At 67.0% G+C, this 54,325-nt stretch carries 56 protein-coding genes and 2 pseudogenes (2 of these 58 only partly in view); 28 read left to right on the forward strand and 30 right to left on the reverse strand.

Annotated features, from left to right (window positions below; translation table 11 throughout):
- Positions 1-475 carry the 3' portion of an FAD-dependent oxidoreductase gene (locus tag P1K32_RS03225; RefSeq protein WP_276251283.1) on the forward strand. It extends 161 nt beyond the left edge of the window, so 475 of the gene's 636 nt are visible here — the last part of the coding sequence; the start codon falls outside the window, past its left edge; its stop codon occupies positions 473-475.
- Here the strand turns inward: P1K32_RS03225 and P1K32_RS03230 are convergent.
- Positions 472-2,286: a formate/nitrite transporter family protein gene (locus P1K32_RS03230; RefSeq protein ID WP_276251284.1), complete on the reverse strand. Its 1,815-nt coding sequence runs from the start codon at positions 2,284-2,286 to the stop codon at positions 472-474. The two genes, P1K32_RS03225 and P1K32_RS03230, sit on opposite strands and share 4 nt — an antisense overlap.
- Positions 2,287-2,355: 69 nt before the next feature.
- Positions 2,356-3,675, reverse strand: a complete 1,320-nt coding sequence (locus P1K32_RS03235; protein WP_276251285.1) for a hemolysin family protein — start codon at positions 3,673-3,675, stop codon at positions 2,356-2,358.
- A gap of 150 nt (positions 3,676-3,825) precedes the next feature.
- On the opposite strand from P1K32_RS03235, the gene P1K32_RS03240 reads away from it, so the two are divergent.
- The 3 genes from P1K32_RS03240 to P1K32_RS03250 all read left to right on the forward strand — a co-directional run bounded on the left by P1K32_RS03240 (position 3,826) and on the right by P1K32_RS03250 (position 7,349).
- Positions 3,826-4,899 (forward strand): NAD(P)/FAD-dependent oxidoreductase, encoded by a 1,074-nt coding sequence (locus P1K32_RS03240; RefSeq protein WP_276251286.1) that lies wholly within the window; start codon positions 3,826-3,828, stop codon positions 4,897-4,899.
- Positions 4,900-5,087: 188 nt separating this feature from the next.
- Positions 5,088-7,013: a methyl-accepting chemotaxis protein gene (locus P1K32_RS03245; RefSeq protein WP_276251287.1), complete on the forward strand. Its 1,926-nt coding sequence runs from the start codon at positions 5,088-5,090 to the stop codon at positions 7,011-7,013.
- A 45-nt stretch (positions 7,014-7,058) separates the two neighbouring features.
- The gene (locus P1K32_RS03250) at positions 7,059-7,349 is read left to right on the forward strand and encodes a transcriptional regulator (RefSeq protein ID WP_262176086.1); all 291 of its coding nucleotides are present in this window, start codon (positions 7,059-7,061) and stop codon (positions 7,347-7,349) included.
- A 14-nt stretch (positions 7,350-7,363) separates the two neighbouring features.
- On the opposite strand, the pseudogene P1K32_RS17750 reads toward P1K32_RS03250, so the two are convergent.
- The 3 genes and pseudogenes from P1K32_RS17750 to P1K32_RS03260 all read right to left on the reverse strand — a co-directional run.
- Positions 7,364-7,468 (reverse strand): annotated as a pseudogene (locus P1K32_RS17750) (short-chain dehydrogenase); the annotation flags it as partial.
- A gap of 11 nt (positions 7,469-7,479) precedes the next feature.
- A complete protein-coding gene (locus P1K32_RS03255) occupies positions 7,480-7,617 on the reverse strand; it encodes a hypothetical protein (protein ID WP_276251288.1) in 138 nt (45 codons plus the stop codon).
- A gap of 104 nt (positions 7,618-7,721) precedes the next feature.
- Positions 7,722-8,138, reverse strand: coding sequence for a Rieske (2Fe-2S) protein (locus tag P1K32_RS03260; protein ID WP_276251289.1), 417 nt, complete (start codon positions 8,136-8,138; stop codon positions 7,722-7,724).
- A gap of 94 nt (positions 8,139-8,232) precedes the next feature.
- Between P1K32_RS03260 and P1K32_RS03265 the strand changes: the two genes are divergently transcribed.
- Positions 8,233-9,315: a saccharopine dehydrogenase family protein gene (locus tag P1K32_RS03265; RefSeq protein WP_276251290.1), complete on the forward strand. Its 1,083-nt coding sequence runs from the start codon at positions 8,233-8,235 to the stop codon at positions 9,313-9,315.
- 329 nt (positions 9,316-9,644) lie between these two features.
- Here P1K32_RS03265 and P1K32_RS03270 read toward each other — a convergent pair whose 3' ends face one another.
- The 5 genes from P1K32_RS03270 to P1K32_RS03290 all read right to left on the reverse strand — a co-directional run bounded on the left by P1K32_RS03270 (position 9,645) and on the right by P1K32_RS03290 (position 14,275).
- Complete coding sequence (locus tag P1K32_RS03270) at positions 9,645-10,517, reverse strand: aminotransferase class IV (protein WP_276251291.1); 873 nt, start codon at positions 10,515-10,517, stop codon at positions 9,645-9,647.
- Positions 10,502-11,125, reverse strand: coding sequence for an anthranilate synthase component II (locus tag P1K32_RS03275; protein ID WP_276251292.1), 624 nt, complete (start codon positions 11,123-11,125; stop codon positions 10,502-10,504). Before P1K32_RS03275 ends, P1K32_RS03270 begins: the two co-directional genes overlap by 16 nt.
- A complete protein-coding gene (gene pabB, locus P1K32_RS03280) occupies positions 11,122-12,594 on the reverse strand; it encodes an aminodeoxychorismate synthase, component I (protein ID WP_276251293.1) in 1,473 nt (490 codons plus the stop codon). The genes P1K32_RS03275 and pabB overlap by 4 nt, the downstream gene beginning before the upstream one ends.
- Before the next feature lie 102 nt (positions 12,595-12,696).
- Positions 12,697-13,371 carry a helix-hairpin-helix domain-containing protein gene (locus P1K32_RS03285; RefSeq protein ID WP_276251294.1) on the reverse strand — a complete coding sequence of 225 codons (675 nt, stop codon included), beginning with the start codon at positions 13,369-13,371 and terminating at the stop codon, positions 12,697-12,699.
- 106 nt (positions 13,372-13,477) lie between these two features.
- Positions 13,478-14,275 carry a shikimate dehydrogenase gene (locus P1K32_RS03290; protein ID WP_276251295.1) on the reverse strand — a complete coding sequence of 266 codons (798 nt, stop codon included), beginning with the start codon at positions 14,273-14,275 and terminating at the stop codon, positions 13,478-13,480.
- 399 nt (positions 14,276-14,674) lie between these two features.
- Here P1K32_RS03290 and P1K32_RS03295 point away from each other — a divergent pair, with 399 nt between their 5' ends.
- From P1K32_RS03295 to ftsZ, 3 genes are all read left to right on the forward strand, one after another.
- Positions 14,675-16,060, forward strand: a complete 1,386-nt coding sequence (locus P1K32_RS03295) for a sodium:calcium antiporter (RefSeq protein WP_276251296.1) — start codon at positions 14,675-14,677, stop codon at positions 16,058-16,060.
- Entirely contained in the window at positions 16,060-17,412 is a 1,353-nt protein-coding gene (locus P1K32_RS03300) for a D-aminoacyl-tRNA deacylase (RefSeq protein WP_276251297.1), read from the forward strand. The genes P1K32_RS03295 and P1K32_RS03300 overlap by 1 nt, the downstream gene beginning before the upstream one ends.
- A gap of 82 nt (positions 17,413-17,494) precedes the next feature.
- On the forward strand, positions 17,495-18,661 hold the full coding sequence (gene ftsZ, locus P1K32_RS03305) for a cell division protein FtsZ (protein WP_276251298.1): 1,167 nt from the start codon (positions 17,495-17,497) through the stop codon (positions 18,659-18,661).
- Between the two features lie 128 nt (positions 18,662-18,789).
- On the opposite strand, the gene P1K32_RS03310 is transcribed toward ftsZ, so the two are convergent.
- Positions 18,790-19,662, reverse strand: a complete 873-nt coding sequence (locus P1K32_RS03310) for a helix-hairpin-helix domain-containing protein (RefSeq protein ID WP_276251299.1) — start codon at positions 19,660-19,662, stop codon at positions 18,790-18,792.
- A gap of 309 nt (positions 19,663-19,971) precedes the next feature.
- Here P1K32_RS03310 and P1K32_RS03315 point away from each other — a divergent pair, with 309 nt between their 5' ends.
- The 5 genes from P1K32_RS03315 to P1K32_RS03335 all read left to right on the forward strand — a co-directional run bounded on the left by P1K32_RS03315 (position 19,972) and on the right by P1K32_RS03335 (position 23,191).
- Positions 19,972-20,151 (forward strand): protein translocase SEC61 complex subunit gamma, encoded by a 180-nt coding sequence (locus tag P1K32_RS03315; RefSeq protein WP_220586850.1) that lies wholly within the window; start codon positions 19,972-19,974, stop codon positions 20,149-20,151.
- 4 nt (positions 20,152-20,155) lie between these two features.
- Entirely contained in the window at positions 20,156-20,593 is a 438-nt protein-coding gene (locus P1K32_RS03320) for a transcription elongation factor Spt5 (protein WP_276251300.1), read from the forward strand.
- A 161-nt stretch (positions 20,594-20,754) separates the two neighbouring features.
- Positions 20,755-21,690, forward strand: coding sequence for an ABC transporter ATP-binding protein (locus P1K32_RS03325; protein WP_276251301.1), 936 nt, complete (start codon positions 20,755-20,757; stop codon positions 21,688-21,690).
- Positions 21,687-22,535: an ABC transporter permease subunit gene (locus tag P1K32_RS03330; protein ID WP_276251302.1), complete on the forward strand. Its 849-nt coding sequence runs from the start codon at positions 21,687-21,689 to the stop codon at positions 22,533-22,535. The genes P1K32_RS03325 and P1K32_RS03330 overlap by 4 nt, the downstream gene beginning before the upstream one ends.
- Complete coding sequence (locus P1K32_RS03335) at positions 22,532-23,191, forward strand: prolipoprotein diacylglyceryl transferase (protein ID WP_276251303.1); 660 nt, start codon at positions 22,532-22,534, stop codon at positions 23,189-23,191. Before P1K32_RS03330 ends, P1K32_RS03335 begins: the two co-directional genes overlap by 4 nt.
- Here the strand turns inward: P1K32_RS03335 and P1K32_RS03340 are convergent.
- Positions 23,188-23,478 (reverse strand): DUF7565 family protein, encoded by a 291-nt coding sequence (locus tag P1K32_RS03340; RefSeq protein WP_220586846.1) that lies wholly within the window; start codon positions 23,476-23,478, stop codon positions 23,188-23,190. The genes P1K32_RS03335 and P1K32_RS03340 overlap by 4 nt on opposite strands.
- Positions 23,479-23,579: 101 nt before the next feature.
- On the opposite strand from P1K32_RS03340, the gene P1K32_RS03345 reads away from it, so the two are divergent.
- Positions 23,580-24,341, forward strand: a complete 762-nt coding sequence (locus P1K32_RS03345) for a PHP domain-containing protein (protein WP_276251304.1) — start codon at positions 23,580-23,582, stop codon at positions 24,339-24,341.
- Here P1K32_RS03345 and P1K32_RS03350 read toward each other — a convergent pair.
- Both P1K32_RS03350 and P1K32_RS03355 read right to left on the reverse strand, forming a co-directional pair.
- Complete coding sequence (locus tag P1K32_RS03350) at positions 24,338-24,844, reverse strand: metal-dependent hydrolase (RefSeq protein ID WP_276251305.1); 507 nt, start codon at positions 24,842-24,844, stop codon at positions 24,338-24,340. The genes P1K32_RS03345 and P1K32_RS03350 overlap by 4 nt on opposite strands.
- A gap of 37 nt (positions 24,845-24,881) precedes the next feature.
- Positions 24,882-25,388: a CinA family protein gene (locus P1K32_RS03355; RefSeq protein ID WP_276251306.1), complete on the reverse strand. Its 507-nt coding sequence runs from the start codon at positions 25,386-25,388 to the stop codon at positions 24,882-24,884.
- A gap of 178 nt (positions 25,389-25,566) precedes the next feature.
- On the opposite strand from P1K32_RS03355, the gene P1K32_RS03360 reads away from it, so the two are divergent.
- From P1K32_RS03360 to P1K32_RS03370, 3 genes are all read left to right on the forward strand, one after another.
- The gene (locus P1K32_RS03360; protein ID WP_276251307.1) at positions 25,567-26,409 is read left to right on the forward strand and encodes a mechanosensitive ion channel family protein; all 843 of its coding nucleotides are present in this window, start codon (positions 25,567-25,569) and stop codon (positions 26,407-26,409) included.
- 135 nt (positions 26,410-26,544) lie between these two features.
- On the forward strand, positions 26,545-26,688 hold the full coding sequence (locus P1K32_RS03365) for a hypothetical protein (protein WP_220586841.1): 144 nt from the start codon (positions 26,545-26,547) through the stop codon (positions 26,686-26,688).
- A gap of 41 nt (positions 26,689-26,729) precedes the next feature.
- Entirely contained in the window at positions 26,730-27,848 is a 1,119-nt protein-coding gene (locus P1K32_RS03370) for a pyridoxal phosphate-dependent aminotransferase (protein ID WP_276251308.1), read from the forward strand.
- A 37-nt stretch (positions 27,849-27,885) separates the two neighbouring features.
- Here P1K32_RS03370 and P1K32_RS03375 read toward each other — a convergent pair whose 3' ends face one another.
- Positions 27,886-28,359 (reverse strand): hypothetical protein, encoded by a 474-nt coding sequence (locus P1K32_RS03375; RefSeq protein ID WP_276251309.1) that lies wholly within the window; start codon positions 28,357-28,359, stop codon positions 27,886-27,888.
- 91 nt (positions 28,360-28,450) lie between these two features.
- Between P1K32_RS03375 and P1K32_RS03380 the strand changes: the two genes are divergently transcribed.
- The gene (locus P1K32_RS03380) at positions 28,451-28,900 is read left to right on the forward strand and encodes a DUF2062 domain-containing protein (protein ID WP_276251310.1); all 450 of its coding nucleotides are present in this window, start codon (positions 28,451-28,453) and stop codon (positions 28,898-28,900) included.
- A 30-nt stretch (positions 28,901-28,930) separates the two neighbouring features.
- On the opposite strand, the gene citE is transcribed toward P1K32_RS03380, so the two are convergent.
- Genes citE through glmS form a run of 5 tightly spaced genes read right to left on the reverse strand, consistent with a single transcriptional unit; the run spans position 28,931 to position 34,261 of the window.
- Positions 28,931-29,971 carry an L-malyl-CoA/beta-methylmalyl-CoA lyase gene (citE, locus tag P1K32_RS03385; RefSeq protein ID WP_276251311.1) on the reverse strand — a complete coding sequence of 347 codons (1,041 nt, stop codon included), beginning with the start codon at positions 29,969-29,971 and terminating at the stop codon, positions 28,931-28,933.
- The gene (mch, locus tag P1K32_RS03390) at positions 29,968-31,059 is read right to left on the reverse strand and encodes a 2-methylfumaryl-CoA hydratase (protein WP_276251312.1); all 1,092 of its coding nucleotides are present in this window, start codon (positions 31,057-31,059) and stop codon (positions 29,968-29,970) included. Before mch ends, citE begins: the two co-directional genes overlap by 4 nt.
- Positions 31,052-32,374 (reverse strand): methylaspartate ammonia-lyase, encoded by a 1,323-nt coding sequence (locus P1K32_RS03395; protein ID WP_276251313.1) that lies wholly within the window; start codon positions 32,372-32,374, stop codon positions 31,052-31,054. The genes mch and P1K32_RS03395 overlap by 8 nt, the downstream gene beginning before the upstream one ends.
- On the reverse strand, positions 32,364-33,818 hold the full coding sequence (locus P1K32_RS03400; protein ID WP_276251314.1) for a methylaspartate mutase subunit E: 1,455 nt from the start codon (positions 33,816-33,818) through the stop codon (positions 32,364-32,366). The genes P1K32_RS03395 and P1K32_RS03400 overlap by 11 nt, the downstream gene beginning before the upstream one ends.
- A gap of 2 nt (positions 33,819-33,820) precedes the next feature.
- Positions 33,821-34,261, reverse strand: coding sequence for a methylaspartate mutase subunit S (gene glmS / locus P1K32_RS03405; RefSeq protein ID WP_276251315.1), 441 nt, complete (start codon positions 34,259-34,261; stop codon positions 33,821-33,823).
- Between the two features lie 122 nt (positions 34,262-34,383).
- On the opposite strand from glmS, the gene mct reads away from it, so the two are divergent.
- Positions 34,384-35,574: a succinyl-CoA:mesaconate CoA-transferase gene (gene mct / locus P1K32_RS03410; protein WP_276251316.1), complete on the forward strand. Its 1,191-nt coding sequence runs from the start codon at positions 34,384-34,386 to the stop codon at positions 35,572-35,574.
- Between the two features lie 18 nt (positions 35,575-35,592).
- On the opposite strand, the gene P1K32_RS03415 is transcribed toward mct, so the two are convergent.
- The 3 genes from P1K32_RS03415 to P1K32_RS03425 form a co-directional block, all read right to left on the reverse strand.
- Positions 35,593-35,985, reverse strand: coding sequence for a type II toxin-antitoxin system VapC family toxin (locus P1K32_RS03415; protein ID WP_276251317.1), 393 nt, complete (start codon positions 35,983-35,985; stop codon positions 35,593-35,595).
- Positions 35,982-36,212 carry an antitoxin VapB family protein gene (locus P1K32_RS03420; protein ID WP_276251318.1) on the reverse strand — a complete coding sequence of 77 codons (231 nt, stop codon included), beginning with the start codon at positions 36,210-36,212 and terminating at the stop codon, positions 35,982-35,984. Before P1K32_RS03420 ends, P1K32_RS03415 begins: the two co-directional genes overlap by 4 nt.
- Positions 36,213-36,314: 102 nt before the next feature.
- Positions 36,315-36,620 (reverse strand): DUF5789 family protein, encoded by a 306-nt coding sequence (locus tag P1K32_RS03425; protein WP_276251319.1) that lies wholly within the window; start codon positions 36,618-36,620, stop codon positions 36,315-36,317.
- A gap of 120 nt (positions 36,621-36,740) precedes the next feature.
- On the opposite strand from P1K32_RS03425, the gene P1K32_RS03430 reads away from it, so the two are divergent.
- The gene (locus tag P1K32_RS03430; RefSeq protein ID WP_276251320.1) at positions 36,741-38,069 is read left to right on the forward strand and encodes a hemolysin family protein; all 1,329 of its coding nucleotides are present in this window, start codon (positions 36,741-36,743) and stop codon (positions 38,067-38,069) included.
- A gap of 1 nt (position 38,070) precedes the next feature.
- Here P1K32_RS03430 and P1K32_RS03435 read toward each other — a convergent pair whose 3' ends face one another.
- Complete coding sequence (locus P1K32_RS03435; protein WP_276251321.1) at positions 38,071-40,059, reverse strand: NHL repeat-containing protein; 1,989 nt, start codon at positions 40,057-40,059, stop codon at positions 38,071-38,073.
- A 99-nt stretch (positions 40,060-40,158) separates the two neighbouring features.
- Here P1K32_RS03435 and P1K32_RS03440 point away from each other — a divergent pair, with 99 nt between their 5' ends.
- The 3 genes from P1K32_RS03440 to P1K32_RS03445 all read left to right on the forward strand — a co-directional run bounded on the left by P1K32_RS03440 (position 40,159) and on the right by P1K32_RS03445 (position 44,042).
- Entirely contained in the window at positions 40,159-42,600 is a 2,442-nt protein-coding gene (locus tag P1K32_RS03440; RefSeq protein WP_276251322.1) for an ATP-dependent DNA helicase, read from the forward strand.
- Positions 42,601-42,690: 90 nt separating this feature from the next.
- Positions 42,691-42,852: a DUF7563 family protein gene (locus P1K32_RS17755; RefSeq protein WP_262176004.1), complete on the forward strand. Its 162-nt coding sequence runs from the start codon at positions 42,691-42,693 to the stop codon at positions 42,850-42,852.
- Between the two features lie 104 nt (positions 42,853-42,956).
- The gene (locus P1K32_RS03445; protein WP_276251323.1) at positions 42,957-44,042 is read left to right on the forward strand and encodes an ArsA family ATPase; all 1,086 of its coding nucleotides are present in this window, start codon (positions 42,957-42,959) and stop codon (positions 44,040-44,042) included.
- Between the two features lie 68 nt (positions 44,043-44,110).
- Here P1K32_RS03445 and P1K32_RS03450 read toward each other — a convergent pair whose 3' ends face one another.
- The 3 genes from P1K32_RS03450 to P1K32_RS03460 all read right to left on the reverse strand — a co-directional run bounded on the left by P1K32_RS03450 (position 44,111) and on the right by P1K32_RS03460 (position 46,744).
- A complete protein-coding gene (locus P1K32_RS03450; RefSeq protein WP_276251324.1) occupies positions 44,111-44,935 on the reverse strand; it encodes an SDR family oxidoreductase in 825 nt (274 codons plus the stop codon).
- 61 nt (positions 44,936-44,996) lie between these two features.
- A complete protein-coding gene (locus tag P1K32_RS03455; protein ID WP_276251325.1) occupies positions 44,997-45,806 on the reverse strand; it encodes an endonuclease V in 810 nt (269 codons plus the stop codon).
- Positions 45,806-46,744 carry a rhomboid family intramembrane serine protease gene (locus tag P1K32_RS03460; RefSeq protein ID WP_276251326.1) on the reverse strand — a complete coding sequence of 313 codons (939 nt, stop codon included), beginning with the start codon at positions 46,742-46,744 and terminating at the stop codon, positions 45,806-45,808. The genes P1K32_RS03455 and P1K32_RS03460 overlap by 1 nt, the downstream gene beginning before the upstream one ends.
- Positions 46,745-46,878: 134 nt before the next feature.
- Between P1K32_RS03460 and P1K32_RS03465 the strand changes: the two genes are divergently transcribed.
- The 5 genes and pseudogenes from P1K32_RS03465 (at position 46,879) to P1K32_RS03485 (ending at position 51,584) form a co-directional block, all read left to right on the forward strand.
- The gene (locus P1K32_RS03465; protein ID WP_276251327.1) at positions 46,879-47,334 is read left to right on the forward strand and encodes a DUF5788 family protein; all 456 of its coding nucleotides are present in this window, start codon (positions 46,879-46,881) and stop codon (positions 47,332-47,334) included.
- On the forward strand, positions 47,331-49,073 hold the full coding sequence (polX, locus tag P1K32_RS03470; RefSeq protein WP_276251328.1) for a DNA polymerase/3'-5' exonuclease PolX: 1,743 nt from the start codon (positions 47,331-47,333) through the stop codon (positions 49,071-49,073). The genes P1K32_RS03465 and polX overlap by 4 nt, the downstream gene beginning before the upstream one ends.
- A complete protein-coding gene (locus P1K32_RS03475) occupies positions 49,066-49,527 on the forward strand; it encodes a Mut7-C RNAse domain-containing protein (RefSeq protein WP_276251329.1) in 462 nt (153 codons plus the stop codon). The genes polX and P1K32_RS03475 overlap by 8 nt, the downstream gene beginning before the upstream one ends.
- Positions 49,528-49,736: 209 nt before the next feature.
- Positions 49,737-51,042 (forward strand): annotated as a pseudogene (locus tag P1K32_RS03480) (RNA-guided endonuclease InsQ/TnpB family protein).
- 326 nt (positions 51,043-51,368) lie between these two features.
- On the forward strand, positions 51,369-51,584 hold the full coding sequence (locus tag P1K32_RS03485; protein WP_276251330.1) for a hypothetical protein: 216 nt from the start codon (positions 51,369-51,371) through the stop codon (positions 51,582-51,584).
- A gap of 101 nt (positions 51,585-51,685) precedes the next feature.
- Here the strand turns inward: P1K32_RS03485 and P1K32_RS03490 are convergent, their stop codons facing one another.
- The 3 genes in view from P1K32_RS03490 to P1K32_RS03500 are tightly spaced (each overlapping or abutting the next) and all read right to left on the reverse strand, a layout consistent with a single transcriptional unit that may run on beyond the window.
- Positions 51,686-52,816, reverse strand: coding sequence for an ABC transporter permease (locus P1K32_RS03490; RefSeq protein ID WP_276251331.1), 1,131 nt, complete (start codon positions 52,814-52,816; stop codon positions 51,686-51,688).
- Positions 52,809-53,504, reverse strand: coding sequence for an ABC transporter ATP-binding protein (locus P1K32_RS03495; RefSeq protein WP_276251332.1), 696 nt, complete (start codon positions 53,502-53,504; stop codon positions 52,809-52,811). Before P1K32_RS03495 ends, P1K32_RS03490 begins: the two co-directional genes overlap by 8 nt.
- Positions 53,501-54,325: the 3' portion of a CARDB domain-containing protein gene (locus P1K32_RS03500; protein ID WP_276251333.1), read on the reverse strand. The gene runs 756 nt beyond the window's last position; 825 of the gene's 1,581 nt are visible here — the last part of the coding sequence; its start codon lies beyond the right edge, outside the window; the stop codon is at positions 53,501-53,503. The genes P1K32_RS03495 and P1K32_RS03500 overlap by 4 nt, the downstream gene beginning before the upstream one ends.

Consider the following 54,325-nt stretch of genomic DNA (forward strand, 5'->3'; position numbering starts at 1 on the left):
CTCCTCGCCCGACGTCGACGGCGAGTTCGAGATGACGGTGGGCATCGACCCCGACGGCGAGGTCGCGCCCCATCTGGCCGACCTCGAGGCCGGTGATACGGTCCGTATCGAGGGGCCCTTCGGCTCGGACTACTACGAGGGCGAATCGAAGGCGGTGCTGCTGGCCGGTGGCCCCGGCATCGGCCCGGCCATCGGCATCGCCGAGCGCGCCGTCGCCGACGGTAACGACGCCGCTGTCGTCTACCAGGACGACGCGCCAATCCACGAGGACCGCCTCGACGCGCTCCGGGAGCAGGGCGTGCTCGTCCACGTGCTGGACGGCGACGCCGACCTGACCGACGCGGTGGCCGAGGCCGCGAGCGCGGGCGGCCAGGTGTTCATCTACGGCTTCGCCGACTTCCTCGACGACGCGACCGCGGCGCTGGAGGCTGCCGGTGTAGACACCGAAGACGCCAAAGTCGAGAACTTCGGCTAGGACGACTTCTTCCGCCGACCGGCACCGACCAGCCGCTCGCGCAGGGTGCGGTCGGTCTCCCGTTCGGCGAGTAACACCGTGGCCTCGACGTCGTCGACGACGTTCAGGTGCAGCGAGTCGGTGACCAGCCGCGAGAGGATGCCCTGTTCGGTCGCGCCGAGCATTATCATAGTGTGGTCGGCGGCCTCTCGTTCGATGGCCGCCTCGACGTCGCCCGAATCGTCGACGATTTGGGTCGCGTCCCCGAGGTCGTGGCCGTCTGCCCACTCGGCGAGGAAGGCCTCGCCCTCGTCGCGTTCGCCGCTATCGACGACGTGTAACAGCGATATCTCGGAGTCGACGACCTCGCGGAGCCCACGCGCGAGTTCGGCGCTCAGGTCGGAGGCGGGGCCACCGGCCGTCGGGACGAGGATGCGCGAGGCGTCGCCGCCGCGGTTCTTGACGACGAGGAAGTCGGTGGGGAGCTGGTTCGTGAGCTCGGCCAGCGGCTGCTCGGCGCGGGCGCTGGCCCACAGCCCGTCTTCCTCCCAGTTCATCAGCACGAGATCGGGACGGGTCCGCGTCGCTCGGTCGAACACCACCTCGAAGGACCGATGTGTGACGATGGTCGACGTCTCGAATGTTACGTCGTACTGCTCTGCCAGGCGTGTAATATCGCCGAACTGGTCCGAGGACCCCTCGACGATTCGGTCCCGCTGTTCCCGGTCGGCGACAGCGCTGCTCTGTTCGGGCGCCTGGACGACGTGAGCGACGTGGACGGTCCCCTTCTCACGGGCGCTCGCGAGCGCACACGCCAGTTCGACCAGCTCAGACTCGGTGCGTGGGTTCGCGATCGGGACCAGGATGCGGTACGACTCCGGGTCTCGAACGAAATCCTCGACGGTGTCGACGAGCGGAACGTACGAGCGGCCGGCGAGGTTGCCCAGCAACCACTCGCGGACGCTGAGTCGCCGGACGTGTTCGAAGCGGGCCGTCGCGAGCCGTTTCTCGGTCGTCTGGTAGTAGTTGACGATGGTGACCAGCACGACACCGCCGACGGTATTGCCCAGCATGACGGGAATCACGAAGTCGGTCATCGCCAGCAGGAGCCCCAGGTCACCGACGAGCATCAGATACACCGCCTCGGTGAAGGAGACGACCACGTGGAAGAGGTTCGCGAGCGGGATACAGAGGAAGGCCAGATAGACGACCACCAGCCGCGTGATGGTGTCGCGGGCCGCGAAGTTCATCCAGACGACACCGGCGACGATGAGCCCCGCGAACGCGCCCTTGAAGAACAGTTCCGTGTTGGACGTCTCGTAGACTCCCTTGGTGGCCAGGTCTGCCGCGACGGTCGCGGCCTCGGGGCTGAACACACCGCCGTAGGCGAGTACGATAGCCCCGATAGCCCCACCGGCAAAGTTACCCGCGGCGACGATGCCCCAGTGGCGCAACAGGGCCGGAATCGACGCCAACCGCTCCAGGGTGAGCGCGACCGGCGGGAGCGTGTTCTCGGTGTAGAGCTGGTAGCCGCCGATGATGATGTAGATGAACCCGATGGGGTAGAGCAGCGCCGCGAGGATGCTACTGTCGGTCTTCGGATACATCGAGGCGTAGACGAGCAGCGTGATGGTAATCGCGAACCCGCCGGCCAGCGCGCTGAAGAACAGCTCGCGGGCGCCCGACGTTATCTCGTGGTCGGCGTCGGCGACGATACGCTGGAAGACCTCGTCGGAGGAGAACTTATCGGGCACGACCTCGCCCGTGACGGGGACCTCTCCGTCCCCAGCCTCGTCGCCTGCAGGACCCGGCGGACCGTGTGAATCAACCATTATCGGCTCATTATCCAGCGGGGGCAAGAAGCTTGGTTTTTCCACCGATACCGCCGGAAACGCCGACGGTCACTCCGGGGTCGTCTCGAGCGGCTCGACCACCACGGTCGAGATGCGGGCGCCGTCGACAGTTCCGACCTCGACGCGGTAGCCGTCGGCCTCGACGCCGTCGCCCGGCGCCGGTATCTCGCCCAGCCGCGCGAGCACCAGCCCGCCGATGGTCTCGACGCCGTCGCTCTCGAAGGTCGCGCCCAGCTCCTCGTTGACGAGCGACAGCGGGACGCTCCCGTCGATGTCGTACCGCCCGCCACCCAGCTCTCGGACCGAGTGCTCGCGCTCGTCGACGTCGAACCCGTCTCGCAGGTCGCCGACGACGGCCTCGACGACGTCCTCGATGGTGACGATACCCTCGAAGGCGCCCCACTCGTCGATGACCGCCGCCATCTGCTGGTGCTCCTCGCGGAACTGCAAGAGGATGTCGTCGGCGGTTGCAGTCTCGGGGATCATGAGTAGGCTGCGGGACAGCTCCGCTGCCGTGCTCTCCCCATCCGTCTCTATGGCGCGCAACACGTCCTTGACGTCGATGAAGCCGACGACCTCGTCCTGGTCGTCAGTACCGACGACCGGGTAGCGAGTGTGGCCGGCGTCGAGTGTCGTCTCGCGAATCTCGGCCAGCGAGGCGTCGGCCGGGATGGTCACCACGTCGGGTCGCGGGACCATCACCGTCCGGACGGTGGTGTCGTCGAGGTCGAAGACGCGCTCTATCATCTCGACCTCCGCAGTGTCGACGTTACCCTGCTCGCTGGAGCGGGCCAGCACGCGGCGTATCTCCCGCTCTTCTAAGGTCTCCTCGGTTTCGGAGGCCGGCGGGATACCGATGAGTCGGGTAAAGGCGTTGGCGGTCCCGTTGAACACGACCAGGCCGGGGTAGAACATGTAGTAGAACAGCTTCATCGGCGGCGCGACCAGCAGGGAGAGCCGTTCGGCCTCGGCGATGGCGATGGTCTTGGGCGCGAGTTCGCCAAAGACCACGTGGAGGAACGTGATGAAGCTGAAGCCGATCGCAAAGGCGACCAGATGGAGCAGATTCGCCGGCAGGAGCGGACCCAGCACCGGCTCGATGAGCGAGGCGACGGCGGGCTCACCGGCCCACCCGAGCCCCAGCGAGGCCAGCGTGATACCGAGCTGGGTGACCGCCAGGTAGTCGTCGAGGTTGGCCATCACGTCCTGTAGCGTCTCCGCGCCGGCTTTCCCCTCCTCGGCCAGCTGTTCGACGGACGTCGAGCGCACCCTGACGAACGCGAACTCCGTCGCGACGAAGAAGCCGTTCAACACGACCAGTACGAGCGCGATGAGGAGCCGTCCGAGTGCGAACGCGATATCTACCATCGGTGCCTCCGGGACCCCCACAGCCGATGCCGGCGTCGAGTCATACCCGGACGTGTCGACGAGGGAACTTAAACGGTGGCAGATGGGACTGTGTGTCGTCGCCGGGTGGATGTCGGCCGTTTTTATCGGTCGAGCGCCTACAGACGCTCAATGTACACCGACGAGCAGTTCGACTACGACGTAGCGGTCGTCGGCGGTGGCCCCGCCGGATTGACGAGCGCCCTGTACACCACCCGTCTGGGAATGGACACCGTCGTCGTCAACCGCGGCGGCGGCCGGGCGGCGATGATGACAGACACGCACAACGTCATCGGCGTCACGGAAGACGTGAGCGGCAACGAGTTCCTGCAGACGGCCCGCGAACAGGTCGAGGACTACGGCGGGACCTACAAACGGGGGTTCGTGGAGTCGGTCGAACCGCTCGAAGACGACGACGGCTTCGACGTGACGACCGACGACGGCGACCTCACCGTCAAGCGCGTGGTACTGGCGACGGGCTTTGCCGACGAGCGGCCGGACCCGCCGCTGCCCCGCACCGGGAAGGGGCTGCACTGGTGTCTGCACTGTGACGCGTTCATGTTCGTCGGCGAGCCCGTCTTCGTGATGGGGACCGGTGACTCCGCCGCCTACGTCGCGATGATCATGCTGAACTACACCGACGACGTGGACATCCTGACTCGCGGCCAGGAACCCGAGTGGAGCGAGGAGACCCAGACGATGCTCGACAACCACCCGGTCGAGGTCGTCGACACCGAGCTGTCGGGCAAGCGCACCGACGAGAACGGCTGGCTGAAAGCCTACGAGTTCGAGGACGGGTCGGTCCGGGAGTACAGGGGTGGGTTCCCGATGCTCGGCTCGGACTACCACGCCGAACTCGCCGACGAACTCGGCCTCGAGTGCAACGACGACGGGACCGTCGCCGTCGACGACCACGGCGAGACGAGCGTCACAGGCGTGTACGCGGTCGGCGACCTGACGCCGGGCCACAACCAGATTCCAGTCGCGATGGGCGAGGGCGCCGACGCCGGCATCGCCATCCACAAAGACCTCCGGAAGTACCCGCGCTCGGCCGACGACATCGAGACCGAGGGCGCGGTCGAGGACGTGGAGGTGCCCGCCGTCTCGCCGGCGCTGTTCGCCACCGCGCTCGGCCACGAGGGCCATGCAGCTGGTCCGCGGTCAATCGACGATGACGAGGCGGAAGCCGCCGCGGACGACGACTGAGGACCCGAGGCGGCAATCCGTCCGCTGCCTCAGTCGGGCTTTGGAGGCAGTACAGCGACCATCATATGTCTCACAAGAACCGGTGCGTCGGTGGTATCCCAGCGTCCTGATAGCACGACAGCAGGAAGGTTATCAGCCGAGAGAACTTGCAGGAAAAGATTATATTTCTTAGATGTAGTGGCATCTACATGGCAGCACCGACCCGTGACGCGTGGCGGTCAGGCGCCGAAAACGCGCTGACGAACTCCGTTCGCGAGTTCCTGCGGTACGTTCCGAGCGGAGACACCATCCCGGACGAAACCTGGCGGAGCCGACACCGGAAGATACTGTTGTGGCTGTTCGCGCATCTCCCCTTGCTGCTCGCGCTCGGGCTCTACGAGGGGGCCGAGACGCTGGTCACCGGGGCGACAATCCCCGCGACGCCGCTCGAGCGAATCGCGCTCAACCTCGGCCTCATCACCGTCCTTGGGCTGCTGGCGCTGTCGCCGCGGTTCAGCCGGCGAGCCAGGACCGCCCTCGCCTCTGCGGGCGTGACCGTCTCCTCGACGACGCTCGTGTTCTTCTCCGGCGGATACATCGAGGCGCACTTTCACTTCTTCCTCGCGCTCGTCATTCTGGCGGTGTACGAGGACTGGCTCCCCTTTGGGGTCGGATTCGTCGGTGTCGCCATCTCCCACGTCGTGTTCGGTCTCATCGATGCGAGTCGCGTGTACAACCACGCGGCCGCGATGGAGAACCCGATGGTGTGGGGCGTCATCCACGCCCTGTTCGTCGTCGGTATCGCGGTGGGCCTGATGGCACAGTGGTACTCGACTGAACGGTCCCGCGAACAGGTCAGCCAGCAACTGGCGGAAGTCGACACCAAACGCGCTGAAATCGACGACCTCGAGGCCCAGCAGGGCGCTCTCGAGGAGGCGAAGGCGGCGGCCGAGACGGCACAGACCGAGGCCGAAGCGAAACAGCGGCAGGTCAGGGAGCTAAACGAGAGACTCGAGGCGACGGCCGACGCCTACAGCGAGTCTATTGCACGGGCCGCTGACGGTGATCTGACCGTCCGACTCGATACGTCGGTCGACAGCGAGGCGATGGGCCAGGTCGCCGAGTCGTTCAACCAGATGGCCAACGAGACGGAAGCGGCGATGGCGGAGATACAGGCCTTCGCCAGCGAGGTGACCGAGGCAAGCGAGGAAGCCGACATCGGTATCAGCGAGGTCGCCGACGCGAGCGAGGGCGTCAGCGAGTCGACCCAGCGAATCGCGGAGGGGGCCGACGAACAGCAGGAGAAACTCGATACCGTCACCGGAGAGATGACGGACCTCTCGGCGACCGTCGAGGAGGTAGCCGCCTCCGCCGAGAGCGTGGCCCAGACCTCCGGTGAGACCGCACAGGTGGCCGAGTCTAGCGAGCAGACGGCCCAGCGGACGGCCGACGACGTCCGAGAGGTCAAAACGGCACTGGACGAGACCGTCGAGAACATCCAGAGCGTGGACGACCGGATGGGGGAAATCGGCGACATCGTCGGGCTCATCGGCGACATCGCGGAGCAGACGAACATGCTGGCGCTGAACGCGAACATCGAGGCCGCCCGCGCGGGCGAGGCGGGGTCTGGCTTTGCCGTCGTGGCCGACGAGGTCAAGACACTCGCCGAGGAGACGCAGGTCTCCGCCGGCGAGATAGAGCGACTCATCACCGAGACACAGACCGAGACCGGCACGACCGTCGCAGCGGCGGAGGCCGCAGACGAGAAGATGGCCGAGGGCGTCCAGGCGGTCGAGTCGGTCGCCGAGGCGTTCGCGACCGTCTGGCAGAACGCGGCGGAGGCCGACGCCGGTATCCAGGAGATAAGCGACGCGACCGACGAGCAGGCCGCGACGGCCGAAGAGGTCGTCTCGATGACGGCCGACGCCGCCGATATCGGGCGCGAGACCACCGAGGAGACGGCCTCGGTGTCGGCGGCCGCCGAGGAGCAGGCCGCGTCGGTGGGCCAGATCAGCGGGAACACGATCGCACTCATCGAGCAGGCCGAACGGCTCCAGGAACTGCTCTCGCAGTTCGACGTCTCCCAGGCCACTGGAGCCAGCCACGACGCCGGGACGGCGGTGTACACCGACTGACCGCCGGTCGACAAAACCTATTATCGCGGCCCGCTAACTACAGGTATGCGCGAGGCAAGTCGCACGACGCGCCAGCGCATCGCCGACCGCTTGCGCGATGAGCCCATGGCCGCGGGCAGTATAGCCAACGACTTCGAGATTCCGACCAGCACCGCGCTCACACACGTCGAACACATCGCGAAGTCACTCGACGCGACCGACGAGCAGCTGCTCGTCGCGCCGCCCGAATGCAACCAGTGTGGCTTCACCGACTTCGACGACCTGACGAACCGACCGAGCCGGTGTCCCGAGTGCAAAGCCGAAAGCGTCGCGGAACCGGCCTATCGAATCGGCTAGAGCCCATCGCCCGCTCAGAACGCCTCGACGTGGGGCCCCAGGTCCAGTTCCAGCGTCCACGCCGAGCGGTCCTACTCGACGAGCATCCAGTAGGCGTCGGCGATGGCGTCGGGGTCGAGTAGCCCGCGACTCAGTTGAGTTGCACCAGGTCTGCGCGGATGAACTCCTCGTTACAGCAGTCACAGAAGTAGCCGCCGTGTTCCAGAACGATGGGGTTGTTGTCGCAGTCGGGGCAGACCGCTGACCGTGTTCGTTTTTCACGAGTCATGGTACCAAGTAGCACATATTCTGTCATAACTGTGTCTGTTACTTACTCGTACCCCGGTTACCAGCAGTCAACTTACCGCGAGCGCAGATGCGGACCGACCGCTGTTACTGGCCCGAAAAGCCGATACGGCTTCCCGAGGAGAGATCGTGGTCGCCCGAGGAGCCCTGGTTCTCGAACTCGTAGCGGTCGTCGGTCAGGTAGACCGCGCCGTCCTCGACGGTGGTCTCGACCTCTTCTAGCACTGCGCCTTCACAGGGGCCGAACGTACACGACCCCGAATCGCGGTCGAAGGTCGCGCCGTGTTTCTCACACACCAGTTCGTCTTCGCGTACTGTCGCACCGCTGCCCTTGTCGAGGCGCACGTCCGTCCAGTGGGGACAGTAGTTCTCGAAGGCGACGACGCCGTCGGCGAGCGCCACGAGAATCGCTTCCGAGGTGTCGAACCCGTCACGGACGGTAAAGAGGAAGCTCCCGTCTTCCGGGACGTCATCGACGGCCGCGATACGGCTGTCCTCGTCCATCTGTGGCGGCGATACGGTTCTGGGCGGTTTCAACTCCCGGGTGGTGTCAGCTTTTGCGGCCAACCGTTTTCCACACGGCACGCGAACACCCTGTATGGGCGGCCTCCTGGTCTACGGCTCCTACGGCTATACGGGTACTCTCATCGCACAAGCGGCTGTCGAGCGAGGGCTGGAACCGGTGCTTGCGGGACGCGAGCGGCGGACACTGGAGTCACAGGCCGCCCGACTGGACTGCGAGTTCGAGGTGGTCTCGCTGGACGACCCCAGGGTACTCGATATGGTTCTCGACGACGCGGCGGCCGTGCTCAACTGCGCCGGCCCGTTCGCGCGGACCTGGGAGCCGATGGTCGAGTCCTGTCTACGCACCGGGACCCACTATCTCGACATCACCGGCGAGCTCACCGTCTTCGAGGCCATCCACGAGCAGGACGACCGGGCCGCCGACGCGGGCGTCATGCTGCTACCCGGCGTCGGTTTCGACGTGGTGCCGACGGACTGTCTGGCCGCCCACCTCGCCGAGCGCCTGCCCGACGCTGACCGGCTCGAACTGGCCTTCCGCGCCGAGAACGGCGTCTCCCGCGGGACGGCCAAGACGATGGTCGAGCACCTCGACGGCGGCGGCGCGGTCCGCCGCGACGGACGCATCGAGGACGTGCCGGTCGCTCACGAGCGTCGTACCGTGGACTTTGGCTGGGGGCTAGAGAGCCAGCACGTCGCCGCGATTCCGTGGGGCGACGTGTCGACGGCCTCCCACACCACCGGTATCCCGAACGTCACGACCTACATGGCGATGCCGGAGCGTGCCGTCAGGATGCAACGGATGGCCGGCCTCGTCGCGCCGCTGCTCTCGCTGCCGCCGGTCCGGACCGGCCTCCAGTGGCTCATCGAGCAGACCACCGAGGGGCCGGATGCCGACGAACGAGCGAGCGGGGCGAGTTACGTCTGGGGCGAGGTCCAAAACGAGAAGGGAGACCGGGCGGTCTCGCGACTGCGGGGCCCCCAGACCTACGCCCTGACCGTCGAGACGGCGCTGGCGACGGCCCGGCGGACGCTCGAAGGTGACGCGCCCGCAGGCTATCAGACGCCAGCCGGCGCCTACGGCCCGGACCTGATTCTGGACGTCGAGGGCGTCGAGCGCGAGGATGTGGTCGGACCCGTCCTCGACGAACCGGAGTGATATTCTTCATATTCTTGTGATTTTAGACACTATAGATTGAATATCAACTAATTTTCTGAGTTTTATAAGCTCATTCACATGCTTATTTATAGAATGGTCGTAAGATGTGATACATGGGTGCCGAAACTTCCGAGGCCAAGTGCAGGAACTGTGGATATACGGACGACTGTGACGACGTAACTGGGAACTCGGGCTACAAGTGCGATTACTGTGGTGGGAGCAACTGGAACACGACGGACTGTGACTGATACAGAGAGGTACCGACCGCTCGACAGCGGGCCCCGTGGAGAGCCCGACACTGGCTTCCGAACGGCCGCACATAGACTGGCTCAGTAGCAATTCGCTTCCACCCGCTCGTCGTACAGTCGCTGGAGCAGCTTCGTCATCGGACCGGCCCCGACCTCGATGCCGTCGACCGTCTCGATGGGGCGAATCTCCCACGTCGAATTCGTGAGAAACGCCTCGTCGGCGTTGCGCAGCGCTTCAAGCGAGTAGGCGCCGGTCTCGACCGGGAACTCCTCCTCGCGAGCCAGTTCGATGACGATATCGCGGGTCACACCGGGTAACAGGTCCAGCTCCGCGCTGGGCGTCCGGAGGCCGTTCTCGGTCACGAAAAAGAGGTTGCTCGTCGCGCCCTCGGCGAGGTTCCCGTCCACGTCGCGAAGCAAACACTCGTCGGCAGGGTCGCCGTCACCGGCCGACCGGCGGAGTTCCAGTCGCCCGAGGATGCCGTTCAGGTAGTTGTGGCTCTTGACGTCGGCGGGGACGGCCTCGTCTGGCACCCGGCGCGTTCGGACGGTCTGGACCGTCGCCGGGCCGTCCCAGACGCGCTCGCCGTCGCGGCCGCCACGTGGGAGCGGCTTCGTGATGACCACGACCGTCGGGTCGACCTCGGGCTCGGGCGTGAGTTTGCCGGGCTGAACCCCGCGGGAGACGGAAACCTTGCAGTACGCGTCGGTCAGGTCGTTCGCCGCGAGCGTCTCGTCGACCCGCTCGCGCAGGTCCTCGGGCACGGCGTCGGCAAAACCCAGCGTCTCGGCGGTGTGGCCGAGCCGCTCGCGGTGGGCGTCCCACTCGAAGGGGTCGCCGCCGTACACCCGGAGCGTCTCGAAGGCCGCGTCACCGTACATGAACCCGCGGTCGAGCACCGACACCGTGGCCTCGTCCTCGGGGACGAGTTCGCCGTTTACGTGGTATTGCATGACAGACAGAAGTTCTCGACCATGGTCTTCCCGTGGTCGGTGAGGATGCTTTCGGGGTGGAACTGGACGCCGACGTGGGGGGCCTCGCGGTGGCGGACGGCCATCACGATGTCCGCCTCGCTCTCCTCGACGGTGTGGGCCGTCTCCTCCAGCACGTCCGGCAGGGCGTCACGGTCGACCGCAAGCGAGTGATACCGGCCCACCTCGACCGGGTCCGGAACGCCCTCGAAGACGCCCTCGCCGTCGTGGGTCACCAGCGAGGACTTGCCGTGGACGACGGCGTCGGCGTGGCCCACCTCGGAGCCGTTTGCCGCACACAGCGCCTGATGCCCCAGACAGACACCCAGCGTGGGGTAGTCCAGTTCGGCGAAGGTCGGCATCGAGATGCCCGCCTCCTGGGGCGTTCCCGGACCGGGCGAGACGACGATGCCGTCGGGGTCGAGGTCGTGGACGTCGTCGACGGTGACGGCGTCGTTGCGCCGGACGACGACGTCGTCCTCGTCGCCGCCCAGACGCAGGACCACCTCGCCGACGTACTGGACGAGGTTGTAGGCAAAGGAGTCGTAGTTGTCGACGACGAGGATGGTGGGCGCGAGCGAGTCGTTCATCGCGCCCCCTCCACGGAGAGGTCCGCGCGCTGGCCCAACGCCTCGTCGACTGCGGTCACAAGGGCCCGACCCTTGTCCAGCGTCTCCTCGTACTCGCGGTCCGGTTCGGAGTCGTGGACGATACCGGCACCGACCCGGAGGTGGTACTCGTCGGCATAGCGCACGAGCGTTCTGATGACGATGTTCAGCGTCGCGCGACCGTCGAAGCCGAAGATACCGATGGAACCGGTGTAGGGGCCCCGACGGGTCTCCTCGACCTCGTCGATTATCTCCATCGTGCGGGGCTTGGGCGCGCCCGTTATCGTCCCGCCCGGGAACACCGCCGCGATGGCGTCGGCCAGGGTCGCTCGCGCCCGCAGTTTCCCACGGACCTCGCTGACGAGGTGCATCACCTCGGAGTAGCGGTCGACGCGGCGGTAGTCGGTCACCTCGACGCTGCCGAACTGGCTGACCTTCCCCAGGTCGTTGCGCTCCAGGTCGACGAGCATCGCGTGTTCGGCCCGCTCTTTTGCGTCGGTCCGCAGGTCCTCGGCGAGTCGTGCGTCGTCCTCGGGTGTCGACCCCCGCGGCCGGGTCCCGGCGATGGGTTCGGTCACCAGGTCGTCGCCCGCTCGATGCAAGAGCAGTTCGGGGCTCGCGCTGACGAGGTCGACACCGGGGAACTCAACCAGTGCCGAGTACGGCGCCGGGTTCACCCGCCGCAGGGCGTCGAAGGCCTCGACCGGGTGAACCGCCGCCGGGGCCGAGAGCCGCTGTGAGATGTTCGCCTGGAAGGTGTCGCCGTCGCGGATGTACTCCTGTACCGTCCGCACGCGCTCTGCGAAGGCCGCCCGCGTACAGTCGCTCTCGAAGGCGGCGCTGTCGGCCGCGACCGGCGGCTCGCCCACCGCGGGGTCGCCCTCGGTGACTTCGCGGGCCAGTTCCAGCGCGTGCTGGCGGGCGAACTCGTAGGCCACCCCCACGGAATCGTGGTCGTCGAGGCGCGGACAGGCCGTGATCGTGAGTTCGACCGGCCCCTCGCCGCGGGGTTCTTCCCACGCCGCGACGCGGTCGTAGGTCGCGAGCTGGAGGCGGGGGAGCGCGCGGTCGGCGACGGCGCTATCGGGCAGTGACTCCAGCTCGCGGACGACATCGTAGGAGAGCCAGCCGATGGCACCGCAGGGGTAGGGGACCTCGCAGTCGCCCCGGACGAGCTGGTCGCCAGTTAGGGCGTCGGCGAGGGCGGGCAGGGCCGGGCCGTCGTCGGGACCCACCCCGGTGAACGCGGCGGGCGTCGTCGCGAAGTAGCCCCAGCCCGACTGCCCGCCGGTGGTCCCCAGATAGACGCCGCCGGTCGGGTCGCGGGCCCGGCGGTAGGCGACGAAGGGGTCGTCGACGGTGACGGAGACGGCGACGGGAACCCGGGCCGTCGGCGACGCGTCCGCCGCGAGGGTCTCGAACGTCTCGCGGCTGGTCTCGACCCGTGGCATTACCGAGAGGAAGCAGCCCGGCGGATAATTCGCTTGCGGTTCGGGCAGTATCCGGTCGGCGTCTCGACCGGCCGAGGACGGCCCGCTGGCGCTGTCGCAGAATCAGTACTCGTTTGCCTGCTCGACCCAGCCGGAAACACGGCTCTCGCCGAGGTCTATCTGGTCGGCCAGCTCGGCGGAGTCGGCCCCGGCCAGTTCGCCGACGGTCTCGATGCCCGCGCCGGCCAGCCGGTCGCCGTAGGCGGGCCCGATGCCGTTCAGCTCCGTGACGGGGTCAGTGCTGCCCTCGGCGGCCGCGTCGCCCGCTGCGGCCTCGGCGTCCGGCTCCGCCGCCGCGGTCTCGTCGTCGGATTCCGGCTCGGTCGGCGGTGCCGCCTCGGCGTCGGTCGCCGCCTCCTCCGGTTCGGGTGCCGTCTCCGCCGTCTCAAGCTCTGTGTCGGTGTCGGCCGTCTCGGGCTCGACGTCGGTGTCGGCCGCCTCCGTCGTCTCCGGCTCCGCGTCGGCATCGGCCGTCTCGTCGGCCTCAGTGTCTTGCTCCGCCAGCGGCTCGAACTCGTCAGCCGACGGGTCGTCGCCCTCACCCTCGGCGGACCCCGACGTCGCCGAGTCGTCGGGTTCGACCCCACTACTCGCCGTCTCTGTTCCTTTGACAGCGTCTTCGTCCTCTGTAGAAGGCTCGCGCTCGACGGTGACGTCCACGTCGCCGGTCCGACCCGACTCCGACGACTCAGTCCCGTTGAGCCCGAGTGCAGATTTTAGCTTCTGAAGCAAACCCATACGCTTCTGTTCTGCGCCCCTGCACTAATCTTTTGCTGGTACAGTACTCCTCATACGGGCTGCTGTAGCCTCGGACCGGCGTCGCCGAGCGCCACAGCAGTCCGTTTCAGAGTCCCACCCGGAGCGCCTCGTTCATCGCACCCACCGGCGCCGACTCGCCGGTCCAGCGCTCGAACGCCTCGACGCCCTGGTACAGCAGCATCCACGCTCCGTCGACAGTGGTGGCTCCAGCCGCGCTCGCGTCCCGCAGCAGCCGCGTCTCGACAGGGGAATACACCGCATCGAGCACCGCGAGGTCGCCGTGTAGCGAGGCAGCCGGAACCGGCGTCTCGTCCTCGTCCATCCCGACGCTGGTGCAGTTGACCAGCACGTCGGCGTCGGAAAGCAGGTCCGCGAGCGCGTCGAGGCCGTGGCCGCTCGCGTTCGGTACCTCGGCGGCCAGGTCGTCGGCCTTCGAGGCAGTTCGGTTGGCTATCTCGACGGTCATCCCCTCGTCGGCCAGCCCGAAGGCGACGGCGCGGCCGGCCCCGCCCGCACCGACGACGACCGCCCGACCATCGAGCGACACGTCGTGGTGGTCGAGCGCGCGGACCGCGCCGACAGCGTCCGTGTTGTATCCCCGCGGCTCGTCGCCCGAGAAGTCGATCGTGTTGACCGCACCGATTCGCTCAGCCAGCGGGTCGGGTTCGACGGCCGCCAGTACGTCCTGTTTGAACGGAATCGTGACGTTCAGCCCCGCCACGCCGAGTCGATTCGCCGCCGCGACGGCCGCCGCTCCCTCCTCGGCCGGCGGCTCGAAGGTGACGTACCTCGCGTCGATGTCCAGCGCCTCGTAGCCCGCCTCGTGCATCGGCGGCGACAGCGAGTGTCCCACTGGATTTCCGATGAGCCCGTAGACTTGCATACTCGCGTGACCGGTGCCGTCCCTCTTGAACGCCACGCTCCTAGTTGCAGAAAGTGGTGTGAACTGCGCGACTGACAGCGAGATTCAGAACAGCCAGAAAGCCCCGGTGTGCTAAACTCGGGGGACTTGCTGTGCGCTGTCCTCGCTCACTTCGTTCGCTCGGCCAGTGCTTACTGCGTCCGCCTTCGTTTAGCACACCGCCCCTTTCAGTCCCACCCGTAGCTGTTTGACTAACCGGCATGGGTGGGGCTTTCTGGCTGTTCACGGGACTCCTGTCAGCCGTTGCTAGCGGGGCTTTCTGGCTGTACTGAGCCGTCTCATCGGAAGCGACAGTTCATCAGAAAATCACTAGTGGGCGATTCGCAACCTTTTCCACCGGACCCCTGCTGTGCTCTCCTAGTGAGCCGCCTGAGTCATCCGCTCGTCCAGGTCGGGGGCGCGGCCCTGTTGACCGTCGGCTGGGTCGCCGTACTCCTCCTCGGCCTCGACCCCGGCGTCCTGGCGACCGTCGGCGTCTCGGGGGTCGCGGTCCTTGGCGCGTCGTTCCTGCTGGCGTGGGGCGCCGAGACCGCCGAGAAGGACGTCCCGCGAGCGTTCGCCATCGCCGTGCTGGCGGTGCTCGCCGTGGCACCGGAGTACGCCGTCGACGCGCTGTACGCCTGGAACGCCGGGGCTGGCGGCGCGACGGCCGAGACCTGTAGTCAGCTGACCACCGCACAGATAGAGGCGAGCCAGACGACCCTCGCTCGGGGCTGTCACGACGCGAACCTGGCTATCGCGAACATGACCGGCGCGAACCGTATCCTCATCGGCATCGGCTGGGCCGGCATCGCCGTCTTCACCGTCTTCCGGGCCGCCTCCACGCGGGACACCGCCGTCCAGGACCGAGACGGATTCCTCAACGACGCGGTGGCGCTGGACAAAGACATCGCGACCGAGATAACGTTCCTCTTTGTGGCAACCGGCTGGGCCTTCCTCGTGCCGCTCGGCGGCGGTATCGGGCTGGTCGACACGCTGTTCCTGGTGGGGCTGTACGTCACCTACATCGGACTGGTACTGAAATCCGACATTGAGGCCTCGGACCACACCGTCGGCGTCCCAAAGTACTTCCAGACGTGGTCGCTGCCGTGGCGGCCCCTCGTCGTCCTGACGCTGTTTGCCTACTCCGGCCTGCTCATTTTCACCGCCGTCGAGCCCTTCGCTCACGGCCTGGAGGAGATCGGGCTCCAGAACGGCATCCCCGAGTTCTTCATGATTCAGTGGGTCGCACCGCTGGCAAGCGAATCGCCCGAACTCATCGTCGTCGCAGTGCTCGTGAACAAGGCCCGCTCGACGGCCGGCTTCAACGCGCTCATCTCCTCGAAGCTGAACCAGTGGACGCTGCTCATCGGGACCATCGCCGTCGTCTACTCCATCGCGCTGGGCGAGCTCGGAACGTTACCGTTCGACCAGAAGCAGGCCGCCGAAATCTGGATCACCGCTGCCCAGTCGTACTTCGCGCTAGCCATCCTGGTCAACTTCGAGATATCGATTCGGGAGGCCGTCGCCCTCTTTGGCCTCTTTATCTCGCAGGTGCTCGTCGAGTTTATCATCATCCGCGACCTCCAACTCCTGCCCTTCGACAGCTACGAACTGCTCGTCGGTTACACCGTTCTGTATCTCGTCATCGGGACCGCGCTCTTTGCCGTCCGGCGGCGGGCGCTGGCCGAGCTGTTCGGACTGGCCGGTGACGCCTTCCGGACGGCGCTGGGCCGGGAACCGGTCCACGAGGAGCTGGCAGACTGATGCTCGCTATCGTCGTCTCACGGGCAGACGAGGCCAGTGTCCACATCGGCGAGCAGCTGCTGGATATCGCGGACTGGACTGAGACCGTCGACGACAGTCGTCCCGACGTCGACGGCGGCGGGACCGTCTACCGGACCGACGGGGCACAGCTCCGGGAGTTCGAGGGGCGCCATCTCGAACTCGAAGACGTGGCCGAAGCGTTCGAGGAGCCGTCGCTGTTGGTCTTTGCCTCCAAACACGCCGGCGAGACCGGGGAGCTGCTGACCGCCCACCACACGGGGAACTTCGGCGAGGCCGAGTACGGCGGCGAGAGCGGTCGGTTCGCGCGAGCGGCGCCCAACGTCCATCGCGCGGTCGTCCACGCGCTGGTCGAACACGCCCCCGAGTCCTACGACGTGGGGATGGAGTGTACTCACCACGGCCCGACCGACGTCGGCGTCCCGTCGCTGTTCGTCGAGGTCGGCAGCGCACAGGACCAGTGGCGCGACCCCGCGGCGGCGCGGGCGGTCGCCGAAGCGATGCTCGACTGCCGGGGCGTCCCAGCGGACGCCCCCGCCGAGGACGGCCACCGCCGACAGGTCGTCGGGTTCGGGGGCGGCCACTACGTCCCGCGGTTCGAGCGGGTCGTCCGCGAGACGGACTGGGCCGTCGGCCACATCGGTGCCGACTGGTGTCTGGACGCGCTTGACGAATTCACCGGCGACGAACGCCAGCAGGAGGCCATCGTCGAGCGCGCCTTCGCGGCGAGTGGCACCGAGTACGCCCTCGTTACCGGCGACTACCCCGAACTCGTCGGCACCGTCGAGTCGCTGGGCTACCACGCCGTCGACGAGCGCTTCCTCCGCGAGACGACCGGCGTCCCGCTCGAATTCGTCGACGCGGTGGAGACGGCGGTGACGCCGGTCAGTGAGGGGCTCCGATTCGGCGAGGCGGCCCGAGAGGTCGACGAGTGGCGCGTCGTTTCCCTCCCGGAGGAACTGCTCGCCGAGGCGACCGGCATCGACGGCGAGACCGTCCGCTCGTGGTTCGAGGCGAACACGCTCGCGTTCGGGACCGAACAGCAGGGCAGCGTCGTCACTGGCCCGGCCGTCGTCGCCGAGGGGACCGAGCGCTCGGCCGTCGTGGACGCGCTGGCCGACGTCCTTCGCCAGCGCTACGACAGCGTCGAGCGCGACGGCGACGAACTGCGCGCCCGCGAACAGCGGTTCGACCCGGCCCTCGCAGATACCCTCGGAATCCCGGAAGGGCCGAAGTACGGGCAGCTTTCCGCCGGCCAGTCCGTCGAGGTCGATGGGCGAGTAATCGACCCCGAGACGGTCCACAGCGAGCGTATACGTTGCTTTACGTTGTAGGAAACTGCGGCGAGAGCCGTCGGCCACCCGTCTGACACAGGGGGAAAACTAATGAGTGTTCGTCTGCAACGGGGATTTAAATATGGACTCGATTATCGACGACGCAATCGACGAGGCCGAAGGGGAGCCCAAGGAGGGCGCCGACCCCGAAGCCAACAGCCAGCACGAACCGACCCCGGACCGAGAAGACGTATCGACGTCGGGGACGATGACAGACGACGAGCTCGCGAGCGTCGTCAAGGACCTCGAGACCAAGATCACGGTGGTCGGCTGTGGCGGCGCCGGCGGCAACACTGTCACTCGAATGATGGAAGAGGGAATCCACGGCGCGAAGCTGGTCGCAGCCAACACTGACGCCCAGCACCTCGCCGACGAGGTCGAAGCCGACACGAAGATTCTGATGGGGCGCAAGCGCACCGGTGGTCGCGGTGCCGGCTCGGTCCCGAAAATCGGCGAGGAAGCCGCCCAGGAAGACATCGAGGACATCCAGCAGTCCATCGCGGGGTCGGACATGGTGTTCGTCACTGCCGGGCTGGGCGGTGGCACGGGGACTGGGTCGGCCCCGGTCGTCGCCCAGGCCGCCCAGGAGGAGGGCGCGCTGACGATTTCTATCGTGACGATTCCCTTTACCGCGGAGGGCGAGCGCCGCCGCGCCAACGCCGACGCGGGGCTCGAACGCCTGCGCTCGGTCTCTGACACCGTCATCGTCGTCCCGAACGACCGCCTGCTGGACTACGCGCCAAGCATGCCCCTGCAGGACGCGTTCAAGATCTGTGACCGCGTGCTGATGCGCTCGGTCAAGGGGATGACGGAGCTGATTACGAAGCCCGGGCTGGTCAACGTGGACTTCGCCGACGTTCGCACTATCATGGAGAACGGCGGCGTCGCGATGATCGGCCTCGGGGAAAGCGACAGCGAGAACAAAGCCCAGGACTCCATCCGCTCGGCGCTGCGCTCGCCGCTGCTGGACGTGGAGTTCGACGGCGCCAACTCGGCGCTGGTCAACGTCGTCGGCGGTCCCGACATGAGCATCGAAGAGGCTGAGGGCGTCGTCGAGGAGATATACGACCGCATCGACCCAGACGCTCGCATCATCTGGGGCGCGTCGGTCAACAACGAGTTCGAGGGGAAGATGGAGACGATGATCGTCGTCACCGGCGTCGAGAGCCCACAGATATACGGCCAGAGCGAAGCCAAGCAGGAACGGGCCGCCCAGCAGGCCAGCGAAGACATCGACTACGTCGACTGAACGAGGGGCAGTCTGTTCCGAATCAGTTCTGTGTGACTCCAACAGGAATTCCGTCTCGAAACAAGTTCCGAGTGCGTCGCTCTTCTCGCCGTTCAGGTCAGCGAGAATTCAGCGGGCCAGTGCGGAGATTACGCCTTCACTTGCGCGCTCGTGACCCACTCGTGGGCGTGGTCCTCGGAGACCTCCGCCGCATCGGCGACCGTCGCCGTGTCGGCCTCGGCCAGGGCGCCGACGGACTGGATGCCGTTGCCACGGAGCTGGTCGGCCGCCGTCCGACCGAGCCCTTCGATGTCTTCGAGTCTCGCGTCGCCGGACTGGGCTCCGTCCTCGGTCGTCCGGACGTCCTTGGATAGCTGCTCCGCCGTGGTCTCGGCGACGGCTTCCGCCTCTTCTGTGATATCCATTGGGGCGGCTTCGGACGCGCGGACCGGCTCGGCGGTGTCCGCCTGGGCCTCACGCTGTGTCGCGAGCGCGTTTTCGAGCGTCTCGGCGACGAGGTCCTGCTGGCGCTCGCTCAGCTCGTCGAAGGTCTGGCCGAACTCCGACTCGAACCTGTTCCAGGCGCGCTGCTGGGTCCGTTCGAAGTCGTCGAACTGACTGTTGAGCGCGTCACGGAACTCGTCGTCGTCCAGCGACGACTCGACGGCGTCGAGCTGGCCGTTGAACAGCTCCTGGGTCAGTTCGGCGCCCTGCTCGAAGCTCGCGTTCATGAGCTCCTGGGTCATCTCAGCGTTCTGCTGGAACTGCCGGTCGAGCGTCGCCCGGAACTCGTCGTCGTCAAGCGAGGACTCGACTGCGTCGAGTTGGGCGTTGAACAGCCCCTGAAGGAGGTCAACGGTCTGGCGCTGAGTGGACCGCTGGGCGCTGATGCCGTTGTACATGAACGCCTCGAAGGCGTTCTGCTGGAGCTCGAGGCCCCGCTGGAAGAGGTCCTGGCTCTGCTTGATTGATTCGCGTTGCATCTCGACGACTGCATCGAACGGAGTAGTGATGTCACTCATGGGTATCTCTGGTGTTGGGCGCCGCGGTCCCGGTGAAGATGACGGGGCCAGCGCCTGATTTCGCGTCTGAACGGAGGGGGCTCAAACGGATAAGCGGCGAGCTTGCAAAACACATTCAGGTATTTATTCCGGCACAGATGCCGCGAGGTTGCATATCTGTATGGTATTTTCTAGCATTTCGGAAATTAGAGCCGTCGCTGGACCGCCAGACGCAGGCTCTCCTCCCGGCGCGGGACCCGACTGCTGTCTCCCACGAGGGGGGCGCCGGCGACCACAATATAGAAAAGCCACCGGGCGGTAAGCCCCGATATGAACGTTCCGTACGACCTCACCTCCTACGTTCGCGTGCTCAAACTGGCGAGTACGCCCGACTGGGAGGAGTTCTCCCAGATTGCAAAGATTGCCGGTGCCGGCATCCTCCTCGTTGGACTCATCGGCTTCATCATCTTCGCCCTGATGACGTTCGTCCCGGGCAGCAAGCCGGTGTAATCCGATGGGAATCTACGCAGTCAAGACCACGGCGAGCCAGGAGCGGACCGTCGCGGACATGATTATCAACCGCGAGGAACCGGACATCCACGCGGCGCTGGCGCCCGACTCGCTGACGAGCTACGTGATGGTCGAGGCCGACGACCACTCCGTCTTCGAGCGCATCCTCGATGAGATTCCCCACGCCAACGGCGTCGTGCAGGGGGAGTCCTCGATGGCGGAAGTCGAGCACTTCCTCTCGCCGAAACCCGACGTGGAGGGCATCGCGGAAGGCGACATCGTCGAACTCATCGCCGGCCCGTTCAAGGGCGAGAAGGCCCAGGTCCAGCGCATCGACGAGGGCAAGGACCAGGTCACCGTCGAGCTTTACGAGGCGACGGTTCCGATTCCGGTCACCGTGCGTGGTGACCAGATTCGCGTGCTGGACAGCGAAGAGCGGTAACTGTCCGGCGACGGAGTCGCGTCTCGATCTCCGGACGTGTAACACGTCCTGTCTTCCGAGACAGACTTGATTGTGCAACGCTGTCCCCGAGCTATCGGTCAAAATCCAGTCGAAGCGTCGAGAGGTTTTACACCACAGTGTGGTGACGGTTCAGTTACAAGATGGTAGCTATCCGAACGGACGGGTTGACGAAGCGCTTCGGCGACGTGGTCGCCGTCGACGACCTCGACCTCACCATCGAGGAGGGGGAGGTGTTTGGCTTCCTCGGGCCCAACGGTGCCGGGAAGTCGACGACCATCAACCTGCTGCTGGATTTCATCCGCCCGACAGCGGGCAGCGTCGAGGTGCTCGGGCGGGACGCACAGACGAACCCGGAGGAGATACGCGAGCGGGTCGGCGTCCTCCCGGAAGGGTACGGCTTCGACGACCCGCTGACGGGCCGGGAGTACCTGTCCTGGGCGATTCGGACGAAACGGGCCGACGACGACGACGACGAACTGCTGGACCTGGTGGGACTCGGTGATGACGGCGACCGGCTTGCCGGCGACTACTCCAAGGGAATGCAACAGCGTCTGGCCTTCGCCATCGCGCTAGTGGACGACCCGGACCTGCTGATTCTGGACGAGCCCTCGACTGGACTGGACCCCAACGGCATCCAGCAGCTACGAGAGGTCGTCCGTGAGCGGGCCGACCAGGGGACGACCGTCTTCTTCTCCAGTCACATCCTCTCGGAGGTCGAGGCGGTCAGCGACCGGGTCGGCGTGATGAACGAGGGCGAACTGGTCGCCGTCGACAGCATCGAGGGGCTGCGCGAGAGTGCGGGCGGGCACGCCACGCTCCGACTCGACTGCGCGTCGACGCCGGCGGGGCTGGGCGTGGACGCGCTCGACGGCGTCGCGGCGTCGAGGGTCGACGAGCGAACGCTGGTGGTCGACTGCACCGACCCGGCCGCGAAGGTCGACGTGGTCACCCACGTCGCCGAGCGCGCGACCGTCGAGGACATCCGCTCCGAGACCGTCTCGCTCGAGGCGCTGTTCAACGACCTGACCGGCGGCGGCCGCGACGACGCCCGGCCGGTCGAGGAGGTCCGCCAGTGAGCCTGCGCGATATCACCCGCAAGGACTTCACCGCGGCGCGGCGGTCCCGGGCGCTGTGGGCCGTGGCGACGCTGCTTGCGTTGCTGACCGCGCTCATCGCGTTCGGGTTCTCGGGATATCGACTCGGCCCCGAGGAGACGGTGATACAGCTGTTCAGGACCATGGGCGGCATGTTCGGACTTCTCCTGCCCATCGTCGCGCTGGTGGCGAGCTATATGGCGATCGCCGGCGAGCGCGAGAGCGGTGGCGTGAAGTTCCTGCTCGGGCTCCCCAACAGCCGCCGGGACGTGTTCCTCGGGAAGCTGGCGAGCCGACTGGGCGTGGTCACCGCGGGGCTCGTGTTCATGTTCGCCACGGCGACCGTGATGGCGGTCGCCCGCAACGGCGCCCTCCCGGTCGGCGTCGTCGGCGGGATGTTCGCCGTCTCGCTGCTGTACACGTCGGTGTTCGTCGCCATCGCCGTGGCGCTGTCGGCGACCGTCGCGGAGCGGAGCCGGGCCATCGCCGCCGCGGTCGGGTCGTACTTCGTCCTCGTCTTGCTGTACGTGATTCCCGGGGTCAACGTCGCGTTGCTGGTCCGGTTCGTCCACCAGACCCTGCTCGGGTTCGAGCCGAACTTCGACCTCTACAACGCCGTGCTGTTCACCAGTCCGCTCATCGCCTATCGGAAGGCTATGAATATGGTCGTCCCGAGCGATCTCGAACAGGAGGTACTCCAGCGACCCGCGGAGAGCTACACCCCGCCGGGGTATCTCGGCGACGAGATGTCGCTGCTGGTGTTTGCCGCCTGGCTGGCGGTACCACTCGCCATCGGTTACTGGCGGTTCGAGGGGGCAGACCTGTGAACGGCGAGGAGCTGGCCGACACCGCCGGCACGGTGTTGCTGGTCCTGGGTGTCACCGCCTTGTTGGGGCCGGCGCTCTTCCCGGTCCAGCAGGTGCTCTATCACGAGACGCGTGCCGGCACGATGGCCGACGGTCCGGAACTGCGGGCCGAGGGGTACACCGTCATCGAGTACGAGAACCTCTCGGAGCGGGGCAAGGAGATATACGTGGACGCGCTTCGCTCCCCGGACGGGGCGTACACGGTACCCGTCGGCCAGGGCGCATCCGAGTTCCCGTACGACGGGGGGGACGACCTCGGTGACGCGAGCGGTCGGGCGGAGTTCGAGGAGCGCCAGCGGCTGACTAGCGTCGTCATCGAGCGGCCCGACGACGCGGACCTCCCGCCGGCCGACGAGCCGGTCGAGCGTATCGACCGGGAGCGACCGCCCCCTGAGGACCCGGTGGGCGGCCGCGAGACGGCGAACCAGAACGAGACGGCGACAGAGAGCGAGCGACAGCTCGAACAGCGCCGACAGGTTGTCGCGAAGTACGACCTGGTGACCGTCGGGCAGCGGACGCCCCCGGTGACGGACTCGGGGAACCTCCTCCGGCTGGGGTCGGTGCTGCTCGGGACGGTCGCTATCGGCGTCGGCGGCTACCTCCGCTCGCGGCCCTAGCCTTCCAGCCGCTCGATGACTTCGTTCATGTCCGCTTCGGACTCAATGGACTCCTTGATGTTCTCGCGGCGCCGTACCTCCGCGGCGGAGGCGTCGTAGGCCCGGACGTACTCGGCACGGGAGTGCTCGTCGAACGCGTGTTTGATAGCGAAGTAGCCGTCCGGGACGACCGTCCCACAGACCTTGCAAGTGATGCGGTCGTGGTCGGTCGACTGGTGGACGATGAGCTCCTCGACGCGGTCGAACTGGCTGTCGTCGCCCTCGATGGCACACTCCCAGCGTGGCATTGGAGAGAGGCAGGCACCCCGATAATAAAAGCGTTCGCCACGGCGGACCGACACTTCCGCGAATAGAAACCCCTAATGGGGCGACAAGGGTAGCCTCTGCCGTGACGAGCGAGGGGTTCACAGTCGACCTGCACGTGAAGGTACTCGACGAGCAGGTCGTACAGCGAGCGAAGGCGCGGGGTCTCGACGCGCTGGTGTACGCGCCCCACTTCACCCGACTGCCGGACATCCGGGCCAGAGCACGGGCGTTCTCCGACGAGGAGCTGACGGTCTATCCCGGTCGGGAACTGTTCACCGGAACCTGGCAGCGTCGGCGCCACGTGCTTGCCATCGGCCTGGACGAGCAGGTGCCGGACTTTCTCACCCTCGACGGGACGATGGCGGAACTGCGGCGACAGGACGCGGCAGTGCTGGTCCCCCATCCGGGCTTTCTCTCGGTGAGTCTCGGCCTGGAGGAGCTACGGACCTACCGGGAGACCATCGACGCCATCGAGGTGTACAACCCCAAGTACCTGCCACACCACACCAGCCGAGCGAAGCGGTTCGCGGGGGCGACGGGGCTGTCGACGTTCGCCTCGTCGTACGCCCACTTGCCGGGGACCATCGGGGAGGCGTGGGTGGCCTTCGACGAGCCGGTCGCCGACGAGTCGGCGCTGACGGCGGCCCTACGGGATGGCACGCCGCGACAGGTGAACCACCGTGACGGGCCCCTTCACACGCTGCGTCGCGGACTGGAGTTCGCCCATCTGGGCTACGAGAACAGCTGGGAGAAGTTCGACCGCGTCATGCTGCAGGGCACCGCGCCGACACATCCGGACCACGTGGCCTACAGCGGCAAGTTCGACGACGTGAAAGTGTACTAGGCGACCGACCCGACGGCGTTTGCCAGCAGGTCCGTTGCCGCCGGGGGAAGATACTGGGGAAGGACGTGGACTAACGCGCCGACGGCTGCGAGTTCGAGTATCGTGATAGCCACGGTGACGACCTCGGCGTGCTCGGAGGAGGTCGTCACGCCGGTCGGCAACCCGTACTCCGTGTCCAGCACTGGGTAAAACAGCGCGATACCCCGCCGGGAGCCGACCATGTCGAGCACGTAGTGGGTCAGGACACCGAGCCAGACCCACTGGAGGTTGCCGCCGTGGTACACCGGATGGGCCAGGAAGATGAGCAACACCGGTAGGTTGTGGAGCGTCTTGCGGTGTTTGCCAAAGGCAGTGTCCACGTCAGGGAACAGGGCGCCAAGCACCACCGGGAGAAACACCTCGGCGATCGTCGCGAACGTCGAGACGTCCCCAGACGGGTCGAGGACGTAGCCCAGCCCGATACTCAACAGGACCGCGTTCAGAACGTGCCCACGCTTGTTCATCCAGGCGTCTCGACGACTGGCCGACCGAAAGGTCTTGCTACTGGGACCGAATCGTCTCCAGCAGGTCGGCGAGTGCTCGCCGGGCGATTTTGGCCTTTACTTCAGTTCGTGAGCCGTCGAACTCGTACTGGGCGACGGTACAGCCCGACTCGCCCGTCTCCCAGGGAGCCGCGCGGGCGACGGCGATGAACACCGTCCCGACAGGGGTCTCCGGACTCCCGCCGGTCGGCCCGGCTACACCAGTCGTCGCCACGCCCCAGTCCGTGCCAGCGGTGTCTCTGACGCCGCGGGCCATCTCGGCCGCGACCGGCTCGGAGACCGCACCGTGGTCGTCGAGTGCCTCCCGAGAGACAGCCAGGAGGTCCTGTTTGGCCCCGTAGGAGTAGGTCACCAGCGAGCGGTCGAAGTAGGTCGAGGAGCCCGAGACGTCGGTCACGAGCGAACCGACCAGCCCGCCGGTACAGGACTCCGCGAGCGCGAGGGTCTCGTCGCGCTCGTGCAACGCCGCGCCGACGCGTTGTTCGATGGGGTCGTCGTCGGTCATACAGTCTCCTTGGCCCCATTCACGAATAAGCGTTCAGCCCTGTCGAGTGAGGGTCCCCGAGTCATGACTCCATACTGGTAAGTAGCTGGGTGGTAATATACCGGATGTGACATCGACACTACTACAGTTGGAAACACCAGCACTGGACAATCCAGGCCAGTTCATCGTATCGGTGGTAATGGACATCATCGGTGGTATCGGGAGCTTCGTCCTCTCGTTGCTCACCTTCGTCATCGCGTTCGCCGTCCTGTACATCGTCGGGAAGAAATTCCTGACCGAGGCGACGCGAAAGGCACTCAACCAGCGGGATTTCTCCCCCGCCGTGGTCAGCCTCGGGGCGAGCATCGCCGGGGCAATCGCGCTGTTTGGCGCGGTCGCAATCGGTGCGTACGTCGCGGGCTTCCCGACGATTCTGGCGGCCTTCGCGACCATCACCGGTGCGCTCGCGCTCGGTGTGGCCTTCGCCGCAGGCGATATCATCGAGAACTTCGTCGCCGGTATCTTCATCCTCAAGGACAAACCCTTCGAGGTCGGCGACTACATCGAGTGGAACGGTAACGGCGGTATCGTTCGCGAGATCAATCTCCGCGTCTCGAAGCTCGACACGTGGGACAACGAGCAGCTCACGGTGCCCAACGGCGAGCTCGCCAACGCCGTCGTGAAGAACACGCAGGCTCACGAGACCCGCCGTGTCACGGTCGACATCGGTGTCGACTACGGCACCGACGTGGACAAGGCGCGAGAGATACTCCTCGAAGAGGCGGCCGCCATCGACGGTGTGCTTGAGGACCCGGAACCGGCCGCGCCGCTTACCACTCTCGATGACTCCGCCATCGTCTTCAACGCCCGTATGTGGATTAACCCACGGGAGACTGGTGCCGGCGGTGTCAAGCACAAGTTCACTGAGACGGTTATGGACCGCTTCGACGATGCTGGCATCGGGTTCCCGTACCCGCACACCGAAGTCGTCGGCTCGCTGGACGTCCAACAGACCGAAGCCAGCGCCGTCGCGGACGACTAACGAGGGGGAGCTCCCTCGGCCCACGTAAGCGGGGCGGAACGACCCCGCGAACCGCCTGATTTACGCCATTTTTTGCGCGACGCCACACCGACACACTGTCCCGAGAGCTTTCCGTCTCGGCGACAAACATACCATATGGCCTACCAGACGACAGTCGGCTGGTCACTCGTCTCCTCGGGTATCGTCACACTCCTGCTCGGCTTTCTGCCGGGGACGGACCTGTTCTGGGGGATACTCCTCCTCGTGGTCGGGCTGGTGACACTGTACATCCGACAGTAGCACACCGAAGAGCAAAGACCGTCGGCCCGCCCAGACCCGGTATGGATTACGAGACCCCGCAGTTCTACCGGGTCATGCAGTACGCCGCCCGCGCCGACCGAGACGTGGTCGATATGGTCTCGGGCAGCCCTGACTGGGACCCGCCGGCAGGGGTCCGGGCAGGCCTGCACGAGTACGCCGACGGCGACCCAGCGGACTTTCAGTACGCCCCGAGCCGGGGCCTTCGGGGGCTGCGTGAGCGAATCGCCGCCCGCCACGGCGTCGATACGGACCGAATCGTCGTCACGAACGGCGCGGGAGAGGCCAACCACCTCGCGATGACCGGCGGCCTCGAGAAGTTCGACGGCGAGGAGATACTGCTGGCCGACCCGGTCTATCCCTACTACGCCGGCCGGGCGAACGTCCTCGACGCCGAGACGACGTTCGTCCCAGTCGCCGACGATGGCCGGCTCGACCCCGACGCGGTGCGGGCGGCAGCGAGTTCGGAGACGGCGGTCGTCGTGGTCAACTCGCCCAACAACCCCACCGGCGCGGTGTACGACGGCGACGCGATGGCGGCCTTTGCCGCCGTCGCCGAGGACAACGACGCGCTGCTGGTCTCCGACGAGGTGTACGACCAGTTCGATTACTCCGGGCGGTTCGCCTCCGCGCTCGATATCGACTCGCCGAACGTCGTCGCCACGAACGCCTTCTCGAAGTCGATGGCCGTCACCGGCTTTCGGGTGGGCTACGCCGTCTTCCCGCCGACGGATGGCCCGACCGGGGAGCTCGTCGACCGGGCGACGACCCGGCATATGCTGACGAACGTCAGCGGCTCGCGGCCGGCACAGTACGCCGTCGAGCGGGCGATGGCCACCACCGGACAGACGTACTACCAGGCCGCCCGGGAGCGGCTCCGGGCCCGTATCGAGACGTTCTGTACCGCCCTCGACGCGACGGGCGCAGCCTACACCCGTCCCGACGGCGGGTTCTACGTGCTGGCCCGGTTCCCGGAGTTCCCGGGAACGTTCGAGAACGCCGAGCGGCTCGTCGACGACGCCGGTGTCGCGGGGATGCCCGGCGCGGCCTTCGGCGAGGCCCGTGCCGACTGGCTGCGGTTCTCACTGACGACCCCACGGGTCGAGACGGCGGCCGAGCGGCTGGTCGAGTACTTCGGGTAGCCGACACCGGCGAGCTACTCGCCGGCTATCGGTGTCGCTACCGCTCCGTGCTGTCGAACTCGTCGCTGTCGTGGTCCCCGGTTTCGTGCGTACCGCTGTCTGAACCGTGTTCCGACGGCGTTCGACTCGTGTCGCTTTGCCCACCACCGTCGTCGACCGGAATCGTGCGGGCCTCCTCTTCCTGGCCGGGTTCCGGTTGCATCGTCTCACGGCGGCCACCGTTGCCGACGTCGACGGGAATCCGCTCGCGGAGGTCGCTCGCGAGCGATTCGACCCGCCGGCGGACGGTCCCGGCCTGGTCCTCGAACTGCTCGACGGTGCGGTCGACCCGGTGAACCCGCCCTGTCGGTATCTGTTTCATCAGGTCGTTGCCGTTCTCGTCGGTGCCGGTGCGGACCATCCAGTGGTCGCGGGCGTACACGATCTCCTCGTTGTCGACGGTCTCCTCGATGACGCCCTCGTCGGGGTCCTCGTAGACGATTGTCGCCTGTCCGAGTTCTAGTTCGTCCATACAGTTATTTAGTTGACACTGCTGGCACTTACGTATGCCGTCGACTGGGCCGCCGAAGTGTTCATAGCCCGACCCACCCTGTAGATAACTGATGATTAGACGGCGGAGCCGTCGAACCGCGGCGCGAGTCCGTGAGCGACTCGAGTCCGCGTTCCTCGAGGACCACTCGCCGCGACAGGTGGCGGCCAGTTTCAGCGTCGGTCTGTTCATCACCGCGCTCCCGACACTGGGTACCGGACTGCTCCTGTTCGTCTTGCTCGCGACCGTGTTCAAACAGCTGAGCAAAATCGCCCTGTTCGCGTCGGTGCTGGTGCTCAACCCCCCGGTGAAGTGGGGCGTCTACGCGACCAGCTACTGGCTCGGGCAGCGACTGCTCGGCCCCGTTCCGGGGTTCACGTTCGACGGCGTCACCCTCTCGGCCGGGCCGGACGTACTGGTCCGCCTCTGGGTCGGGAACCTCGTCCTGGCGGCGGTGTTCGCCACAGTCGGCTACGCCCTCGCACTGCGACTGGTCGTCGACTTCCGTGCGCGAATGGCCTGACGGGGAAAGCCAGCGCCGACTGCCGCCGGCTCAGTTGAACACCAGCTCGACCTCCAGCGCCCGCGCCAGCAGGTCGGCGTCGTAGAACTCGCTCGTCTGTGCAGGGTGGGCCTCGTCGATGGCCCGCACCTGCAGGACGGTGTTGGCGAAGTTCTTGTAGGTGGCCTCGTCGACCATCTGCCCCTCAACGACGACGGCGCCGGTGCCTTCGCGTTTGGCGTCGTTGAACGCCTCTATCTTCGTGAGGTCCCGGTCCAGCTCGTCGGTACTGGGCATGTGGATGCGGTTGGCCTGGGCGGTCTGTTTGGGGTGGAGCGACCACGAGCCGTCGATACCGATGGTGGCTTCGTGTTCGACCTGGTCTGCGTACCCCTCGGCGTTGTAGTAGGTGACGCCGGCCCGCTCACAGAAGAGCTGGTCGAAGGGGCCACCGAGAGAGACGACGCCCGCGGCGCTGGTCTCGTTCGACAGCGCTTCGAGCAGGCCGTCCCAGCGCGGGCGCTCGCCGCCGAGCGCGCGCCCGCCCAGTTCCGCCGTGTAATCGACCGGCCCGAAGACCAGTCCGGCGAGCCGGGAGTCGGCCGCGAACGCACAGATTTCCCGCAGGTCCGAGCGGGCGGGCGCGGTTTCGAGGATGATGGCCATATCCAGCGCGCCGTCGTCGAGGCCGGCCGCGCGCTCGGCCTCGGAGAGCACCCCGGCGGCCTCGCGCACGTCCTCGACCCGTCCGACCTTCGGGAAGACGATACCGTCGAGGTGGGCGCCCACCTCGCCCGCGAGTCGGGAGACCTGTTCGGTGCCGCGCTCGCGGAACTCGGCGTCGTCGTAGGCCCACTCCACGCGGGGGAGTATCTCGCCCGCGAAATCGGGAGCGTGGTCGGGAAGCCGGTCCACGATGTTGTCGACCGCCTCGGCTTTCATCGACGGGGCGGTCCCGTCCTCGATATCGGGGACGAGCCAGTCGGGGGTCGAAAAGCCCTCGCTCGTGAGACCGGAGTCTAAGAACTTCGCGCTGTTCTCGCGGGGGACCGCGGCGGGTGCTGTCTGGAAGGTTCGGCAGAGTCGTGTCATTGGGGTCGCTGGATGAGAGCGGTTCGCCGGCCGCTGTAGACCGGGGTGCTGTGCTGGGTGAAGGCGACGTGTTCGAAGGTCACGGCGCCGGCGCGGTCCGGGCCCGCCTCGCCGTCGCAGCCGAGCACGCGGGTGAACCCGTAGACGGTGTCACCGAGCGTGACGAAGTCGTGGAACCGCTCGCTCTCGAAGCGGCGTTCGCGGTAGGTCGCCTCGTCCGACCGGGCGTGGGCCAGTGCGATAGAGCGGGTCACGTCCCCGTAGGCGACGATGTCGCCCGACGGCGAGTCAGTCATCACGTCGCGGTTGTGGTGCTGGCGAGCGGTGTTCAGCGTCGAAAGCGGGAGGCCGGCGACGAGTCGCTCGTCCATCGTCCGGCCGCGTTCGTGGCGGTAGGCGACGGCGGCGCCGTTCTCGCGGGCCCGCTCCAGGGCCACGCGGAAGTCCTCGAAGGTTCCCCCCTCCGGTGTGACGAGCGTCGACGGGAGGTCGGGGCTGGCAGCGTCGGCGGGGGAGCTGTCGTCCGCGACTGCGCCACTGCCATCAGATGCCACCGGCTCACGCCGCGGAATCATGTTCGTCCGCTCGTAGGAGACCAGGGCCTCACCGGTCTCGTGGTCCCGGCCCACCGACTCCCACGTCACGATGCCGTAGTTGGGCCGCGAGGAGGACGTTCGGGTGTCGACGACCGTGGAGGTCACGTCCAGTTCGGTTCCCGGGTACGCGGTCCGGTGGAACTCGACGTCGGTGCGCCCGAGGAAGTAGCCGCCCTTCTCCGAGAGGTCCTCGACGGTGCTGCCCATCACGCAGGCGAGCAGGTAGTCGGGGTGGGCCGGCGGCTCCGCGAACCCGCGTTCGCGGGCGTCGTCTGGCCGCCAGTAGCCCGGGTCGTGGTTCAGCGTCTGTCCCATCCACTCCTCGTTGCCGTGCTGGCTGAGCCGCAGCCCGGGGTCGTGGTGTATCTCGTCGCCCTCGTCGAAGAACTCGAAGTAGTGGCCCTTCTCGCGGGTCTCGACGCGGTCGAGTAAGCTCTGGAAGAGGGACTCGTCCGAGCAGTCGATGGCGTCGGGCGCCGACCAGTCAGTCATCGCCGGCACCTCCCGTGGACCGGGCCTCGCCGTCCCCGCCCGGCCGGTCGGTGGAGGGCCGTCCCGGAACGGCGCCGCTCGAGCGAGCGAGCGTCCGCCGCATCTCGTTAGTCACCACCATGAACCCCTCGTCGAAGCCCATTCCGGGCTTGGCGAGCACCTGCGCGGCGTCGGTCGCCAGGGCCACGTGGGCACAGGCCCGCGCGGAGGTGACCGTCTCGTTGCAGGTGCCCCCGAGATAGGCGCGTGTATCGGTTCCGTCGCAGTAGAGCACCGCTTCGGCGGACCGCTGGATGCCGCCCAGGTCCGGCGTCTTTATCTGGACCAGGTCGGCGGCGCCGGCGTCGACGAACGCCCGCACGTCCTCGAAGGTGTTGCACCACTCGTCGGCGACGATGTCGACGGCGACGCCAGCCGAGTGCAGTCCCTCGCGGAGTTCGGCCATCTGTGCTATCTGGGCCTCGCGGCTCCCGGCGTCCATCGGGCCCTCGACCTGGAGCGGGTACGGTGCGGCCGCGTCCCGGAGCGACTGGAAGTACTCGGTCACCTCGCGCCGGTCGTAGGGCGGCCCGAATAGCTCGCCGAGGATGCCGTATACGTCGACGTGGAACCGGGGGGCATACCCCTCGGAACCGAGCGCGTCGGCCAGCTCGGAGAGCCCGGAGAGATACTCGCGTAACGCCTCGCCCTCGCGGCCGACCTTCTCGACGCTGTTGAACAGACCGTGGGGAAGCACCGGAACGCCTTTCAGCAGCATCTTCTCGGCGTTGGTCCAGCGCTCGTCGCCGGACTGGCCGAACACCGGCACCGGCGTGGTTGCGGGGTCCGTGTCGTAGGCCGCCGCGAGTACGTCGGTGGGAGTGCAGCCGCGAGCGCGGGCCGCGGCGTTCAGCAGCGCCTGGGAGACGCCGTAGCGGACCGCCGTGTGCAGGCGGTCGCCGCCGGAGCGCTGGGGGGCGATGGCTTCCAGGGTCTCGGCGTTGTCCCGGAACAGCGTCGCGTCCCGGCCCCGGAGCGCGTCGGCGACGACGCCCTCCACGACGGGCCGGTACTCGCTGGCCCGAAAGAGCGGGTCCCGGCCGCCGGTCCCGGAGTACTGCACCGCGGCGCAGTCACCGGTGACCACGCTCCCGTCGGCGAGTTCGAGTTCGACGATGAGCGACTCGCCGGCCTCGCGGACACGGTCGAAGCCCGCCGTCTGTGGCGGGCTGTCGTAGGCGAACCCGCGCTGGGTGGCGCCCGCTTTGATGGCCCGCTGGTCGTCGAAGAAAAAGCCCGAGAGGCCGGGAATCGCCCGGACCGATTCAATCCGCATCGCTGGCACCTCCCCGGTGACCGGTGGGCCGCCCAATCAGCTTCCCGTCGCTGATGGCGTCGACGTCGTCGGCGACCATCCGGAACGACTGGTCCCGGCCCTCGGTCTGGGCGCGTTCGCCCAGCTTGGCTTTGTGTATCTCCTTGATATCGTCGGGCAGGGCGAGGTCGGCGAAGTTGAAGATGCGCACGCGGCCGTCGTCATCGCGGGCGGGCAGGACCGCGCCCGCCGCCGCGTCCGAGGGAGCAAAGGGGACGTCCATCTCGCCGCTGTCGAAGGCGGCGACAACGCCCCGGGCCACGTCGCCGTCGCCGGCCCGTTCGATGGCCTCGATGAGGGCCCGCGTGGCCCGCTCGATGAGCCGCTGTTCGTCGTCGATACCGCCGAGGTCGATGTCTTGCTCTATCATCATATCGATAAGCTGTCTCGTGGTGCGCAGGCCGGCGGCGTTGGCCTCCTTCGTGGGGACGCCCTGGAACTCCTGGGCGGACTTCGTGATGACCTTGTCCGGCTTCGCGACCGCCGCCGTCGCGCCGCCGAGGCTGATGACGCCGTTGGCGCGGGCCTCGTCGGGCGGGAACCCGCCCATCCACTCGTGGAAGACGGTGGTGACAGTGACGGGGTCGGGGAGGTACTCCTCGCCCAGTTTCCGCAGGGCGCGGAGGGCGGCCACGTCCTGGACGAGGTTGCCGACCTGGCCGTAGCCGAGCGTCACCGAGCGCACGCCCTGCGTGGCCGCGAGCTGGCCCTCGATGAGCATCACCGCGATAGCGATGCAGGGGGGCACGAGCGTGCCGGTCAGCGGGCCGAAGGGCTCGCGGTTGATAGTGACGCCACGCTCGGTGTAGGCGCCACAGAGCCGGTCGACGAACTGCCAGTGCTCGATGGTCGTCGCGAGGTCGTGCCGTTTGGTGTAGGGGATGTTATACGAGATGGGGCCGCCCTCGAAGGACTGGAAGCCACCGGCGAGGGTGACCATCGCCAGCAGGCGCGCGTCGGGCGTGCCGTGGCGCACCTCGATGGGCGCGTCGAGCGCCCGGACGAGCCGCCGGCAGTCCTCGACGCCGTGGTTCACGGCGGGAAAGCCGTTGAGCTCGTCGCTGTCGCTGTTTCTGGAGGCCGCGAGCCCCTCCTCCGCTTTCTCGTACTGGTTGTCCCGCGTGTACGAATCGATGGTCGTCGGCAGCAGGTCGGCGCCGCCTTCCTCCTGGAGATACCGCAGCAGGTCTATCTGGGCTTCCAGACAGGGGACGCCGGCACGCGGCTGCAAGAGGGGCGCGTCGGCCGACTCCAGCACCGGCGCGAACCGCTTGGATTTCGGCAGCGACTCGTGGAAGGCGACAGCCTCCTCGAAGTCGACGGCCCGGCCGGTGTGCCAGTCGTCGCGCAGCTCGTTTGCGGCCCGCTGTAGCTCGTCGGCGGGCACCTTTGTGTCGCGGGGCATGGTCAGCCGTCGACCCTGACCTGTTCGCCCTCTGTGGTCGTTATCTTGAGGTCACGGCGCAGGGCGGCGATGGCCTCCTCCGGGTCGGTCTCGGCGTCGAAGACCCGGTCGAAGCCCATCTCGCGGAACTGCTCGCGCGTGCTCTCGAAGTCGTCCTGCCCCACGGCGAGGTTCCCGCCGACGTAGGTGGGCACGTCGATGCCGGCCTCCGCGAGCCGGTCGTGGAACCCCTCGCAGTCCTGCCGGGCGTGCCCGTACAGGGAGGATACCAGTACCGCCTCGGCGTCGCGGGATTTGGCGGCGCTGACGAAGTCGGCCTGTGAGGTCTGGACGCCGAGGTTGACGACGTCGAAGCCTGCGGCCGACAGCGCCTGCTCGAGAATCGTGATACCGACGACGTGTGCGTCGGAGCCTATCACGCCGAGGATGACGGTACGGGGCATGTGCTTCTGTGGTGGTCCGGCCGCGACTATAAACTTAATGGTCTTTCATGATAATACGTCCTAAAGGAATTTATAATGATTTATCACCAAGATTTATGACATCGCCGTCTCTCGGTCTCCTCATGAGTGCGCTTGCCGACCTGCGGGTGCTCGACCTCACACAGGTGCTGGCCGGGCCGTACTGTACGATGTTGCTCGCGGACATGGGCGCGGACGTGGTAAAAGTCGAGCGCCCCGGCGGCGACCTCATCCGGTCGAACCCGCCGTACGTCGACGACGCCGAGTCGGAGGCCTACGGCGGCTACTTTCAGAGTGTGAACCGCGGCAAGCGCTCGCTGGAGCTCGACCTCCGGACTGATAGCGACCGCGAGGCGTTCCTCTCGCTGGTCGAACGGGCCGACGTCGTCGTCGAGAACTTCAAGGCCGGCACGATGGAGGGGTTCGACCTGGGCTACGAGACGCTTCGAGAGCGAAACCCACAGCTCGTCTACTCCTCCATCCGGGGCTTTGGGGACCCGCGCACGGGCGAAACCGAACGCCAGGGCCAGCCCTCCTTCGACCTTATCGCGCAGGCGCTGGGTGGGGTCATGGAGATAACCGGCCAGGAAGACGGGCCGCCGACCAAAGTGGGCCCGGGCGTCGGCGATATCTTCACCGCGGCGCTCAACGCCGTCGGGATTCTGGCCGCGGTCCACCACCGCGAGCGCACCGGTGCGGGCCAGTACGTCGACACCGCGATGTACGACTGCATGGTCTCGCTGGCCGAACGCGCCGTCTACCAGTACGCCTGTGACGGGGTCTCGCCCACGCGACAGGGCAACTCCCACCCCACACTCTTTCCCTACGACGCCTTCGAGGCCGGCGACGGCTACGTCGTGATTGCGGCATTCTCGGACGGCCACTGGGCGACCCTGTGTGAGGCGATGGACCGGCCCGACCTGGCGGCCGACTATCCGGACGCCGCCAGCCGGCTGGCCAATCGGCAGTCACTCCGGTCAGAGATTGCGGACTGGACCCGTGAGCACGACGCCGAGACGATTCTGGACCTGCTGGACGGCCGGGTGCCCGCCGCACCGGTCCAGACCACCGCCGACATCTTCGCGGACCCCCACGTCCGGGACCGCGAGATGCTCACCGACGTGACCCAGCCCGGCGCCGACGAGCCGATGACGATTGCGGGGAGTCCAATCAAGATGACCGAGACGATGCCCGAACCGCGTGGTCGGGCGCCCCTGCTGGACGAGCATCGCGAGGAACTGCTGGGTGAGGAGAACGCAGAGAGCGGCCGCGAGGTCGCCGAGAGCGACGATTAGTCTCGCCAGGATGGCCCGTCAGTAGCTCTCGACGTCGAGATTGGGAACACGGTCGAAATGAGCCGCGTTCCGAGTGAGCACAGGCTCGTTCTCCTGGATTGCCGTCGCGGCGATGATGCAGTCCTCTCTGTCGATACGCTCGCCCGCAGTGATGAGGCTCGCACTCAACTCGCCGGCATGTTTCATGATACCGTGGTCAGCGGGAATCACGTGTTTGGACTCGAGAACGCCCAGAACCTGCCGCTTTTCCTCGGCCGGTTTCTCCGAGCGGCCGATTCCCTCGTACAGTTCGAGTGACGTGATGGCAGCGACCTTTTCGGGTCGATTCTCGCGCTCGATGAGTTCCAGAACGTCGGTTGCATCCTCGTCGCCGTTGAAGATATCGATGAGAAAGCTGGTATCCTGAATCATTCCAGTGCGTCGTCGAAACGGGCCCGGCGCTCCCGACTGCGTTCGCGACCGTCTTCGACCGCCGCTTCGAGCCCGTCGACCTCGCCGGCCCAGACGCCGCTGACTTCCTGCCAGGACCGCTCGCCGGCCAGCCGTTTGACGACGGCACTGAAGCTCTCGCCCTCGCGCTTGTGCGCCCGCAAGCGCTCGTAGGCCTCCTCGTCTAGCGATATTGTTTTCGTGCCCATAGTACACAGTACCCTGTGTACATTTATATAGGTTCGTGCCAGTCTGCCCACTGCTCGACAGGCATTTCGACGAGCGAGGGCGGACTGACCGCCCTCAGGTGATTAAAATGATATTTCCGTCTCGTCCCGTCGGTTGGTCAGCTCGTCGATCGGATTGCCACCGCGGTCGTCGTAGAACTTGCGTCCGATGTAGTCGTCGTTGACGTTCCCGAGGACGGTCGCGAACAGTTCCTCGGCCGAGTCGTACGACTCCTGCCCGACGGCGTCGATGATGTTCGAGATAGTCTCCGTCTCGTCCGCGTCGGGGGCCTCGAGTTCGGCCGACCCGACCTGGCTGAGGACAGCGTCGTGGGACACCGAGTACGAGAGTTCGTCTTCGAGAAACGCCTGTAACTCGTCTATCTTCATAGCGAAGGGTGGTTCTCTAGCTACATAAACATATAGCTGAAATGACTATTCCTGGCCGGCCAGCTGAAACGAGCCGCCGAGACCCGTGATTTTACCCCACAGTTGGGCCTTTCACTCAGTATGTACTCCTCGCTCTCGTCGTCGATACCTGTGGGACAGCTCGCCGGGTTGGTCGACCCATCGCAGGGAACGATTACGGTTCTGGGAACGCTGGCAGTTGTGGTCCTCATCCTGTTTTCGGCCTTTTTCGCCTCCGCCGAAATCGCCATATTCTCGCTTGCGGACCACCGCATCGCCTCACTCGTCGAAGACGGGACGCCCGGCGCCACGACCCTCTCCCTGCTGAAAGAGGACCCGCGCCGGCTGCTCGTGACGATACTGGTCGGGAACAACATCGCCAACATCGGGATGTCGGCCATCACGACGGGGCTGCTGGGTTTCTACTTCACCCCGGGCGAGTCCGTCCTCGTCGCCACGTTCGGCGTCACGTCGCTGGTGTTGCTGTTTGGCGAGACTGCGCCGAAATCCTACGCCGTCGAACACAGCGAACCGTGGGCGCTCCGTATCGCCCGGCCGCTCCGGCTCGTCCAGCGGGGGCTGTATCCGCTCGTGGCGGTGTTCGACACGCTCACCAGCCTGGTCAACAGGCTCACCGGGAGCGAGGGGGACTTAGAGAGCGCGTACGTCACGAGAGCGGAGGTCCGGGAGGTCATCGAGGCCGGCCAGCGCGCGGGCGTGTTCACCGAGTCGGAACACCAGATGCTCCAGCGGCTGCTCCGATTCCGGAACCGCATCGTCAAGGAGACCATGGTCCCCCGACTCGACGTGGTCGGCGTCGAGGCCGACGCGGACCTCGAGACGGCGATAGAGACCTGTCTCGACAGCGGGTTCACCCAGCTCCCGGTGTACGAAGCAGTGCTGGACAACGTCGTCGGCGTGGTCCACATCCGCGACCTGCTCGAAGCACAGCACCGGGGCGACTCCCTCGACTCCGTCACGCGCGAGCCGGTCGTCGTCCCGGAGACGAAAGAGGTCGACGACCTGCTGACGGAGCTGCGCGCGGAGCGACGGCGGATGGCGATCGTGGTCGACGAGTTCGGCACGACGTCGGGGGTCGTGACCATCGAGGACATCGTCGAGGAGATAATCGGCGAGGTGCTCACCGCGACGGAGGCCCCGCCGATTCGATGGCTCGACGACCACACTGCACTCGTTCGCGGTGAGCTCAACGTCCACGAGGCCAACGAGGCGCTGGGGACCGAGTTCCCGGAGGGCGAGGAGTTCGAGTCCGTCGCCGGCTTCCTGATGAGCCGGACCGGACGCCTCGTCGACGAGGGCGAGACCGTGGCCCACGACGGGGTCAGCCTCACCGTCGAGACGGCCGAGAACAACCGCGTCCTGGAGGTCCGGGTGGCGCTACCCGAGGCCGTGGAGTCACCAGAGGAGTAATTCAGGGCGCCGTCCACTCGTACCGATAGACGACGTTCAGCACGCTGTCGGGCAACAGCACGGTCACCCCGTCGTCGTCTGGGACGGCCGAGACCATCGCCGGGAACCAGAGGTCGCCGCCGGCGGTCTGCCCGCCGAAGGTGCCAAACGAATCCACTGGTTGGTCGGGAATCCCGCCCTCTGGTAGCGTCTCGAATACTTTGATGGCGCGGTTCACGAGGTCCACCACGAACAGGTAGCCGTCGGCCAGTGCCAGACTCGTGGGGAGGAGGAATCGCCCGCTGTCGTCGCCGTAGCCCGCGGCCCCCACGATCTGCCAGCCGTCGCCGGCGTCGTACTGGAGGCGGTCATTGCTGCGGTCGGCGACGTAGGTGGCCTCGGGGCCGACCGCCACGTCGGAGGGGAGCCAGAACTCGCCGGCGTCGTGGCCGAAGCTGCCCCGAGTAGCGTGGTCCGCGACGGCCTCGGTTCGGCGGTCGAAGACCCACGAGGCGATTCGGCCGTTGAGCGAGTCCGCGACGTGGAGTCGGCAGCGGTCGCTATCGAGCGGTTCGACGGCCATCCCGCGGGGCAGGCGGACGTCACCGCCGAAGTAGCCCCAGCCGCCGAAGCTCGTGACGTGTTCCGGGTCGCGCCCATCCAGCCGGTAGCAGTGGAGCTGGCGGTCGTCGTCGAACGCGTCGGCGTCGGCGGTGTAGTCGGCGGCGAAGAGATACGTCTCCTCGCCGGGGTGCCACGTCGAAAGCGTCGCCGGGAACCGATTCGCCGTGAGGTCGGCCGGCGAGACCGGCGCTTCCAGCCCCGGGCCGGTGTGCTGGGCCCGCTCGTTGCCGCCGTCGCCGACCCACAGAATCGGGTCACCTGCTCGCTGAACCGCCGATCCCGAGGCGTAGTCAAACTGCCCCGGCTCGCGCCGACAGCCGTCGACCGTCGCCAGCTGTGTCTTTCGCTCGGCGACAAAGCGGAGCCGATAGGCCGAGACGGCGTGGTCGAGTGCCTCCGTGACCAGCACCCGCCCGCGGGTTGCACCGGTCGGGTCGGCGTCCGGGGCGGGCTCGTACCCGGTGACGGCCATCGGGGCACCGAACCGACGGTGTTCGACATCGGGCGCGATGACCGACGGCACTTCCCCGCGCCGGTCGCCGTCCAGCGAGTACGCATAGAGGTGGCCCCCGCCGATGTCCGGAACGACGATTCGGTCCTCGTCGGGCAGATAACTCACGGCCCTGGGGATGGCGAACTGGTCGTCCAGAACTGGGGTCCCAGTGGCCGCGAACGGGACCCCGCGACCCTCGCGGTCACAGCGGACCACGTTCGCGTAGTAGGGCGGCCGACCGTGGTCGCTCGCTTGCTGGCCGTAACCGGTGTTGGCGACGAGGAGGTTCCCGTCGGGGTCCGTGTTCAGTCCCTGTGGCCAGTAGAGCCCGATTGGGTCGTCGTACTCCCGGGAGACGGCGCGGAAGGCGCCGGTCTGGCGGCCCTCACCGTCGAAGACGACGATGCGGCTCCGGGTGTCGTCGGGGTCCTCGTGGTAGAACTCGTCGGCGACGAAGACGGTCAGTCCGTCGCCGTCCTCGGCGAGTGCGATGCCGTTGGGGTGAAAGTCGTCTGTCGCGGGCCCGAAGGTCTGCTCGACGCTCACCGGAACGCCACCGTCGTCGGGCTCGCCGTAGGCCAGTTCCTGGACGCGGCCGTTGCCCAGGTCGGTGACGAACAGCCGGGGCTCGCTCGGGTGGTGAGCCAGCCGGAATGGGAGGTCGAACTCCCCGGGTTCGGTCCCGAACGACCCGATCTGGCCGAGCACCCGCTCCAGATTCCGGTCGAAGACGAGCAAGCGGTTGTTGCCGGCGTCGGCGACCCAGACCCGCCCGGTGGGGTCCTGCACGACGCCGACCGGGGTGGAGAGTCCGATGCCTTCGGCCGGCTTCGGGAACGGCGGCGTGCGGTCCGGAGCACCCCGTCCGTAGGTTGCCTGATGTCGGGATGGCATCTTGTCCCAAAATGTAGAACAGTTGTATTAACGGTGCTGGTTACAGGAACGGTACTCGAACCCGGCGGTTCAAATACGGGGACGCCCAACCCCGGCACAATGCGGGAATCGGCTCCAGAGAGCGAGGCGTGGCGCACGTACTTCGGGTTCGAGGAGCCATACGTTAACCAGGCCGACGCCGTCGAACGAGTCATCGAGACCGGGAAGTCCCGCGGCTTTCTCGCGATGGAAGGCCCCTGTGGCACCGGCAAGACCATGGCCGCCCTGACCGCCGGCGCCCACCTCGTCCGGGACACCGACCTCTACGACCGTATCGTCGTCGTCACGCCGGTCAAACAGCAGCTCCAGCAGTTCGTCGACGACCTGCGGACGCTCAACGCCGGCATCGAAGAGCCCTTCGACGGCATCTCGCTGGTCGGCAAGCGGGACCTCTGCCCGTACGGACGCGAGGGGAAGTTCCCCGACGACGCGAGCACCCACGACCGCTGTGAGGACCTGCGGGAAGCCACGGCGAGACTCGTCGAGGACGACGGGCGCGGTGACGGAGCGGCCGTCGCGGACACGGCCATCGCAAACGAGGTCGACGAGGACGAGCAGTGGTGGGACCCACAGCTGGGCAGCAAGCTCGCCGCGGCGGCTCGTCCCGACGCCGTCTCACAGACGACGCTGGGCGAGGACACGCTCGCCACAGCGGGCGCGGCCTCGCCGTACCGGCCGAGCCAGCCCACCGCCCCCGAGTCGATGGCCGAGGGCGACGAACCCCTCTATTGCCCGTTCGAGGCCGACTGGTACGCCCGGAACAAGGGCTCGCCCGTGGATTTTTCGGCAGGTCCGAACAACGTCGTCACCATCGACGACTACCTGCCGGCGGCCGTCGAACGGGGGACCTGCCCCCACCGGGTGATGAGCGTCATGCTGGAGGAAGCCGACGTGGTCGTCGGCAACTACAACCACCTCTTCGACCCGAACTCCCGGCCGCTGCTGTCTGCGATTCTCGACGACAAGACGTTCGTCGTCGTCGACGAGGCCCACCGCCTGGAGGAGCGGGTCCGGGACCTGCTGTCGGACCGGCTGGGCAAGCAGACCATCACCCAGGCGCGCAACGACTGCGACCTGCTGGTCCAGCGCGCCCAGCAGACCGCCGACCACAAGGAACAGGTCCGCGAGGTGCTGTCGGTCCGGGAGGTCCCCCTCGAAGCGGTCGACCGGGCCCGCAAGTTCTACGCCGACCTCGAACGCTGGGTCGACGACCGCGTCGAGTCGTTCCTGGACAGCGAACACGAGGGGTGGCGCGCGGACCCCTCGACGCTCCCCGAACACGACCGCGAAATCCCGCTCAGGGACCCCGACACCGTCGAGCAAGACGAGCTGACCGAGTGGGCCGAGGAGAAGGGGTACGACGGCGGATTGTGGCGCTCGCTCGGCCAGGTCGGCGCCGCCGTCGAGGACGCCATCGACCAGCTCGGGTTGACCCGCCAGCCGGTCTGTGCCGCCGTCGGCGCCATCTGTGGGCACTGGTGGGAGCGAGACCACTCGACGTTCCTGCGCGAAATCGAGCTGGAACACTCGCCCGACGGGCGTCGGGCCACCGACGCCGACTACGAGGCCGTCTACACCCCGGGGCTGCTCTGTTACAACTGTATGCCCGCGCTGGCGCTGCGGGACGTCTTCGACGAACTCGGCGGCGGCGTGGTGATGAGCGCGACGCTCGAACCGCTAGACGTGTTCACCAAGGTGGCCGGGCTCGACGGACTGGCCGAGCAGGCCCTCGACGACGAAGACGACGACTCGCCGAACAGGCCTGTGCGCTCGGTGACCTACGACCTCCCGTTCCCACCGGCAAACCGCGCCTCCTACCTCGTCGACGCCCGCCCGTTCACGGCGCGCAATCGCGGGAACCCCGCGGAGATGAAACCGCTGGGGGAGAACTGGAATCCGACCCGCGACGAGTACGCGCAGGCCTTGCGGGCGCTGGCGCGGTCGCCGGGCAACGTGATGATTGCGATGCCCAACTACCGCGAGGCGAAGTGGGCCGGCGCCTACCTGCAGGAGGCCGTCGAGAAGCCGGTCCTGGTCGATGAGTCCTCCAGCAACGAGGCGACCGACCGGACCAAGCAGTCTTTCTTCGCGGGCGAGGGCAAGGTGCTGGTCACGTCGACCCGGGGCACGCTCACGGAGGGCGTCGACTACGACGGCGCGAAGCTGTCGACCTGTGGCGTCGTCGGCGTCCCGCTCGTCAACATCGGCTCGCCACGAATACGGGCGGTCCAGCGGGCCTACGGCGACACGTTCGGCGATGACAACGCCTTCGAGTACGCCCTGACGGTCCCCGCGGTGCGGCGGGCGCGCCAGGCCATCGGCCGGGTCATCCGCGGGGCCGACGAGGTGGGCGTCCGGGCCTTCGTCGGCCGGCGCTACACCCCCGACGGCCGCCACTCAGTCTACGACTTTCTCCCCGAGGGCGAGCGCGAAGAGTTCACGCGAATGACACCCGACTTTCTCGCCCCCCAGCTGGAGTCGTTCTGGCGAAACCACGGTTAGCGGGCAGTTGGTCGCCTGAACGCGGTTTGTAACTCCCCTCGTTGGCCGTAAACAAAAAGCATATACATCATTATTAGAGTGTTACAAGGGATGCCCGAGTGTCAGAACTGCGGCGAATTCGTAACTGAGCAGTACGTGCGGGTGTTTACACCGGAAGCCTCCGAAGCACATGGACCGAGAGTCTGCCCGAACTGCGAGGACAAACTCCGTGACGGCGCCGAGGTCCGCGAAGCACGTTCTTCGAGACAGTAGCGTTCGCTCGCGCCACCGGGCGCGCGGAGCCTCGCGCGACAGCGATGGGTCACTGTCGCGCCCTTTTCCGGGAACTACTCAAGGCCGGAACCGTAGCCTGGGGTATGAGCAATCTGGACGTCGAGGCAGTCGACGACATCGACGCACCGACCGGCGTCGACGCGCCCGAATACGTGCTGTACGGTGGGAAAGGCGGGGTGGGAAAGACCACGTGTGCCGCAGCCACCGCACTGGCGTCGGCTCGGGACGATACGGCGACGCTGGTCGTCTCGACGGACCCGGCCCACTCGCTGTCTGATACGCTGGAGACCGATATCCCCGCCGAGCCGACACGCATCCGCGAGGACATCCCGCTCTACGCCGCCGAAATCGACCCGGAGGCCGCGATGGGCGAGGGGCCCCTGGGGATGGAAGACGACGCGCTCGGCGGTCTCGGTGGGATGCTCGACGCTGGCGGTCCGATGGGCGGCGACGCCAGCGGTCCGATGGGCGGAGAGAGCGACAATCCCATCGGCGGCGAAGACGGGCTGCTGGGCGGTTCGATGCCCGGCGCGGACGAAGCGGCGGCGATGCGGCTCCTGCTTGACTACACGGACGACGACCGGTTCGACCGCGTGGTCATCGACACGGCGCCGACCGGTCACACCCTCCGACTGCTTGAACTCCCCGAGACGATGGACTCGATGGTCGGGACGATTCTGAAGCTCCGCGAGCGCTTTTCGGGCATGATGGACTCGATGAAGGGGCTGTTCGGGGGCGACGACGACGTCGACACCGAGGCCGGCATCCAGGACTTAGAGGAGCTCTCAGAGCGCATCGAGCGCCTGCGGGCTATCCTGCGAGACCCCACCCGGACCGACTTCCGCATCGTGATGGTGCCCGAGACGCTGTCGGTGATGGAGTCCGAGCGGCTGCTCGCCCAGCTCACCGACTTCGAGATTCCGGTCAGCACTATCGTCGTCAACCGGGTGATGCAAGACCCCAGCGAGGTGCTGGGCCGCGAGGTCGACATCCCCGGCCCGAACGTCGACCACTGCGAGTTCTGTGCCCGCCGCTGGGAGGTCCAGCAGGACGCCATCGCGGCGGCACAGGACCTCTTCCGGGGCCACGAGGTCAAGCGGGTCCCCCTCTTTGCTGACGAGGTCCACGGCGAACGGCTGCTGTCGGTGGTCGCGGCCTGTCTGGACTGACAGTCCCACCCGCCGGTCGCGGCCTGTCTGGACTGACAGTCCCACCCGCCGGTCGCGGCCTGTCTGGACTAGCTCGACAGCTTTCGAATCACACCGAAGGCGGCGTCGCGCCAGCGTCCCGGCAGATGCCGGGCCATGAGCATGAGCTTCGCGCCCTCGCCGACGGCGTAGCGCGGGTCGGGGTCGCTCGCGTTCGCGGCGTCCCGAATCGTCAGCGCGACCGCTTCGGGGGTGACCGAGAGGGCGTCCTGCACCCCGGCCAGCCGGGAGTCCTCGCGGGCGGTGTAGAGCCAGTCGTAGGCGCCGGTGTGGTCGTTGCTCTCCTGTTCTTCCTGGGCGCGGTCGTAGAAGTTCGTCTCGACCGGCCCCGGCTCGACGAGCACCACGTCGATATCGTACTCGCCGGCCTCGACGCGGAGCGCGTCGCTCAGCCCCTCCAGTGCGAACTTCGAGGCCGCGTAGCCGCCCTGGCCCGGCAGAGAGAGCTTGCCCGCGACACTGGAGACGTTGATGATGGCGCCCGACTCCCGGGCGCGCATGTGGGGCATGACTTCCCGAATCAGTCGGTGGGGACCATAGAGGTTCACGTCGAACTGCTTTTCTAAGTCCTCCGTCGAGACGTCCTCGACGGCGCCGAACTGGGCGTAGCCGGCGTTGTTCACCAGACAGTCGATGCGCCCGGCCGCCTCGACCACGTCCTCGACGACGCGCTCGCACTCCCGGGCGTTTGTCACGTCGAGTTCGGCTGTCTCACAGCCGGCCTCGGCGAGGGCCGCGACGTCGTCCTCGTCGCGGGCGGTCGCCCAGACCTGCCAGTCGTCGTCCAGAAACGCCTCGGCTGTCGCGCGGCCGATGCCCGAGGAGGCACCGGTTATCAGCACCGTCTTGGCCATACGAGGGCCGTCTCACCCCGGACAATTAAGATTGCCCCGTTTGCGATTCGCAACAAGCGCCTCAGATATCGGCTTTCACCGAGTCGGCGTACGAATCCGCGAGCCGCGTCGGCTCCGGGAGTTTGTAGCCCGCCGCCGTCGCCAGGACGAGGTCGGCCGCGGTCGCCGCGCTGACCCGGTGGCCCGGGCTGACGATGAGCGGGTTGATGTACTGACTCGACGAGTCGTACTGGCGAGTCTGGACGGCGTAGCCGATAATGGGTTCATCAGTAGCAGTCTCGACTTCGGCGTCGGCCTCGATGGCGACGCGGGCGCCCTCGGGGAGTTTGCGGTCCAGTGACTCGCGGGGGTGCCCACACAGCAGGTTCTTCGCGACACCGATGGTCGGCACGTCCAGAGTGACCCCGATGTGAGTCGCCAGGCCCGCCTCACGGTAGTGGATGCGGCCGCTGCCGTCCACCAAGACGATATCGGGCGCACAGGCAAGCGCCGCGAACGCCGACAGGATGGCGCCGCCCTCACGGAATGAGAGCAGCCCGGGGACATACGGAATCTCGGTCGGTTCGACCGCGTAGACACGCTCGACGACCTCGCGGCCCCGAAGGACGACGACGGCCGATATCGCGCGGTCGCCGACGAAGGCCTGGTCGACGCCGGCGACGAGTGGCCGGTCGGCACCGCCCGTCGCTGCGCCGGCGGCTCCCTCGCCGAGCGTCTGCTGGCCGGCCGGCCCGTCCAGCGAGACGGCTGCGGGGTCGAAGGTGAAGTCGTCCGAGAAGACCGCCACGTCGGCGATGTCACGTTGCAGGGCCTCCATCTCGGCCGTCGAGAGCGAGGCGTCCGGGACGAATTCGGGGCGGACGACGTCCATCAGAACGGACCGCGACCGCCGGGACCGCCCGGGCCACCCGGCCCGCCGGGACCGCCGCGGCGACCGCCGAACTGAATCTGGTTCGGGATGCGCGCCCGGTCCTTGACACGACGGCCGTACCACAGGCCGATGATGAGCCCGACCAGGTGGGCCGTGTGGGCGATGTTCCCGCCGAGCAGCCCCGCGCCCTGTGGCGACAGCGAGCCGGCGATACTGATGATGGCGTAGAAACCGGTGATGGCCCAGATAGGCACCGGCAGCAGGAAGTAGAGATAGACGGTGAGGTCCGGGTTCAGGACGGTGACGAAGCCGAGAATCGCAAGCGCCGCGCCGCTCGCGCCCAGCACGCCGTAGGCGGGCCCGCTCTGAACGAGCTGGAGACCGACCTGGCCGAGCCCGGCGAGCATCCCCGAGCCCAGGAAGAAGATGGTGAACGTCTTCGACCCCATCTGCTGTTCGGCCAGCCGGCCGAAGAAGTAGATGACGACGGCGTTCCCGAGGATGTGGAACAGGCCGCCGTGGGAGAAGATAGAGGTGATCCACGTCCAGACGAAGAAGATGTTGTCCGGGTGGAGGACAAACAGCGCCTGGAAGGCGGCCGGGCCGAAGGTAAACAGCACGACCCGCTGAGCCACAAAGGTAATCGCCATAATCGCGAGGAACACGTAGGTCATGTTCCCGCGGAAGTAGCCCATGACCCCGCCGGGGCCGGTATTGACCCCGAAGCGGTCGGTGACACCGCCGGAGCCGCCCGACGAGCCGCCGTCTACGGAGTCGTCGAAACCGCTATCGAACACCCCCTTCGGGTCGTTCCAGTTGTCCAGCCCCGGGCAGTCGTGGGCTTCGGGCAACCGGTGCTCGGCGCAGTAGGTGCCCCCGCAGTGCCCGCACTGGTAGGGCATGTTCTCTTGCTTGCCACAGACGTCACACTCCGACATTGGCGGTGCTTGGGGTGGGCGGTGCAAAGGGGTTGTGTTTGTGCAGCTTACCGGCACGAACGGGACGGCCACGATACGAGGTCACATACCCCCAGCCGACAGTATAAGACCCCCCGGGGCCAAAGAACGCAGTAGTGCAAGAGTTCGAGCGCAAACAACTGCTGGAGCGCATCGAACGGGAGGGCGCGACCGTCGGTGCCGAGATTCCCGACGAGATCACCGTCCAGGGCGAGCGCATCGACCTGCAGGCGTTCGTCTTCGAGATCAAGCGCCGGGAGACGGTGCCACGCGGCGAGCGCGAGCGGGTCACACAGGCGAAGAAGAACCTCCGCCGGGAGCGGCTCCAGCGCAAGCAGCGACTGGAGGACGGCGACCTGAGCTACGCCGAGGGCGAGGCGCTCGTCGAGGCGATAATCGGTATCGACCGGGCGCTGAACGCCCTCGAACAGCTGGGGCCGGCGAACTTAGAGAACGAGGCGAAGGCACAGGAGACGGCCGACAAGAAACGCTGGATGTCCTTCCTCCGGAAGGCGCTGGGCCACGAGGACGCCGATTCGGGTACCGGTCGGGCCAGCAGGGGGCGGCGATGAGTCGGAACGACGAGGTCGCGAGCCTGCTGGAGGAGTTCGCCGACCTCCTGGACGCCGACGGCGTCGAGTACAAGCCACGGGCCTACCGCCGGGCCGCCGAGAACATCCGCGACCACCCCGGCGATATCGAAGGGCTCGCGGCCGAGGGCGAAGACGCAGTCGGGGAGATAGACGGCGTCGGTGACGCCATCTCCTCGAAGGTCGTCGAGTACTTCCAGACGGGGGAAATCGAGGAACTGGGCGAGCTCCGCGAGGAGCTCCCCGTCGATATGGCCGCCCTGACTGCCGTCGAGGGTGTCGGCCCCAAGACCGTCGGCTCCCTGTACGAGGAACTCGGTATCACGACGCTCGACGAACTCGAAGCCGCGGCCGAGGCCGGCGAGATTCAGGATATCAAGGGGTTCGGCGCGAAGACCGAACAGAACATCCTCGACAACATCGAGTTCGCCCGCGAGGCCCACGCCCGGACGCTGCTTGGCAACGCACATCCCTACGGCGAGCAGGCCAGGCAGTACGTTGCCGACATCGACGCCGTCGAGCGCTGTGCGCTGGGCGGGTCGCTGCGGCGCTGGCGACCCACCATCGGCGACGTGGACGTGCTGGTCGGGAGTTCCGAGGGGGAACGCGTCGTCGACGCCTTCGTCGACTGGGACGAGGTGGAGGGCGTCATCGAGGCCGGCGAGACCAAGACCTCGGTCCGGGCCGGCGGTCTGCGGGTCGATTTGCGGGTCGTGGTGCCCGAGGAGTTCGGCGCCGCCCTGCAGTATTTCACCGGCAGCAAGGACCACAACGTCGCCGTCCGGAACCGCGCCATCGAACGGGACCTGAAAGTCAACGAGTACGGCGTCTTCGACGTATCCGGGGTCGATGACGACGAGGACCACCAGCGCGCCGGCGAGCGCGTCGCGGGCGAGACCGAGGAGGGCGTCTACGAGGCCCTGGACATGGCCTGGGTTCCCCCCGAGATACGTGAGAACCGCGGCGAAGTCGCGGCGGCCGCCGACGGCGACCTGCCGGACCTGCTGGTCGAAGCCGACGTTCGCGGCGATCTCCACACCCACAGCGAGTGGTCCGACGGGGGCAACACCATCGAAGAGATGGTCGCCGGCGCCGCCGCGTTCGGCCACGACTACATCGCGATTACGGACCACGCCACCGGCCCGGGGATGGTCGGCGGCGTCGGGGTCGACGACGAGACCCTGCGCGAGCAGATTGCCGAAGTGGAGTCGGTCGCCGCAGACGCCGACATCGACGTGTTCAGCGGCGTCGAAGCGAACATCGCCGAGGACGGCAGTATCTCGGTGGCCGACGACGTGCTGGCCGAGATGGACGTGGTGGTCGCCTCGCCCCACGCCGCGCTGGACGGCGACGGCACTGACCGGCTCGTCGCCGCTGCCGAGCACCCCGAGGTCGATATCATCGGCCACCCGACGGGGCGGTATCTGAACCGGCGAAGCGGGCTCGACGTCGATGTCGACCGACTGGCGACCGCGGCCGCCGACACCGGCACGGCTCTGGAGGTCAACGCCAGCCCCGCCCGGCTGGACCTGGACGGCTACGCGGTCAAGGCGGCCGTCGAGGCCGGCGCGGCCATCGCCATCGACACCGACGCCCACAGCCCGGGGAGCTTCGAGCAGATAACCTACGGCGTCCACACGGCCCGGCGCGGGTGGGCCGAGGCCGGCGACGTGCTCAACACCCGCTCGGCCGACGCCCTCCGGGAGTTCCTCAATGGCTGACCGCGAGCGCGATCCCCTCGTCCTGGACGCGATGCTGGGAAAGCTGGCGACCTATCTGCGGATGTGTGGGTACGACACCGCCTACGCGCTGGAGCGCAACGCCGAGACCGACGACGCCCTGCTCGCGCTGGTCGAGACCGAGGGCCGGCGGCTGGTGACCCGCGACGAGGGACTCGCCAGGCAGGTACCCGAGGCCATCCTGCTGACCGAGCGCGACGTGCCCGACCAGCTGCGGGAACTCGCCGCCGCGGGCTTTTCCCTGGAGCTTGCTGACGACCCCGTCCACTGTGGCACCTGCAACGCCCCGGTCGAGCGCGTCGACCGCACCGAGCCGACCCCCGAGTACGCGCCAGACCCGTCAGAGACCGATATCTGGCGCTGTCGGGACTGCGGCCAGCACTTCTGGCAGGGGAGCCACTGGGACGACGTGGCCGACACGCTCGCCGACCTGTAACTCGGGGAAAATGTCGTGGATATTTATAGAAAGTTCGAGGCGAAAACCCACGGCTTTAGCCGTCCCCAGAACGCTCCGCGTTCTGGTGGGCTGCACAAGAGCGTCGCTCTTGTGAACGTGGGATGAAGCCGACAACTGGGAACCAAACCACGCGACGGTAGCGGACTGACTCCCCGATATTTAAGAAAAATCAGGCCTACAAATTAGATATGGAGGTGCGGCGCACCGTCCCGGTTGCACTCGACGTGGACAGCGACGCCGCCGCACTTCTGGAAGACACCGTCGAGACGTTTCTGTGGTCGGCGCAGTACGTCGTCGACCACGCTTTCGACGGCGAGTACGTCACTACTAGCAAAACACAACTCGACGACGAAACCTACGATGACGTACGTGAAGCCACGGACGGATTCAACGGTGGGCTCGTCCAGGCCGCTCGGAACAAGGCCGCCGAAGCCTGCAAGAGCGTCGTCGCACGCTGGCAAAACGGAAAGAAAGCATCGAAACCCACCTTCACTAGCCCCCACGTCGTCTACGACCACCGAACTGCGACCTTCTACGACGACCACGTGAGCCTTGCCACCACAGAGGGCCGAATCGAAGCCGAGTACGTCTTACCCGACGAGGAGAGCAACACACCGCACTCCGAGTATTTGTTTTCCGACGAGTACGAGACGACGGGCGCGGAACTGCACTACCGCGACGGCGACTGGATGCTTCACGTCCACTGCAAAATGAATGAAGAGCCCGACACGTCGGCACAGGCAACCACCGAGAACGGAACGGTTCTCGGGGTCGACCTCGGCGTGAACAACCTCGCCGTCGCCTCGACGGGCACGTTCTGGACGGGTGACGAGTTCGACCACTGGCGACGCGAATACGAAAAACGGCGTGGTGACCTCCAGCAGTGCGGAACGCGGTGGGCACACGAGAACATCCAATCCGTCGGTCGGAAAGAGGACGGCCGGTTCACACTGATGCTGCATCGCATCAGTAACGAACTCGTCGCGGAGGCCCGCGAGAGCGGGTGTTCGGTCATCGCCTTCGAGGATTTGACCGACATCCGTGAGCGAACTGGCGCGTCGTGGGGACACAAATGGGCGTTCGACCGGCTGTACGAGTACGTCGAGTACAAAGCCGAAGAATACGGTATTGTGGTCGCACAGGTTCCCCCAGAGAACACGAGTCGGCGGTGCTCGCACTGTGGATTCACCGACTCAGACAACCGGGACGGCGAAACGTTCGAGTGTCTCGACTGTGGCTACGAGAACCACGCAGATTACAACGCCGTCGCCAGAAATCGAAGATTTCTGGCTGCCCGCCAGACGTAGTCTGGCGACCGCGAAAAACATCGGGTTACGGTATCTCCGTCGCACCCAAACTGGCGGCGACGGAGGCGCACCCTTGGGCGTGCGCTTAAACAGCGGGACGTTGAACGTGAACGGAGGCTATTCTCCTGGCTCACCTGAGGCCAGAACGGGAGTCCACGCTGAATCCCACGGCTTTAGCCGTGGGTAGCTCAACCAGGGCTTTGGCTTCGGTGACGCCGACGAAGACGACATCGAGGTCCCCGCCGAGTCTGTCGAGACCATTACCGACACCGAGCTTCGGGTCGCGAAGGACCTCTAGGTCAGTGATTTGCTGTTAGCTGCTGTTCGTCCGCACAGACAGCCACAGCTCTGGGGCAGAACAACCAGAGGGCCCCACTGCACACTTGGCGTCGTCAGCGCTTCGCGCCGACCGCCTGAGGGAACTTTCAGCCGACGGACTGCTCGTGGCGGCGGTAACTGCTCACCGACTTTCATTCGCCAGGATAATATGTGTGACAAAACACATCTGCCGGTATGGGTCTCACGTGGAAAACACTCCACGGAACAAAGGGCCGGATTGTCGGCACGATATTCGGACTAATCACCCTCCTCTTTGGAGTATACGCCATATTAGTTCCGAACGGCGTGTTTCCTTCGCTGGGAGGTGTGCTACTCGCTGTCGTGGGACTGTACGAACTCGGGAAAGTAGCACTCCAGTCGGACTACTCGATCGACATTACGCAAGGATAGGCGTACAGACGGCCCACAATCTCTCCGCCGCTACACAGTCGGTCTGTTTCTCGGCAATGGTTTCAGCACGCCCCAACAGCCATGACAGCGACGGCTGACACTTATCCCCGAAGCGCTTCGACGGGCGGCTCCCAGGCGGCCCTGTAAGCGGGATACAGGCCACCGACGAGCGCGATGAGCACGCCGAAGGCGAATGCGCCAAGCGGGACGAAGACATTGCCAGGCTGGAGGACGGCCCACAGCGGCAGCTCGGTCTGGGTGGCGACGGCGACGACAGTCAGCGTTCCCAGGAGCGCGCCGACGGCCCCGCCCACAACGCCCAGCAGCGTCGCCTCGATGAGCAGGGTGCGAAGCACCTGCTTGCGGTGGATGCCGACGGCGCGAAGCACCCCGATCTCGCCGCGGCGCTCGGCGACGGTCATCAGCATGACGTTGAAGATGCTGACGCCGGCCACGACCAGCGAGACGCCGGCGATAGCCAGCAAGAAGCCGTTCAGCAGGTTGAAAAACTCCGAGATCTGGTCGAGGACGCTGGTCAGCGAGAAGACGCTGACCCGCTGCTGGCGGCTGTTGAGCCGCTCGCGGACCCCGCTTGCGACCGCGCGAGCGTCATCGGGAGAGTCGGCGCGGACGACCACCTGTGAAACGTCGTCGCTGGCGAACTCGCTGGGCGGGAGCACCACCGCGGAGTCGGGCTGGAGCGGCGAGATGCCCTCGACCGGCGGCAGGACCCCCACGACGCGGTACTCGTTACCCTCGACCGTGATGGTGCTGCCCGGCCGGAGGTCCAGGTCCTCGGCGAGTCCCGACCCGACGAGCGCGCCCTGGCGGTGTGAGGCGGGGACGGCATCGCTGCCGTTGCCGAACAGGGCCTGCGGGTTGTCGGTACCGTATATCTGGGCGACCGACTGCCCCCCGGTCCCCCGAACCGTTCCCCCGGTCGACTGCAGCGGGACGACGGTCCCCCGACCGTCGGCGACCCGCTGTACTGCCGCCACCTCGCGGCTGTCGAGCGTCTCGCGCTCGCTCTCCTCGGCCGGGCTGACGATGACCTGATCGCCCAGCCCGCCCAGTTCCTCCTGTGCAGCCACCGACAGCGCGTTGCCCAGCAGGCCGAGCGTCACGACAGCGAAGACGCCGATGACGATACCGAGCGCCGCGAGCGCCGCCCGCAGTCGCTGACGCGAGAGGTTCCGAGTCGCGAGCGAGAGCGCCGGAAAGCGGTCAGACATCCCTTAACACCCCGTCGACGAGCTCGACGGTCCGGTCGGCGTAGTCGGTGACGAGGTCGTCGTGGGTCACGGCGACGACGCCGACGCCGGCCTCGTCGGTGATGCGGCGAATCTCCTCTAAGATATCGGTGCCGGTGTCCCGGTCGAGATTGCCCGTCGGCTCGTCGGCCAGCAACACGTCGGGCTCGTTGACCAGCGCCCGCGCGATGGCGACACGCTGTTTCTGCCCGCCCGAGAGCTCGTCGGGCGTGTGGTCGAGCCGGTCGCCCAGGCCGACGAGTTCCAGCAGCTCTCGGGCCCGGTCGGTGGCGTCGCCTGGGAGGAAAGCCGTCGGGAGCCGGACATTCTCGACGGCAGACAGCGTCGGCAGGAGGTGAAAGTCCTGGAAGACGAATCCGAGCGACTCCCGCCGGGCGTCGGTCCGTTCGGCCTCGGTGAGGCCCGCGGTCGTGTCTCCCCGAAGCTCGACGCTGCCCTCGGTCGGTTCGTCCAGCAGGCCGAGGATGTTCAGCATCGTGGACTTGCCGCTCCCGCTGGGGCCGACGACGGCGACGACCTCGCCGCTCGCGACGGTGAAATCGACGTGAGACAGCGCGGTGACCGCCCCGCCGCCGCCGCTCTCGTAGCGTTTGGTCACGTCGACCAGCGCGAGCGGCGGGGCGGTTTGCTGGAGCGGTTCGAAGCTCATCGGTAGCGGGTGACGTAGACGGTCGCGCCCGCAGCGGCGGCCAGCCCGAGGAGGACGGCGAGTGCCATCCTGGGTGAGACCGGGCCACCGCCCGCGCCGCTCTCGGCCGGCGGCAGCGGGACGGTCGCGTTCCGGGTGACCTGCTCGCCGTCGACGGCGTAGGTCACCTGGATGGGCACCTGGGTCGCGTTTTCCACGTCGGCCTGTGCGGTCAACTCGAAGGGAGCGAAGGAACTGGCGTCGACGGTGCCGACGAAGTAGTCACGCCGCGGGTAGGCCGGCTGGACGCCCTCGGCGGGCTGGACGGCGACGACGGCACTTGTCACCTCGCCGTCGCCGACGTTGGCGAGGTTCCCGTCGACGGTGACCCGGCCGCCCTCGGCGACGCTCACGTCGAGTCCGGTGAGCCTCGCCTCGCCGCGCTGGGCGCGATAGTCGTAGCGCAAAGCGGTCTCGTTGCGTCCCTCGGGTGCCTCGTAGCTCGCGACGAATCGGACGCCGTCAGTCGACTGGACTCGTGAGAGGTCGACAGTGACCGTCGTCTCCCTGCCGGGAGCGAGCGTGTCCGCGAGCGCGAACCGACCGACGGAGCCCAACCGTGTGCCCTCGCTGTCCTCGGCGGTGAGCACGACCTCGTCGACAGGTGTGTTACCGAAGTTCGTCACCGTCACGTCGACGCGGTCCCTGCTCGACTCGCCCTCCGAACCGGACTGAGACTGGAGCGCGTCGGTCCCTCCGCCCCCGCCCAGCAGCCCCGTGAGGTCTCCGGTGGCCTGCTGGGTGTCGTCGTTCTGTGCCTGCTGGGCGCGGATACCCACGTC

It is taken from the genome of Haloarcula rara (assembly GCF_029338235.1).
In the GTDB taxonomy this organism is placed as follows: domain Archaea; phylum Halobacteriota; class Halobacteria; order Halobacteriales; family Haloarculaceae; genus Haloarcula; species Haloarcula rara.

Excerpts from the sequence above, each read along its gene's own strand:
- P1K32_RS03230 (WP_276251284.1), bottom strand. The coding sequence starts at position 2,286 with ATGGTTGATTCACACGGTCCGCCGGGTCCTGCAGGCGACGAGGCTGGG.
- P1K32_RS03235 (WP_276251285.1), bottom strand. The coding sequence starts at position 3,675 with ATGGTAGATATCGCGTTCGCACTCGGACGGCTCCTCATCGCGCTCGTA.
- P1K32_RS03240 (WP_276251286.1), top strand. The coding sequence starts at position 3,826 with ATGTACACCGACGAGCAGTTCGACTACGACGTAGCGGTCGTCGGCGGT.
- P1K32_RS03245 (WP_276251287.1), top strand. The coding sequence starts at position 5,088 with ATGGCAGCACCGACCCGTGACGCGTGGCGGTCAGGCGCCGAAAACGCG.
- P1K32_RS03250 (WP_262176086.1), top strand. The coding sequence starts at position 7,059 with ATGCGCGAGGCAAGTCGCACGACGCGCCAGCGCATCGCCGACCGCTTG.
- P1K32_RS03255 (WP_276251288.1), bottom strand. The coding sequence starts at position 7,617 with ATGACTCGTGAAAAACGAACACGGTCAGCGGTCTGCCCCGACTGCGAC.
- P1K32_RS03260 (WP_276251289.1), bottom strand. The coding sequence starts at position 8,138 with ATGGACGAGGACAGCCGTATCGCGGCCGTCGATGACGTCCCGGAAGAC.
- P1K32_RS03265 (WP_276251290.1), top strand. The coding sequence starts at position 8,233 with ATGGGCGGCCTCCTGGTCTACGGCTCCTACGGCTATACGGGTACTCTC.
- P1K32_RS03270 (WP_276251291.1), bottom strand. The coding sequence starts at position 10,517 with ATGCAATACCACGTAAACGGCGAACTCGTCCCCGAGGACGAGGCCACG.
- P1K32_RS03275 (WP_276251292.1), bottom strand. The coding sequence starts at position 11,125 with ATGAACGACTCGCTCGCGCCCACCATCCTCGTCGTCGACAACTACGAC.
- pabB (WP_276251293.1), bottom strand. The coding sequence starts at position 12,594 with ATGCCACGGGTCGAGACCAGCCGCGAGACGTTCGAGACCCTCGCGGCG.
- P1K32_RS03285 (WP_276251294.1), bottom strand. The coding sequence starts at position 13,371 with ATGGGTTTGCTTCAGAAGCTAAAATCTGCACTCGGGCTCAACGGGACT.
- P1K32_RS03290 (WP_276251295.1), bottom strand. The coding sequence starts at position 14,275 with ATGCAAGTCTACGGGCTCATCGGAAATCCAGTGGGACACTCGCTGTCG.
- P1K32_RS03300 (WP_276251297.1), top strand. The coding sequence starts at position 16,060 with ATGCTCGCTATCGTCGTCTCACGGGCAGACGAGGCCAGTGTCCACATC.
- ftsZ (WP_276251298.1), top strand. The coding sequence starts at position 17,495 with ATGGACTCGATTATCGACGACGCAATCGACGAGGCCGAAGGGGAGCCC.
- P1K32_RS03310 (WP_276251299.1), bottom strand. The coding sequence starts at position 19,662 with ATGAGTGACATCACTACTCCGTTCGATGCAGTCGTCGAGATGCAACGC.
- P1K32_RS03315 (WP_220586850.1), top strand. The coding sequence starts at position 19,972 with ATGAACGTTCCGTACGACCTCACCTCCTACGTTCGCGTGCTCAAACTG.
- P1K32_RS03320 (WP_276251300.1), top strand. The coding sequence starts at position 20,156 with ATGGGAATCTACGCAGTCAAGACCACGGCGAGCCAGGAGCGGACCGTC.
- P1K32_RS03325 (WP_276251301.1), top strand. The coding sequence starts at position 20,755 with ATGGTAGCTATCCGAACGGACGGGTTGACGAAGCGCTTCGGCGACGTG.
- P1K32_RS03340 (WP_220586846.1), bottom strand. The coding sequence starts at position 23,478 with ATGCCACGCTGGGAGTGTGCCATCGAGGGCGACGACAGCCAGTTCGAC.
- P1K32_RS03350 (WP_276251305.1), bottom strand. The coding sequence starts at position 24,844 with ATGAACAAGCGTGGGCACGTTCTGAACGCGGTCCTGTTGAGTATCGGG.
- P1K32_RS03355 (WP_276251306.1), bottom strand. The coding sequence starts at position 25,388 with ATGACCGACGACGACCCCATCGAACAACGCGTCGGCGCGGCGTTGCAC.
- P1K32_RS03360 (WP_276251307.1), top strand. The coding sequence starts at position 25,567 with ATGGACATCATCGGTGGTATCGGGAGCTTCGTCCTCTCGTTGCTCACC.
- P1K32_RS03365 (WP_220586841.1), top strand. The coding sequence starts at position 26,545 with ATGGCCTACCAGACGACAGTCGGCTGGTCACTCGTCTCCTCGGGTATC.
- P1K32_RS03370 (WP_276251308.1), top strand. The coding sequence starts at position 26,730 with ATGGATTACGAGACCCCGCAGTTCTACCGGGTCATGCAGTACGCCGCC.
- P1K32_RS03375 (WP_276251309.1), bottom strand. The coding sequence starts at position 28,359 with ATGGACGAACTAGAACTCGGACAGGCGACAATCGTCTACGAGGACCCC.
- P1K32_RS03380 (WP_276251310.1), top strand. The coding sequence starts at position 28,451 with ATGATTAGACGGCGGAGCCGTCGAACCGCGGCGCGAGTCCGTGAGCGA.
- citE (WP_276251311.1), bottom strand. The coding sequence starts at position 29,971 with ATGACACGACTCTGCCGAACCTTCCAGACAGCACCCGCCGCGGTCCCC.
- mch (WP_276251312.1), bottom strand. The coding sequence starts at position 31,059 with ATGACTGACTGGTCGGCGCCCGACGCCATCGACTGCTCGGACGAGTCC.
- P1K32_RS03395 (WP_276251313.1), bottom strand. The coding sequence starts at position 32,374 with ATGCGGATTGAATCGGTCCGGGCGATTCCCGGCCTCTCGGGCTTTTTC.
- P1K32_RS03400 (WP_276251314.1), bottom strand. The coding sequence starts at position 33,818 with ATGCCCCGCGACACAAAGGTGCCCGCCGACGAGCTACAGCGGGCCGCA.
- glmS (WP_276251315.1), bottom strand. The coding sequence starts at position 34,261 with ATGCCCCGTACCGTCATCCTCGGCGTGATAGGCTCCGACGCACACGTC.
- mct (WP_276251316.1), top strand. The coding sequence starts at position 34,384 with ATGAGTGCGCTTGCCGACCTGCGGGTGCTCGACCTCACACAGGTGCTG.
- P1K32_RS03415 (WP_276251317.1), bottom strand. The coding sequence starts at position 35,985 with ATGATTCAGGATACCAGCTTTCTCATCGATATCTTCAACGGCGACGAG.
- P1K32_RS03420 (WP_276251318.1), bottom strand. The coding sequence starts at position 36,212 with ATGGGCACGAAAACAATATCGCTAGACGAGGAGGCCTACGAGCGCTTG.
- P1K32_RS03425 (WP_276251319.1), bottom strand. The coding sequence starts at position 36,620 with ATGAAGATAGACGAGTTACAGGCGTTTCTCGAAGACGAACTCTCGTAC.
- P1K32_RS03430 (WP_276251320.1), top strand. The coding sequence starts at position 36,741 with ATGTACTCCTCGCTCTCGTCGTCGATACCTGTGGGACAGCTCGCCGGG.
- P1K32_RS03435 (WP_276251321.1), bottom strand. The coding sequence starts at position 40,059 with ATGCCATCCCGACATCAGGCAACCTACGGACGGGGTGCTCCGGACCGC.
- P1K32_RS03440 (WP_276251322.1), top strand. The coding sequence starts at position 40,159 with ATGCGGGAATCGGCTCCAGAGAGCGAGGCGTGGCGCACGTACTTCGGG.
- P1K32_RS17755 (WP_262176004.1), top strand. The coding sequence starts at position 42,691 with ATGCCCGAGTGTCAGAACTGCGGCGAATTCGTAACTGAGCAGTACGTG.
- P1K32_RS03445 (WP_276251323.1), top strand. The coding sequence starts at position 42,957 with ATGAGCAATCTGGACGTCGAGGCAGTCGACGACATCGACGCACCGACC.
- P1K32_RS03450 (WP_276251324.1), bottom strand. The coding sequence starts at position 44,935 with ATGGCCAAGACGGTGCTGATAACCGGTGCCTCCTCGGGCATCGGCCGC.
- P1K32_RS03455 (WP_276251325.1), bottom strand. The coding sequence starts at position 45,806 with ATGGACGTCGTCCGCCCCGAATTCGTCCCGGACGCCTCGCTCTCGACG.
- P1K32_RS03460 (WP_276251326.1), bottom strand. The coding sequence starts at position 46,744 with ATGTCGGAGTGTGACGTCTGTGGCAAGCAAGAGAACATGCCCTACCAG.
- polX (WP_276251328.1), top strand. The coding sequence starts at position 47,331 with ATGAGTCGGAACGACGAGGTCGCGAGCCTGCTGGAGGAGTTCGCCGAC.
- P1K32_RS03475 (WP_276251329.1), top strand. The coding sequence starts at position 49,066 with ATGGCTGACCGCGAGCGCGATCCCCTCGTCCTGGACGCGATGCTGGGA.
- P1K32_RS03485 (WP_276251330.1), top strand. The coding sequence starts at position 51,369 with ATGGGTCTCACGTGGAAAACACTCCACGGAACAAAGGGCCGGATTGTC.
- P1K32_RS03490 (WP_276251331.1), bottom strand. The coding sequence starts at position 52,816 with ATGTCTGACCGCTTTCCGGCGCTCTCGCTCGCGACTCGGAACCTCTCG.
- P1K32_RS03495 (WP_276251332.1), bottom strand. The coding sequence starts at position 53,504 with ATGAGCTTCGAACCGCTCCAGCAAACCGCCCCGCCGCTCGCGCTGGTC.